The 57,671-nt window shown below is 48.7% G+C and carries 56 protein-coding genes, 1 tRNA gene and 2 pseudogenes; 18 read left to right on the forward strand and 41 right to left on the reverse strand.

Annotated elements, in window-relative coordinates; genetic code table 11:
• Window positions 1-218: pseudogene (locus tag EA58_RS21665) on the forward strand (alpha-amylase family glycosyl hydrolase); the annotation flags it as partial.
• A gap of 211 nt (window positions 219-429) precedes the next feature.
• Here EA58_RS21665 and EA58_RS06540 read toward each other — a convergent pair.
• The 19 genes from EA58_RS06540 to flgB all read right to left on the reverse strand — a co-directional run bounded on the left by EA58_RS06540 (window position 430) and on the right by flgB (window position 16,673).
• Window positions 430-1,371, reverse strand: coding sequence for a hypothetical protein (locus EA58_RS06540; RefSeq protein ID WP_036750563.1), 942 nt, complete (start codon window positions 1,369-1,371; stop codon window positions 430-432).
• A gap of 573 nt (window positions 1,372-1,944) precedes the next feature.
• Window positions 1,945-2,634 (reverse strand): hypothetical protein, encoded by a 690-nt coding sequence (locus tag EA58_RS06545; protein WP_036750566.1) that lies wholly within the window; start codon window positions 2,632-2,634, stop codon window positions 1,945-1,947.
• Between the two features lie 463 nt (window positions 2,635-3,097).
• Window positions 3,098-3,670, reverse strand: a complete 573-nt coding sequence (locus EA58_RS06550; protein ID WP_036750569.1) for a hypothetical protein — start codon at window positions 3,668-3,670, stop codon at window positions 3,098-3,100.
• Window positions 3,671-4,451: 781 nt separating this feature from the next.
• Entirely contained in the window at window positions 4,452-4,721 is a 270-nt protein-coding gene (locus EA58_RS06555) for a hypothetical protein (protein ID WP_036750571.1), read from the reverse strand.
• Between the two features lie 70 nt (window positions 4,722-4,791).
• Complete coding sequence (locus EA58_RS06560) at window positions 4,792-5,349, reverse strand: hypothetical protein (RefSeq protein ID WP_036750573.1); 558 nt, start codon at window positions 5,347-5,349, stop codon at window positions 4,792-4,794.
• A gap of 99 nt (window positions 5,350-5,448) precedes the next feature.
• Window positions 5,449-6,003: a TFIIB-type zinc ribbon-containing protein gene (locus tag EA58_RS06565; RefSeq protein ID WP_036750575.1), complete on the reverse strand. Its 555-nt coding sequence runs from the start codon at window positions 6,001-6,003 to the stop codon at window positions 5,449-5,451.
• A gap of 81 nt (window positions 6,004-6,084) precedes the next feature.
• Window positions 6,085-6,438: a DUF805 domain-containing protein gene (locus tag EA58_RS06570; protein ID WP_036750578.1), complete on the reverse strand. Its 354-nt coding sequence runs from the start codon at window positions 6,436-6,438 to the stop codon at window positions 6,085-6,087.
• Window positions 6,439-6,756: 318 nt separating this feature from the next.
• Window positions 6,757-7,791, reverse strand: coding sequence for a hypothetical protein (locus EA58_RS06575; protein ID WP_036750580.1), 1,035 nt, complete (start codon window positions 7,789-7,791; stop codon window positions 6,757-6,759).
• A gap of 15 nt (window positions 7,792-7,806) precedes the next feature.
• Window positions 7,807-8,706 (reverse strand): flagellar hook-associated protein FlgL, encoded by a 900-nt coding sequence (flgL, locus tag EA58_RS06580; RefSeq protein ID WP_036750584.1) that lies wholly within the window; start codon window positions 8,704-8,706, stop codon window positions 7,807-7,809.
• Window positions 8,707-8,716: 10 nt separating this feature from the next.
• The gene (gene flgK, locus EA58_RS06585) at window positions 8,717-10,090 is read right to left on the reverse strand and encodes a flagellar hook-associated protein FlgK (RefSeq protein WP_036750586.1); all 1,374 of its coding nucleotides are present in this window, start codon (window positions 10,088-10,090) and stop codon (window positions 8,717-8,719) included.
• Window positions 10,090-10,611 (reverse strand): rod-binding protein, encoded by a 522-nt coding sequence (locus EA58_RS06590; protein WP_036750589.1) that lies wholly within the window; start codon window positions 10,609-10,611, stop codon window positions 10,090-10,092. Before EA58_RS06590 ends, flgK begins: the two co-directional genes overlap by 1 nt.
• A 22-nt stretch (window positions 10,612-10,633) precedes the next feature.
• Window positions 10,634-11,755 carry a flagellar basal body P-ring protein FlgI gene (locus EA58_RS06595; protein WP_036750783.1) on the reverse strand — a complete coding sequence of 374 codons (1,122 nt, stop codon included), beginning with the start codon at window positions 11,753-11,755 and terminating at the stop codon, window positions 10,634-10,636.
• A complete protein-coding gene (gene flgH / locus EA58_RS06600) occupies window positions 11,755-12,417 on the reverse strand; it encodes a flagellar basal body L-ring protein FlgH (RefSeq protein WP_036750592.1) in 663 nt (220 codons plus the stop codon). The genes EA58_RS06595 and flgH overlap by 1 nt, the downstream gene beginning before the upstream one ends.
• A 23-nt stretch (window positions 12,418-12,440) precedes the next feature.
• Window positions 12,441-13,226, reverse strand: a complete 786-nt coding sequence (flgG, locus tag EA58_RS06605) for a flagellar basal-body rod protein FlgG (protein ID WP_036750594.1) — start codon at window positions 13,224-13,226, stop codon at window positions 12,441-12,443.
• A gap of 17 nt (window positions 13,227-13,243) precedes the next feature.
• A complete protein-coding gene (locus EA58_RS06610) occupies window positions 13,244-13,975 on the reverse strand; it encodes a flagellar basal body rod protein FlgF (protein WP_036750597.1) in 732 nt (243 codons plus the stop codon).
• Window positions 13,976-13,985: 10 nt separating this feature from the next.
• Window positions 13,986-15,173: a flagellar hook protein FlgE gene (flgE, locus tag EA58_RS06615; RefSeq protein WP_036750600.1), complete on the reverse strand. Its 1,188-nt coding sequence runs from the start codon at window positions 15,171-15,173 to the stop codon at window positions 13,986-13,988.
• 26 nt (window positions 15,174-15,199) lie between these two features.
• Entirely contained in the window at window positions 15,200-15,874 is a 675-nt protein-coding gene (gene flgD / locus EA58_RS06620) for a flagellar hook assembly protein FlgD (RefSeq protein WP_036750602.1), read from the reverse strand.
• Window positions 15,871-16,308, reverse strand: a complete 438-nt coding sequence (gene flgC / locus EA58_RS06625; protein ID WP_036750605.1) for a flagellar basal body rod protein FlgC — start codon at window positions 16,306-16,308, stop codon at window positions 15,871-15,873. The genes flgD and flgC overlap by 4 nt, the downstream gene beginning before the upstream one ends.
• A gap of 5 nt (window positions 16,309-16,313) precedes the next feature.
• Window positions 16,314-16,673: a flagellar basal body rod protein FlgB gene (gene flgB, locus EA58_RS06630; protein ID WP_036750607.1), complete on the reverse strand. Its 360-nt coding sequence runs from the start codon at window positions 16,671-16,673 to the stop codon at window positions 16,314-16,316.
• A gap of 76 nt (window positions 16,674-16,749) precedes the next feature.
• Between flgB and flgA the strand changes: the two genes are divergently transcribed.
• From flgA to EA58_RS06665, 7 genes are all read left to right on the forward strand, one after another.
• Window positions 16,750-17,562, forward strand: coding sequence for a flagellar basal body P-ring formation chaperone FlgA (gene flgA / locus EA58_RS06635; RefSeq protein ID WP_051641930.1), 813 nt, complete (start codon window positions 16,750-16,752; stop codon window positions 17,560-17,562).
• Between the two features lie 91 nt (window positions 17,563-17,653).
• The gene (gene flgM, locus EA58_RS06640; RefSeq protein WP_036750610.1) at window positions 17,654-17,935 is read left to right on the forward strand and encodes a flagellar biosynthesis anti-sigma factor FlgM; all 282 of its coding nucleotides are present in this window, start codon (window positions 17,654-17,656) and stop codon (window positions 17,933-17,935) included.
• Window positions 17,936-17,942: 7 nt separating this feature from the next.
• Window positions 17,943-18,374 carry a flagellar protein FlgN gene (gene flgN, locus EA58_RS06645; RefSeq protein ID WP_036750613.1) on the forward strand — a complete coding sequence of 144 codons (432 nt, stop codon included), beginning with the start codon at window positions 17,943-17,945 and terminating at the stop codon, window positions 18,372-18,374.
• A 1-nt stretch (window position 18,375) separates the two neighbouring features.
• On the forward strand, window positions 18,376-19,149 hold the full coding sequence (locus EA58_RS06650; RefSeq protein WP_051641931.1) for a lytic transglycosylase domain-containing protein: 774 nt from the start codon (window positions 18,376-18,378) through the stop codon (window positions 19,147-19,149).
• A 172-nt stretch (window positions 19,150-19,321) separates the two neighbouring features.
• Window positions 19,322-20,518 (forward strand): amino acid ABC transporter substrate-binding protein, encoded by a 1,197-nt coding sequence (locus EA58_RS06655; protein WP_235199568.1) that lies wholly within the window; start codon window positions 19,322-19,324, stop codon window positions 20,516-20,518.
• Between the two features lie 222 nt (window positions 20,519-20,740).
• Window positions 20,741-21,403, forward strand: a complete 663-nt coding sequence (locus tag EA58_RS06660; protein ID WP_036750615.1) for a Bax inhibitor-1/YccA family protein — start codon at window positions 20,741-20,743, stop codon at window positions 21,401-21,403.
• Between the two features lie 131 nt (window positions 21,404-21,534).
• The gene (locus tag EA58_RS06665) at window positions 21,535-21,864 is read left to right on the forward strand and encodes a TusE/DsrC/DsvC family sulfur relay protein (RefSeq protein WP_036750616.1); all 330 of its coding nucleotides are present in this window, start codon (window positions 21,535-21,537) and stop codon (window positions 21,862-21,864) included.
• A gap of 39 nt (window positions 21,865-21,903) precedes the next feature.
• Here EA58_RS06665 and yccX read toward each other — a convergent pair whose 3' ends face one another.
• Entirely contained in the window at window positions 21,904-22,176 is a 273-nt protein-coding gene (gene yccX, locus EA58_RS06670; protein WP_036750618.1) for an acylphosphatase, read from the reverse strand.
• Window positions 22,177-22,263: 87 nt separating this feature from the next.
• On the opposite strand from yccX, the gene EA58_RS06675 reads away from it, so the two are divergent.
• Both EA58_RS06675 and EA58_RS06680 read left to right on the forward strand, forming a co-directional pair.
• Window positions 22,264-23,664, forward strand: a complete 1,401-nt coding sequence (locus tag EA58_RS06675; RefSeq protein ID WP_036750621.1) for a methyl-accepting chemotaxis protein — start codon at window positions 22,264-22,266, stop codon at window positions 23,662-23,664.
• 130 nt (window positions 23,665-23,794) lie between these two features.
• On the forward strand, window positions 23,795-24,985 hold the full coding sequence (locus EA58_RS06680; RefSeq protein ID WP_036750623.1) for a class I SAM-dependent methyltransferase: 1,191 nt from the start codon (window positions 23,795-23,797) through the stop codon (window positions 24,983-24,985).
• A 279-nt stretch (window positions 24,986-25,264) separates the two neighbouring features.
• Here the strand turns inward: EA58_RS06680 and cyoE are convergent, their stop codons facing one another.
• The 6 genes from cyoE to EA58_RS06710 all read right to left on the reverse strand — a co-directional run bounded on the left by cyoE (window position 25,265) and on the right by EA58_RS06710 (window position 31,275).
• Window positions 25,265-26,131: a heme o synthase gene (gene cyoE / locus EA58_RS06685; RefSeq protein WP_036750626.1), complete on the reverse strand. Its 867-nt coding sequence runs from the start codon at window positions 26,129-26,131 to the stop codon at window positions 25,265-25,267.
• A gap of 13 nt (window positions 26,132-26,144) precedes the next feature.
• On the reverse strand, window positions 26,145-26,456 hold the full coding sequence (gene cyoD, locus EA58_RS06690) for a cytochrome o ubiquinol oxidase subunit IV (protein WP_036750629.1): 312 nt from the start codon (window positions 26,454-26,456) through the stop codon (window positions 26,145-26,147).
• The gene (cyoC, locus tag EA58_RS06695) at window positions 26,456-27,061 is read right to left on the reverse strand and encodes a cytochrome o ubiquinol oxidase subunit III (RefSeq protein ID WP_036750632.1); all 606 of its coding nucleotides are present in this window, start codon (window positions 27,059-27,061) and stop codon (window positions 26,456-26,458) included. The genes cyoD and cyoC overlap by 1 nt, the downstream gene beginning before the upstream one ends.
• On the reverse strand, window positions 27,051-29,078 hold the full coding sequence (gene cyoB, locus EA58_RS06700) for a cytochrome o ubiquinol oxidase subunit I (RefSeq protein ID WP_036750635.1): 2,028 nt from the start codon (window positions 29,076-29,078) through the stop codon (window positions 27,051-27,053). Before cyoB ends, cyoC begins: the two co-directional genes overlap by 11 nt.
• Before the next feature lie 8 nt (window positions 29,079-29,086).
• Window positions 29,087-29,986, reverse strand: a complete 900-nt coding sequence (gene cyoA, locus EA58_RS06705; protein ID WP_036750788.1) for a ubiquinol oxidase subunit II — start codon at window positions 29,984-29,986, stop codon at window positions 29,087-29,089.
• A 530-nt stretch (window positions 29,987-30,516) separates the two neighbouring features.
• On the reverse strand, window positions 30,517-31,275 hold the full coding sequence (locus EA58_RS06710; protein ID WP_036750638.1) for a sulfite exporter TauE/SafE family protein: 759 nt from the start codon (window positions 31,273-31,275) through the stop codon (window positions 30,517-30,519).
• 410 nt (window positions 31,276-31,685) lie between these two features.
• Between EA58_RS06710 and EA58_RS06715 the strand changes: the two are divergent.
• Both EA58_RS06715 and EA58_RS06720 read left to right on the forward strand, forming a co-directional pair.
• A pseudogene (locus tag EA58_RS06715) lies at window positions 31,686-33,992 on the forward strand (chitinase C-terminal domain-containing protein); the annotation flags it as partial.
• A gap of 459 nt (window positions 33,993-34,451) precedes the next feature.
• Window positions 34,452-35,108 carry a murein L,D-transpeptidase catalytic domain family protein gene (locus EA58_RS06720; RefSeq protein WP_081819578.1) on the forward strand — a complete coding sequence of 219 codons (657 nt, stop codon included), beginning with the start codon at window positions 34,452-34,454 and terminating at the stop codon, window positions 35,106-35,108.
• A 618-nt stretch (window positions 35,109-35,726) separates the two neighbouring features.
• Here the strand turns inward: EA58_RS06720 and ald are convergent.
• The 4 genes from ald to EA58_RS06740 all read right to left on the reverse strand — a co-directional run bounded on the left by ald (window position 35,727) and on the right by EA58_RS06740 (window position 39,519).
• Entirely contained in the window at window positions 35,727-36,842 is a 1,116-nt protein-coding gene (gene ald, locus EA58_RS06725) for an alanine dehydrogenase (protein WP_036750641.1), read from the reverse strand.
• A 446-nt stretch (window positions 36,843-37,288) separates the two neighbouring features.
• Window positions 37,289-37,555 (reverse strand): hypothetical protein, encoded by a 267-nt coding sequence (locus EA58_RS06730; RefSeq protein ID WP_036750643.1) that lies wholly within the window; start codon window positions 37,553-37,555, stop codon window positions 37,289-37,291.
• 143 nt (window positions 37,556-37,698) lie between these two features.
• Window positions 37,699-38,310, reverse strand: a complete 612-nt coding sequence (locus EA58_RS06735; RefSeq protein ID WP_036750644.1) for a 2OG-Fe(II) oxygenase — start codon at window positions 38,308-38,310, stop codon at window positions 37,699-37,701.
• A gap of 147 nt (window positions 38,311-38,457) precedes the next feature.
• Window positions 38,458-39,519, reverse strand: coding sequence for an esterase/lipase family protein (locus EA58_RS06740; RefSeq protein WP_036750647.1), 1,062 nt, complete (start codon window positions 39,517-39,519; stop codon window positions 38,458-38,460).
• Between the two features lie 169 nt (window positions 39,520-39,688).
• Here EA58_RS06740 and EA58_RS06745 point away from each other — a divergent pair, with 169 nt between their 5' ends.
• Window positions 39,689-40,327 carry a transglutaminase-like domain-containing protein gene (locus EA58_RS06745; protein ID WP_051641933.1) on the forward strand — a complete coding sequence of 213 codons (639 nt, stop codon included), beginning with the start codon at window positions 39,689-39,691 and terminating at the stop codon, window positions 40,325-40,327.
• 191 nt (window positions 40,328-40,518) lie between these two features.
• Window positions 40,519-41,247, forward strand: a complete 729-nt coding sequence (locus EA58_RS06750) for a GntR family transcriptional regulator (RefSeq protein ID WP_036750798.1) — start codon at window positions 40,519-40,521, stop codon at window positions 41,245-41,247.
• 426 nt (window positions 41,248-41,673) lie between these two features.
• Here EA58_RS06750 and EA58_RS21535 read toward each other — a convergent pair whose 3' ends face one another.
• The 5 genes from EA58_RS21535 to gcl all read right to left on the reverse strand — a co-directional run bounded on the left by EA58_RS21535 (window position 41,674) and on the right by gcl (window position 46,983).
• A complete protein-coding gene (locus EA58_RS21535) occupies window positions 41,674-41,877 on the reverse strand; it encodes a hypothetical protein (RefSeq protein ID WP_152547954.1) in 204 nt (67 codons plus the stop codon).
• An 81-nt stretch (window positions 41,878-41,958) separates the two neighbouring features.
• The gene (locus EA58_RS06755; RefSeq protein ID WP_036750800.1) at window positions 41,959-43,233 is read right to left on the reverse strand and encodes a glycerate kinase type-2 family protein; all 1,275 of its coding nucleotides are present in this window, start codon (window positions 43,231-43,233) and stop codon (window positions 41,959-41,961) included.
• Window positions 43,234-43,497: 264 nt separating this feature from the next.
• Window positions 43,498-44,385, reverse strand: coding sequence for a 2-hydroxy-3-oxopropionate reductase (locus tag EA58_RS06760; protein ID WP_036750654.1), 888 nt, complete (start codon window positions 44,383-44,385; stop codon window positions 43,498-43,500).
• Window positions 44,386-44,395: 10 nt separating this feature from the next.
• Window positions 44,396-45,178 carry a hydroxypyruvate isomerase gene (hyi, locus tag EA58_RS06765; protein WP_036750657.1) on the reverse strand — a complete coding sequence of 261 codons (783 nt, stop codon included), beginning with the start codon at window positions 45,176-45,178 and terminating at the stop codon, window positions 44,396-44,398.
• A gap of 29 nt (window positions 45,179-45,207) precedes the next feature.
• Window positions 45,208-46,983, reverse strand: a complete 1,776-nt coding sequence (gene gcl, locus EA58_RS06770) for a glyoxylate carboligase (protein WP_036750660.1) — start codon at window positions 46,981-46,983, stop codon at window positions 45,208-45,210.
• A 390-nt stretch (window positions 46,984-47,373) separates the two neighbouring features.
• Here gcl and aceB point away from each other — a divergent pair, with 390 nt between their 5' ends.
• Both aceB and EA58_RS06780 read left to right on the forward strand, forming a co-directional pair.
• Window positions 47,374-48,894 (forward strand): malate synthase A, encoded by a 1,521-nt coding sequence (gene aceB, locus EA58_RS06775; RefSeq protein ID WP_235199573.1) that lies wholly within the window; start codon window positions 47,374-47,376, stop codon window positions 48,892-48,894.
• Between the two features lie 196 nt (window positions 48,895-49,090).
• Window positions 49,091-49,531, forward strand: a complete 441-nt coding sequence (locus EA58_RS06780; protein ID WP_036750676.1) for a GlcG/HbpS family heme-binding protein — start codon at window positions 49,091-49,093, stop codon at window positions 49,529-49,531.
• A gap of 54 nt (window positions 49,532-49,585) precedes the next feature.
• On the opposite strand, the gene EA58_RS06785 is transcribed toward EA58_RS06780, so the two are convergent.
• From EA58_RS06785 to EA58_RS06795, 3 genes are all read right to left on the reverse strand, one after another.
• On the reverse strand, window positions 49,586-49,882 hold the full coding sequence (locus EA58_RS06785; protein ID WP_152547955.1) for a hypothetical protein: 297 nt from the start codon (window positions 49,880-49,882) through the stop codon (window positions 49,586-49,588).
• Window positions 49,883-50,339: 457 nt separating this feature from the next.
• Entirely contained in the window at window positions 50,340-52,031 is a 1,692-nt protein-coding gene (locus EA58_RS06790; protein WP_036750680.1) for a bifunctional diguanylate cyclase/phosphodiesterase, read from the reverse strand.
• A 281-nt stretch (window positions 52,032-52,312) separates the two neighbouring features.
• Window positions 52,313-53,203 (reverse strand): LysR family transcriptional regulator, encoded by an 891-nt coding sequence (locus EA58_RS06795; RefSeq protein ID WP_036750681.1) that lies wholly within the window; start codon window positions 53,201-53,203, stop codon window positions 52,313-52,315.
• 124 nt (window positions 53,204-53,327) lie between these two features.
• Here EA58_RS06795 and EA58_RS06800 point away from each other — a divergent pair, with 124 nt between their 5' ends.
• Together EA58_RS06800 and EA58_RS06805 are read left to right on the forward strand one after the other, a co-directional pair.
• On the forward strand, window positions 53,328-54,194 hold the full coding sequence (locus EA58_RS06800) for an MBL fold metallo-hydrolase (RefSeq protein ID WP_036750682.1): 867 nt from the start codon (window positions 53,328-53,330) through the stop codon (window positions 54,192-54,194).
• Window positions 54,188-54,817 carry a DsbA family protein gene (locus EA58_RS06805; protein WP_036750683.1) on the forward strand — a complete coding sequence of 210 codons (630 nt, stop codon included), beginning with the start codon at window positions 54,188-54,190 and terminating at the stop codon, window positions 54,815-54,817. Before EA58_RS06800 ends, EA58_RS06805 begins: the two co-directional genes overlap by 7 nt.
• A gap of 84 nt (window positions 54,818-54,901) precedes the next feature.
• On the opposite strand, the gene EA58_RS06810 is transcribed toward EA58_RS06805, so the two are convergent.
• The 3 genes from EA58_RS06810 to EA58_RS06820 all read right to left on the reverse strand — a co-directional run bounded on the left by EA58_RS06810 (window position 54,902) and on the right by EA58_RS06820 (window position 57,634).
• A tRNA-Cys gene (locus EA58_RS06810) sits at window positions 54,902-54,975 on the reverse strand.
• A gap of 200 nt (window positions 54,976-55,175) precedes the next feature.
• The gene (gene nspC, locus EA58_RS06815; protein ID WP_036750684.1) at window positions 55,176-56,309 is read right to left on the reverse strand and encodes a carboxynorspermidine decarboxylase; all 1,134 of its coding nucleotides are present in this window, start codon (window positions 56,307-56,309) and stop codon (window positions 55,176-55,178) included.
• Between the two features lie 80 nt (window positions 56,310-56,389).
• Window positions 56,390-57,634 (reverse strand): carboxynorspermidine synthase, encoded by a 1,245-nt coding sequence (locus EA58_RS06820; RefSeq protein WP_036750802.1) that lies wholly within the window; start codon window positions 57,632-57,634, stop codon window positions 56,390-56,392.
• Window positions 57,635-57,671: the final 37 nt, after the last annotated feature.

A 57,671-nucleotide genomic window follows, 5' to 3' on the forward strand; every position in this document is an offset into this window, starting at 1 on the left:
TGGTTGACTGGACCGGACGACAAATCAAAACCGATAAACGCGGTCATATTGAATCATCGCAACTGCCAATCCTTGAACGACTCGGCTTAGATACCCATACATGGCTGAAAGTCTGTACACAGATAGAAAAAGGCACACTCATTGGCTCAGCCGCTGCGATTGAATCCGTTTTACCACAATTGAATCGACAACGGCGAGCAGGCTTGCAAATTCCGTAGCCCTCTCACCTCAGCCAGAATCCTCCAACACGTCATGCTTCATGCCGATGTTGTCGTTCGCCTGAAAGTCAGGTTCAAGGCATAAACTTTGATTTTTCAGTCAGCAAAGCATGTAAATCGGTATTCAAAATACTTTTCAAACAATGATTCATTGAGATCTGACTGATTCTAAAATCAGCTTTTCTTTGGGGTGACTGTCCCTGAAATCTCCTTAGCCTTCTTCGCAAAGGTGTATCCATAGTTTTAATTTTAGGGACTCTGTCATTGACCAAACGTTATTAACCAACCAAGAAAACAATATTGAATGGTCTAAACACCTAACACCAACTTTTGGCTCACCAGGATAGGCATTCGGATTTGTAGAAAACAACACAACTTTTGTTGTATCAGTTACAAACTTTTCATATTGTTTCGGTGGTAATGGATCTGGGTATTTCCCCGATTTTACTTGGACACTACAAACTTCAGAACGTTTGTTTACCATAGAAAACTCAAATGTAGGCTTACTTCTAAAACATGTTGATTTAACTAAACACCAACCTTGTGTTTGTAAATACATTGAAACCGTATCTTCTACTTCATCTGGTGTCATGATCGAAAAAAGTACATACATATCGATTTCATTAAGTTTGTTAGACAGAACTTTTGTGTCTATTTCTGGACACCAATCAGGGTCTACAGATAGCCGCTCAAAAATAATGTCATTGCAATTTCTTTCTCTAGAATTGACTTTTATACGTTGAATCATTCTCTGTGCAATTGTTCCTCGCTGAACAGCGCCAGAAACAAAGATCTCAGGAACTTTAACCCATAGTGCTTTCCTCGCATGACCAAGATCAAAGCGAGAAAACTGTTCATCAATTTCAGAGCCTATTACAATTTCTTCTTTAGCTCGGCACAGATAGTAATCTCCTTGCTGATGCAACCATACATGATCTCCGCACTTTACTTCTTCGAGTAATTTACGCACAGCATATGGCCACTTGCTAAATCTTTTAATAACCAGAGACTTTGCTTCCTCCAAAGTACTCGGTTGAAACTCTAAATAGGCAGCAGACCAACCAACTCCTAGTAAAGATTTTTCTTTGCACAAATTGAATGCATTAAAACCGGATTCACTATCGGGCTTTATAGATAATTTCCATGTACTCATAGAGATACTCCTAGATGGCTAACATTTTATTCAACGACATTATGTCATGTAACTCTGTCGTTAAACTCTTTATTCAAATTTACACTTAACCATCTGATATACAACAAGTAAAACCATGTAATTGTAGTTTTACATCAGTAAGATATACGACATGGTGTCGTGTATCCCGTTTAAAGGCACATTTCCATATAATTGTTTTATCTGAAATTTTATTCATTTTGGTGGTCGCTCCGAAAATCAGCGACAAGTGATTCATATCAGGAAAAACGGCGTTATACAGTCTTGCTTCCCCCCTTAAGCCAAGACAATGCAATCATGACTGACAGACCGCCGCCAATTGCGCAACACTCAATTTCTTTAAGGTGTCTGTCCCATTAAGGTGGGACAGACACCTTACGATGAAGCAAAATACATCAATACTGTGGTCGAGAAAAAGTCACCGATAATTGCTCACTTAGCAGCAAAACAATAAGGTTCAGAGATTGATATTAACTATTGACCGTCCACCTCAGGGCGTGTTGTTACTCTAGACATTTCAGAGCTGACTCTTTTACTACCAGTCGTTGTTCAGAATTAATCATACTCTACAGCTAGCATTACTTTTCTTAGCTCAGGTTGATAAAAAACCATCAAGCACCCGGCAAGATCTAAGTATGGGATGTCTCTGAAACTTCCCAGGAAGATATATTCATTTTCTTTTTCCTCGTCAAAATAAACTATCTCTCGCGTACTCATATATTCAAATTCTGGGTGATTGATATTAGTCGTAACCTCGTAATAATGATCTAGCTCCGGATTATCTCCCAGCTCATCATATAAAGCCGCCCCCCAGTTCTGACCAAATCGAGGCTGACCACCTATTACAAACAACGGTACTTTATTGCCTGACTCGATTATGAAATCATTTTCATCGAAAAACTCTAAAGCTTTTTTATAATTATCTAAATGAACATCCTGTTCTTCTAATTTAGCATCACTAAGAAATCCTTTATCTAATCGCCACTCATTGCATTTACTATTAAATGAATATGTAATTGCACCATAATCACCATCAGGGATCCCCTGAAGATTAGGTACAGCAATTAATACTTCGTCAGTGATAGTACTATCAAAAACACTGTAGGATAAAACGCCAATCGGAATTAACTCATTTCTATCAAAACTAACCAACTCATCACTTGGAAATGGGGTATATACTTTTTCCCTTTGAAAGATCTCTCTTTCATCCACTCTTACCTTTGATTCTTTAATTATAAAAGCCATATTTAGTTAAACTCTTCTTATTATCAATAAATTAACATTACGAATCATTGTTTAGGGTTTCTTTAGGGTAACTGTACCGGTATTTATCCCTCGTTCTTCTGAATATCAGGTCAGAGGTACAAAATCTGATTCTTCAGTCAAAAGTCATGTAAATCAATATACTAAACGAGCTTCGGATATTGATTTATTGAGATCTGTCGGGTCTTGCAATCAGCTTTTCTTTAAAGTGTCTGTCCCTGTAGTGGTCAAGTAAAATTGGCCACAGTTTTAGCAATTTCTTTAAGGTGTCTGTCCCATTAAGGTGGACCGAATGTAGAGCGGCAGTCCCAAACCTTGTATTATCTGACACTGTTGTTGACAACCGGGGGAGTCCATGTAGTTCTTTAGGGTGGCTGTCCCGGTATTCCTGAGCCGTTTGTTATGCCTGTCCTTCACTCGTTAAGGTGCCCCTCAGGGCGTGTTGTTAGCTCTTCAAAGCTATAAGTTGTAGAAAAAAACTCAAAAACAGTATTAAAAGCCCCAAAAACCGAGGCGACTGGTCTTGACCAATAACCGAATTCTCAAGACTAACTATTGGCCATAGAATGAGCCTTAATACAGCCCCCAAGATACCAAATACAATAAAAAAAATATAAAAGAATGGCAACATCAACAACGTTGAGCTAGTAATTAGAATTCTGGCTAATATTTGGCTAAAACTTAGGGCACCATAACCGGTTAAAGCCAATAAAAAAGGAATACCAATAACCCATGCGTAACTATTTAAAATAGATTCTAATTCTGGCAATGTGACCCACATAACCCCGAAGGCTACGAATAGGCTAAAAAAACCGATAACTCTAATACGGTTAAGGTTTTCTCTATCCTCATCTGTTGGTTCATAGTTACGCCGAAATAAAAAACTTGGGAAGATATTCTGATTTGTAAAGTTTCGGAAGCTATTGCTCAAGTTAATCAAAATACTTGGACTTGCCACATCAAGTGCTAACATTCCCGTACCTAACATACCAAGAAGTAGCGCTACTTCATTAATCATCGTAATCCTCTTATTTAGTTCAAAGTTACCGAGAGACCTAACATTTTATTCAACGACATTATGTCATGTAACTCTATCGTTAAATTCTTTATTCAAATTTATACTTAACCATCTGATATACAACAAGTAAAACCATGTAATTGTAGTTTTACATCAGTAAGATATACGACATGATGTCGTATAACCCGTTTGAAGGTACACTTCTATGTCACTGTTTTATTTTGAATTTCATCCATCTTAGTTGTCATATCAAAAATCAGCGACAAGTGATTCGAATCGGAGAAAAACGACGTGTTACAGTTCAGCTAGACAATACAATCATGGACAAAGCAATCATGACTGACAGACCGCCGCCTGGATATGTTCGGTGCCAACACTATCAACAGCGATCAGTGTCTGATATGCCCACACAAACACGCTACCGCCCCTGACAATGAAGTCACGTCCCTGAAAATGCATCTTTTTTTGGCCGACATCATAAGCAGATACACGATGCATTTCACGAAATGATGCGTTTCGTGTTGCATATCTGTGGGTAAGCGCAACGTTGCATGAAAGCATGGACAAAAAGTGTGCTCGGGAGGCCCATTCGTAATGGCTGCCGCATCTGAAATGAACTACATTGAATGCCTTTGAAATCAAAGATAAAGGACACCGGATGAGATCTGCTTTCTCGCGCTCACCACGGTGTCCTTTGTATGCTTTTATTTTCTCAGCGCTTCTGGTTTTCTCTGGGCGACTGATACTCAGCGCTGTCACTGCTAAACCTCAGAAGTCAGTCTTATTCTTCCTCAACAAACTCAACGTTGCCTTGAATGACACCTTTCAGGATTAAAATGCCCCGAATGACAGCAAACGCCGTGATCAAAGACATTCCCCCGCTACATATGGCCAGGGCAAACATGAGTATGCGATCATTTAAAAAGTCACTCGCAATACCTTCTAAAATATGCTTATAGGAAATACCACCTAAAATAATGCTGAATAAAAATGGATTCCGCAGGCTGTGTTTAAACTTTTCTCGGGTGACTTTTTTGACTTCATCTGACATTGTACTTTCCTAATCAATGACTCATTGGGGATCAATATTACTTTAATTTAAAGTAAGTTTACGCTATTTCCTATTTGGTATCGCCTGATTCAGAAAGACTGATAATTTCAGACTTTGATTGGGTTTCTTTATTTTTTGAAAGTCGTCTCATTATGTGTAAGCCGATGCTTGAAAAAATAACAAAAAATAGAGTTGATAACCCAAGAAGCCGAACATAAGCAAGCACTGATTGAAATTTGAAATATCCAATAATTCCTATATGTGGAAGATAATAATAATTCCTAGCAAAGTTAAAAACCAAATAGATTAAAAATGAAATCACAATTGAGAAAAACACAATTACATACTGAGAATATGAGATATTCTGACGCTGAAGAACAAAACACATGATTGGTACAACGGTTAATGCGTATATCACTCCGTCGAATATATCACAGATACTCATGAGAAAGAATGAAGCTTCAGCCTCTGGCAGATTCGCATAAATCCAATCGTATATTGATAAGTTTACAACAAGGAAAACGGTAATTTTCACCGCATATTTCAACTGATGTCCATATTCACACAACATAAAAAACAACAAGGAAAACACGACGCCGATAAAAAAGGCTTTCGCTGACTGATTCATTGATTCTCTCTTAAACTCATGAAAATGTATTTAAAATAATCTCCGTGAAAACGAAAAAGTGGGTAAAATCACCCCACTTTTATCTCAACACTGAGAAAATCATTTCTCTGCAGAATACGGATCTTCGGCCAGGAGATAGGCTCTCAAATCGGCTTTCTGTGGATGCTGTTGCAGCCATTCCCGAATCGCTTTCACTTTGGCGTAGTTTTCTTCTCCGAATTTATCCCGGTAGATATCGCTAAAGTTTTGCTTGGTGCTTTGTTCGCGAATCTGATGCTGCCATTGTTTTGTCACAACCGCGTTCAAAGTACCCGCCAATCCTTCACTTTTCAGCAACTCCCATTCGCCACGATCGAACCAGAGACCGCCAACCGCAGCACTGTAATCGACGCGGTGGTCGTTTTGAGCAGAGATCCGAAATTTATTCATAATGGTGCCGGTCACCGGACACAATAATGCCTTTTTGGTTTCAGCAGCGTCTTGCTCGAAACGAATATCATCGGAGAACTGATAGTCAGGATTTCTGTCTTTCCAGGCCACGAAATCTTCAATCAATATCCAGTTCCCTTCGCAAGCAGAACAGGTATGGGCTCTGAACTGCCCTTCAATAAAACTTGGATTCAAAGTGCCTTGGTTACAACTCGTACAATTCATTCCATTTCCTTCATGATGTGATCAAAATAAAACTGCTGACAGCGAATAACGTCGCAGCAGTTTCATTTCATGACGGCCTAATCAGGCAGTGATGCCTTTGGGATTCGGGCCGTATTCATTTTTACCCGGTGTACTGTCGACGACCATAAAGTAAAGACCAGCAATGGCACCAATAACAGGGATTAATGCGATCAAGATCCACCAGCCACTGCGACTACTGTCATGTAAACGACGAACAGTCACAGCTAAAGATGGCAGGAAAACAAGTAGGGAATAAATGAGGAAGAATGCCTGGCCTGTGCCGACTGCACCATCAATCGTCATCAGAACAATTTGAATCACCAGATTTGTCAGCCAGAAGAGCCAATATTCTTCACGTCGCGCTCTGCCTGAAAAATTTGCATAATTTTTAATTACATTCATATAGCTTTTCATGCCAACTCGCCTTTTCTTTTTCTGTGTTATTACAATTGTGAGTAATGAACGGATTTCTAAATCACACGGCTCTGTGCAATCAAACACCGTACACCTTGTGTTATAGGCGACGGAGCACAAGCTTTATTAACAATTTCTTACGCAAAAGACGCATTCATCAGCCTTTCCAAAAAATAAAATCTGATAACGTCATATTCAGTCGAACGCGCATGACATGCGTTCAAAAGCGTATCTACAACGGATAAAAAAACGGCCTGCGATGCAGACCGTTTTCAACCGGAAGATTTATTTCCGTATGCTCTAATTTCAGTAGCGCGTCTATTTCAGTAGCGCGACGACGGTATGACGATGGACATTCGCCTGAGCGGTCACGACCTGATAAGTCGCTGCAAACGAACGGTTGTTCCGGATCGTTTGCAGTTTCTCATCAATGTGATCCGTAGATTGCGTCGCCATGGCTTTGCCAACTTTGCTATCGACGTCTGCCTGGAAATTTCTGAGCTGATCCAGCCCTTTCTGTACCTGTTGCAACCCCTGATTAACCTGACGCATGGTGTGACGGATTTGCTCCCCGTCAGCCAGCTTCAGTGTCATCGTTTCAATGCCCTGCGGCTCTGGTTGCAGTTTAATTCGGTTGGCTTGCCCGGCCGGATAACGATGTCCCTGCCCGCTGATCGTCACATGATTGCCCATCGCCTGAAAATCTGAATGACGGGCAGAGAAAATCACCTCACCTTTCTCGGTTGCAGCGGCACGTAAACCCAGCGGGATCACAGCTTTGTCGATCATCTGCGACAACTGTCGATCCGTTTTCATGGCATCCATGGTCAGCAACGCCGTTCCCCGATCAGGAACACTGAGTTGCAGCTGTTCACTTTGCTGACGCTGACGAACCAGGTTCAGTCCGTTCACCGTAAAGCTTTGTGTCGGCTCACCTTTCGGCTGAAATTCCAATTGAGTATTCAGGACACGTTCGCCATCAAAGCGACTGTGATTGAGCGTCTGATTCACATTATTGTGATGACGCTGGAGCTGATCGATACGTCCCTGCGTCACCGCCGTTGAACTGCCCAGCATCTGCGTCAGGATTTTTTTCATCCCTTGCAGGTCACGACCGACTGTCACCAGACTCTGATAGGCAATTTGCCCGCGCGTAAGCTGTTGCTGGCCCTGAGAGAAAAGTTCGCTGGCTATCGCGTAACCATTTTGGACCACAGCCGGACGCGCCGCAGGCTGCTGTTCCTGAATCGCGGAAACAGTGCCACCGGCCGGAGCCGGTGGTGCAATCGTTGCTTTGTCATTTTTCAGCAAAGATACCGACTGTTGCCGGATCTCTGCAGTAGAGTTCACCATCGTGTTCTCTCTTCCTTATAAGCGATCGAATAATGACAGATCGTTAATTTTGGTAAAACTGGCCTGAGTTGCCTGCAACGCGGACATATAGTTGCTCAGACGCACCGAGGCTTCTGCGTAATCCAGGTTTTTCAGATCACCTTCTACCTTGTCGACAAACAATTTGTTATCTGCATGACCTTCAGACATCAGGTCCAGGTTGTTATGACGCCCACCCATATCGGTCAGCGCACCCAGCACATTGCCATAGGTGTCATCTATCGCAGCCACTGTCGCATCCACCTCCGTGCGGAAGTTTGCAGTCGGCGCTTTGAACTCAGCAATCAGATCGTCAATCTTCTGGAAAACCGTCGCGCCGCCACCTAAATCCAGCAGTTCCTGTGCAGTGACGTTCGATTCCATGGTCACACCTTTGGCAACGGTGACCAGACGCTTGTCTGCGTTACCGTTTAACGTATAACCCGCACCCGTATCCGTTAGGGACTGCGTGTTGGTCAGGGTGCCTGAAAACAGGTAAATGCCTTCTTCATCCTGCGCGTTAAACGTGGAGAGCATGCCATCTTTCAGGCTTTCCATCTCAGAGATAATGCCCTGACGGTCTGCGGTTGTCATGGTGCCGTTTGCACCCCATAGCACAAGATCACGTAAACTCCTCAAACTTTCGCTGGCGGTGTTTAAATACGCTTCCTGGCTTGACAGCGTGGTCTTCACATTGGCGATGTTGTCCTGATACTGAACCAGCGCACTGCCTTCACGGTTCAGGTTCAGCATTTTGATGGAATCGATCGGGTCGTCCGACAGTTTGGTCAGGCGATCACCGGTCGACATTTGTTGCATCACTTGGCCCAGCCCGACATTATTTTTGCTCAGGCTGGCGAGCATCATCTGGCTGAATTGAGTATCACTGATACGCATGGGTCATTCCTTAAAACATTGCAAGCACGGTATCGAACAGGTTATTTGCAGTGCTGATCACCTTCATGTTCGCCTGATAGGCATTGGCGAAGACCATCAGATTCGCAGCCTCTTCGTCACTGTTCACTGAACTCAGGTTTTCTTTCACAGCAATGGCCTGTGAATTCAGGTTATCCGCGGCTTTAGCGTCTGAAGACACCTGACGGGCTTTAATCGCGGTATCACCCACCATGGAGGTAAAAGCGTCGCTGATTGAAATATTGCCGTAACCTGTCACCGCAAAAGTCTGATTGCTCAGGCCGATCAGCGAGGTCAGTACATCACTGTTACCCGGTGTGCCATCGGAAGACAGTGCCAGCTCCTCAGGTTGCAGGTTGGTAATTTTCAGACTTGAAGACGGGCTGGTCGGATCGTAGGCAAACAACGGCTGACCTGCGTTACCATTCAGATCCTGGCCGGTGGCCAGCGTGTTGTTGAAAGCATCAGCAAACGCAACCGCCATATCATCCAGCGATTTGCGGAACGGCAGCAGTGTATCCACCTGATAATCGGTAATCGCACCCAGTTCGCCGCCAATGTCCCCATTGATAGGGAAGCGCTGACCAACGAAATCAATTTCCATATCTGCCAGATACGGATCGGCTGGATCAGGCACGGCTTTCAATTGTGACGCCTGATCACCAATGACCAGCGGCTGACCAGATGCCAGTGTCACCTGCATGCTGCCATCCGGCTGCATATTGGTTTTAATCGACATCAATTCAGACAACTGGCCAATCAGTGCATCCCGCTCATCCAGCAGGTGAGACGGGTTCCCACTGGTTGCGCTCATCTCAACAATCCGCTTATTCACATCTGCAACATTCACCAGCAGGCTGTTACTCAACTCTACAGCCGCAGTCCGCTGATCGCTCAAATCTTTATGTTGCGAATAATAAGACTCAGACAGCGTGTTAAAACGACGCGTCAGCGCATCGGCTTCACTGATAATCTGTTGACGCAACGGTGCCGACTCCGGCTTGACCGACGCATCATTGAGCGCTGCATACAGGTTATCCAGGCCCATTGAGATATTGAAGCTGTCAGCACCCATCACGCTTTCCAGCTGTGACATGTTGCTGAGATAACGGGAAGAATAAGATGCCTGACTCTGAGTCGCCCAGGTCTGTTTCACGACAAATGCGTCAGAAACACGGCGAATACTGGTGACTTCCACACCACCGCCCGCTGAATTTGCCAATGGCGAACCCGGGCCGATCGCGGCATACATCGCCTGCTGACGGCTGTATCCCGGTGTGTTCACATTGGCAACGTTCTGCGCGGTAACGTCAAGACCAGCACGGTTTGCATTCAAACCGGTTAACGCAATATTGATAATACTCATTAAGATCCGCGCTCCATTTTCTTCGCATCAATCTTAGAAATTAGCGGCTGTTGAAATGCCATGCTGCTGATCGCAGAAGCGGATTTGTCAGCCTTTACCTGCTCTTGATTTAGGGCGACCTGGCTCTGGTTGGCGTTAAACTGTCCCGCTGGCATCAACGAAGCATTGTTCGCCGCAATTTGATCCCGGTTCAGTTTTGGTGCCATTGCCTCGTTCGGTCCCAGCTGTTTCACCAGCATGTCCGCAATGCCGGCACTCTGCCGCTTTGCCATTTCCATCGCCATCTGGCCGTCATAGAAGTCACGGAATACACCCTGCTCCTTACTGGAGAAAGGACTGTCTTCCGCTGCCAGCACATCACTGCTGCTCCGCATCTGGCGTAACACCATCTGCAGGAACATCGCCTCAAACTGCCCTGCAACTTCCTGCAGCGCCTGCTTCTTATCCGCCTGATATTTCAGGTTATTCACAGCACTGTTGTCGTGATAAAGCATGGCATTTGCCTGACCATCAATTTTCATCGTCTCTCCTACCCCCGTCAGGTTAAATGACCACCAGCTCAGCATTCAGCGCGCCGGCTTCATGCAATGCCTGCAGAATAGACATCAGATCATCCGGTGTTGCCCCCAGGCTGTTCACTGCATCGACAATCGTGCTCAGCTCAGTGCCTTCCGGCCAGATATACATGGGTGCTTCGTCCTGATTGATATCCACCAGAGAGTTATTCACCACTTTGGTTTCACCGTCGGCGAACGCATTCGGCTGACTGACCGCCTGCATTTCACGAATGGTCACCGTCAGACTGCCGTGGCTCACAGCCGCAGCACTGACCGTGACATTTTTGCCGACCACCACAGTACCGGTTCGGGAATTGAAAACGACACGTGCCGGACGGCGACCTTCCTGAACAACCAACTCTTCCAGCATCGACATAAAGGTCACACGCTGCTGGGTATCCATTGGCGCCTGTACTTCGATTTTGGCTTGATTAATGGCGGTTGCGACACCCGGACCAAACGTGCCATTCACAGCACGAGCAATATTCTTGGCCGTGGTAAAGCTTGGGGTACGAAGATTCAGGGTAATCGTCGGTTTCTGGTTGAAATCGGTCGGAATCTCACGCTCCAGCGTCGCACCATTCGGAATCCGGCCTGTCGTTGGGGTATTAATGGTGACTTTTGAACCACTCAGGCCCTCAGCACTCGCACCACCAACGATCACATTGCCCTGCGCCACGGCATAAACTTCACCGTCAACACCACGCAGTGGCGTCAGCAGTAGCGTACCGCCACGCAGACTTTTCGCATCACCCAGCGATGACACCACGATATTCAGTTCCTGCCCTTTACCGGCCATCGGATCAACAAATGCCGTCACACTGACGGAAGCAACGTTTTTCAGTTTCGGGTCTGTCCCTTCACTGATCTGAACACCAAACTGGCGCAGCATGTTCGTCACCGACTGGCTGGTGAACTTCACCTGGTTCCGGTCACCCGTTCCGTCAAGACCCACCACCAGGCCGTAACCGACCAGTTGGTTGCCGCGGATGCCCTGCACATCGACCAGATCCATAATCGGCATGGCCGGCGATGCTTTGGCAGATACAGAGTGTGCACCCCACAGCGCCACTGCCACGAAAAAAATAATGGTTTTAAAGGATTTCATCAGAACGGCATCCATGGACTGTTGAAGAATTGAGTGAGCCAGCCTGACGCGTTGCTGTCAGCCAGTGCGCCGCTACCGGAATAGGTAATGCGTGCATCACCAATCCGCTGTGAGGACACTTGGTTATTCCTGCTAATATCATCCACGCGGACAATCCCGGTCAGACGAATAAACTCGTCACCCTGATTCAGACGCAGCCATTTTTCCCCGCGGATCCGGAGCACACCGTTTGGCAGCACTTCATTCACCGTCACGGTGATCGCCCCCTTGAGCTTATTGCCCTGTGAGCTTTGTGCAGAGCCATCAAAACCCCGGCTTGCATCAACGCTTGCAGCAAGGTTCGTCGCGGTAAAGTTACCGATCACAGGCGCTGTGATGCCCACTTCTGAATCTTTTGAATATTTGGTGTCTGCTTTCTTGCTCGATTGTGTCTCTTCATCCAGCATGATCGTCAGAATGTCACCCACCCGGTAAGCACGACGGTCCTGAAACAACGTCATCATATAGTTGTTCCGGTACAGGCTGCCGTCGGTCGCTTGCGGCAGAGAGTAATCCAGTACCGGTGGCGCGAAAGCTTCATCATCTGGTTTCGGTGTTGTGAATTCAGGGCGCAATGTGCACCCTGTCAGTAACACCATGAGAAATGGAGTCAGCCACTTCATAGGATTTCCTTTCGGTGTAAGCATTAGACGGACTGTGCGACGAACTTCAGCATGTCATCAGCAGCAGAAACGACTTTGGCGTTCATTTCATAAGCACGTTGTGTCGTGATCATGTCGACCATTTCTTCTACAACCTGCACGTTCGAACCTTCCAGAGCGCCCTGCTTAATCGAACCGGCACCATCCAGACCCGGTACCAGCTCATCCGGCTGACCGCTGGCTTCAGTCTGGCGATACAGGTTACCGCCCAGTGCTTCCAGACCTGCCGGGTTCGCAAATTGTGCCAGGGTGATCTGACCCAGTTCCTGAGGCGTTGCATCACCGGCAACCTGTGCTGAAACCGTACCATCCACAGCAATGCTGATTCGGGTTGCCGTGTTCGGGATTTCAATCTGTGGTACCAGAGGCAGACCTTGCGTGTTCACAACCAGACCTTCTGAGTTCACGTGGAACTGACCATTCCGGCTGTACATCACTTCACCGTCAGAGTTTTCAATCTGGAAGAAACCGCCTCCCAGAATCGCCATATCCAGCTCTTGGTTGGTATTCGATGTATTGCCCTGCGTGAACACTTTTTGTGTACCGACAACACGAACACCGCTACCCAGCTGAACACCGGTCGGCAGTTCATTCACCTGATCAACCGGAGCACCCGGCTGACGCTGAATGGTGTAGAACAAATCTTCAAACACCACACGATCGCGTTTAAAGCCGACGGTATTCACGTTTGCCAGGTTGTTCGAAATGGCGGTCATCTTGGTGTCTTGTGCCGCCATACCTGTTTTACTGACCCATAATGCAGAGTGCATGCAAGTTCTCCCTATTCTTAGCCGTTGCGCAGCAGGCGGTTACCAGCCTGAGCGAGTTTTTCTGCGGTTTTCATCATCCGCACCTGCATTTCAAAATTCCGAGTCAGTGACATCACACTGACCAGCTCATCAATGGCGGAAACGTTACTGCCTTCCAGATGTTCCGGTGCCAGACGCACCGTGGCATCTGCGGCGAAGTTGTTGCCATCGCGCGCCTGCAGCAAGCCGTTATTGATTTTTTGTACCGTCGTGATTTCCGGTTTCACCAGCTTAATCTGGCCCACCTGCAGTTCTGCACCGCCACCGGGTGGGATCACAGACACCATGCCCGTTTCACTGACTTCAATACTCTGGTACTCAGGTATGACAATCGGGTTGCCTTCCGCCATCACCGGAAAACCGTTGATGGTCAGGTTACCTTCCTGATCCAGTTTCATGTTACCGGCACGGGTATAGGCCTCGCCGCCATCCGGCATCTGCACCGTCAGGAAGCCATCGCCATTCACAGCGATATCCAGCTTACGGCCGGTTTTCACCATATCGCCTGCATCAAAACGCGTGGAAGCCGAGTTGGTCACGACCATGGTGCTGCCGTCAAAACCACGCCCCTGAATGGCATAGCTTTTTGCTCTTTCCATGTCGGCACGGAAACCCGTCGTGTCAGCGTTCGACAAGTTGTTCGAGCGCACTTGTTGTGCGCTCAGAACCCGGCTGGCTCCACTGGTTGCTGTGTATAACAAACTATCCATGACCTAACCCTTAAATCGCGTTGAACAGCGCCTGAGTCAGCTGCTCAGTGGTCGAGATCGTTTTGGCATTTGCCTGATAGTTACGCTGAGCCGTCATCAGATTCACCAGCTCACTGGTCAGATCCACGTTCGAACCTTCCAGTGCGCCAGGGCTCAGGCTACCCAGAATACCGCTGCCCGGCTGACCCGTGATTGGTGCACCAGAAGCGAAGCTTTGCTGCCAGCCGGTGTTGCTCACTTTCACCAGCGCCTGCGGGTTTGCGAAATCAGCCAGCATCACCTGCCCTTGCAGCAGCGACTGACCATTGGTGTAAGTCGCGTAAACCATGCCGTTGTCTTCAACGCGAACACCGGTCAGCTCACCAGAAGAATAACCATTCGGGTTGTTGGTGCTGGTTCCAAAATCGGCGCCAAACTGCGTCGTGCCCTGCAGGTCAATATCAACACTCATTGGGTCAGCGCCCGCCGGGTTAAAGGCAATGTTGAATGGCGCTGCCGGCGTTGCCAGCGTACCGTCGGTATTGAAGGTTGCTGCCTGTGCCGCACCCGGTGCCGCACCGTCAACAGACACGTGAATATCCCAGGCATTCGCACCGGTCTTCACGAAATACTGTGTCATGGTGTGCGGGTTACCCAGGGAGTCATAGACTTTGGTGGTGTAAGACGAGTTGTAGGTGTCATGGTCTGCCATGTTGAACGGCGCAACTGCAGGAACACTGACGCGGGAATCAAAGTTCGCAACAAAATCGATACGATCTGTTGCCTGTGCCGCCAGGGAAGCCGTCTTGATTTGCAGGTCACCGGTCGCACCGGATTGCAGATTGTTGTTGGCATCCACCGTGTAACCCTGCAGCTTCATACCGGTATTGCTGGTGATGAAGTTGTCTTTGTCGGTATTGAAAACACCGGAACGGGTGTAAACCACCTGACCCGAGGTATCTTTAGTCACAAAGAAACCGTTACCGCCAATGGCCAGATCCAGTGAACGACCAGTGCCAGACACAGTACCGTTCTTATCAAAGTTCTGGGAAATAGAAGCAACTTCTACACCACCGGCCTGCAGACCGTTGTAGACCGAAGCAAACTCGGTACGGGACTGCTTAAAACCCGTGGTCGATACGTTCGCAATGTTGTTACTGATGGTATTCAGTTGTGTGTTGGTGGCACCCAGGCCACTCAGCGCGATATCAAAACTCATGTTATCCTCGTTATCCTGTATGAAAATCAGCTGCCGAACTGGCTAATCTGGTAGAAAGGAATACTGCCGACACCGGCAACGTTCACCAGGGCTGAGCCCCCGTTACTTGGGACGCGAACCTGTTCAACTTTACCGGCCAGCAGCATGTTTGGCTGAGACTGGCCCTTTTGCACTTCCACAGAAACCGTGTACTCGCCTTTCGGCAAGCCCAGCTTTTCTGCATCAATGGTAAAATCCACATCGCCGGCCCCATGCGCACCCAGCGGTACTTTGGTTTTTCGGCCGTAGGCATCTTCCAGCAGCAGGTTGACCTGACTTGACGCATGTTCCAGCTCGATTTTTCCGCTCTGAACACCATCTTCAGACAATGTCATCTCGTTGGTCGCGACATAAACGGTCTGACCAACCAGACCAGCTGTTGCCAGCACTTGCATGTTGTCCATCAGAACCATGCTGTTTTGCATCATCTTGGACATGTTCTCGGTACTCTGTACCTGTGAGAACTGAGCCAGCTGGCCAACGTATTCCGTACCGTCCAGCGGGTTCAGTGGGTCCTGATTCTGGATCTGCGCCACCATCAGTGTCAGGAATTCATTCTGCAGTGCATCCGCACTGTTCGCGTTTGCCTGAACGCCACCCGTTGAACCGGCTGTCGTACTTGGTGAATCACCATTCAGCGCTGTGTATTGAGCAAGACTCATCGGCTACCTTCCCCCAGACGCAGCAGACCCTGCTGCATACTTTTCACATTCGCCAGCACTTCAACATTGGTCTCGTAGCTGCGGGTCGCTGACATCATGTCAGCCATTTCTGCAACCACATCAATGCCCGGATAGAAGACGTAGCCTTCGTCATTTGCCAGCGGGTTATTTGGTTCAAAACGCTTGTCGACTTTGCCTTCATTTTTCACAACATCCACAATGCGGACTTCCGCATTCGGATACACATCTTTGTCGGCAGACAACTGTGTCTGGCCGTAAACCGTGGCAAACACAGGTTTCAGAGCCTTGTAAGCATCATTCGGGTTGCTGGCGACTGCATCGGCGTTCGCCAGGTTACTGGCCACCGTGTTCAGACGGACGGTTTGTGCCGTCATGGCAGAACCAGCGATTGAGTAGATGTCTGTAAAAGCCATAGTGATTAACGACCCTCAATTGCTTTAGCCAGCCCGCTGAACTTCATATTCATGAAAGTCAGGCTGGTTTGAAAATCCATGTTGTTCTGGGCAAACTTGGCTTGCTCAACACCCAGTTCAACGGTGTTACCGGTTTTACTGTTCTGGTATGGCACCCGGTATTTCGCACTCACGTCCATTTCAGGTGGTGGTGTATCCACCCGTGAGCTTGTGTTTTTCATCACGGTTTCAAACGCCAGGTCTCTCGCGAGATACCCAGGGGTATCGACATTTGCTAAGTTGCTTGCCAATACTTTGCTGCGCTGTACCCTGAAGTGAAGCGCATCAGGATGAACACCCAGCGCATTTTCAAAACTGATCGCCATTGTTGTTCCTTAAATTCGGTCACACTTACGCAGTCATTCACGCAGTACCTATAAACAAGAAACATGCCAAAATTTTATGCCTTATTTTTCAGATAGTTACAAAGAGGAAGGGAAGCGGAACTTCCGCTTTTCAGCACGCAAGCGGAAATCGGGAAATGGCATCATCCATCGGAAAATGATGCTCTTGGTCACCAGTCTGTTGCTCACGCCTGTGTCGCAAGCCGCCAGGACAGACAATCAGGATCAATCCGAACTGACCCGCTGGGTGAAGACCACCATTGAGCAAGAAATCGCCGATTATGCCCAACGCCAGCGCTGGCCAGACTATGAAGCCAACATTGAGATCAATGTGCCGTCGGCCGTGACACATCTCCCGGCCTGCCCAACTTCGTTCTATATCAGTGCCGCCGATCAGCAAAGCCTGCCTGTGGGTTATTTACGCCGTCAGGTCGAATGTCAGACCGGCGATCAGCCATGGAAGCTGAACATCACGGTACAGGTCAGCTTGCGCCTGCCGGTCATCGTTGCCACCACTCCGATTCGCCGGGATACCAAACTGACCGCGACGATGGTCAAAACGCAAACACTCACACTCAGCCGTGCAGAAGCGTTTGCGACCCGTCCGGAACAGGTACTCGGCCAGCGAACGCTTCGTCGGGTCAGAAGCGGCCAAATCATCAGCCCACTTCAATTACAGCCCTTATGGATGGTTGAAGAAGGCGAAAGTGTCATGATTATTGCAAGTAAAAATGGCATGGCTGCAAGCATGCAGGGGGAAGCGCTGCAAAATGGTGTTAAAGGTGAGCAGATTTCTGTCCGCAATATCAGTTCTGGCAAGGTCATTCAGGCCATCGTTGTCGAACGCGGAAAAGTTGAAACTATTTTTTAATTTCCGGCGGAAGTGGTCGCCCTTCCCTATTAAGAAACATTTTTAACACTTTTTCTAAATTTAGCGGTAGCAAAACGAGCAGGATCAATTCATGAAAATTGACAAAGTATTTAACTCTCAAGTGGCGTCTTCAACACAGCGTCCATCCAGCCCGGCACAAGTAGAAACCGCAGGTAAAGCGAAAGGTCTTGAGCCGGTCATCAGCACCAGTAATCAGGTGATTGCCCAGGCACAGAAAGAGCTGGCTGAACTGCCAGAGATCGATATGGAAAAAGTTAGTGCGGTGAAAGCAGCACTGGCGAAAGGCGATCTGAAGCTGGACGTTGAAACTTTATCCAGCGCGATTCTTGAGTTCCATACCGGACACGAATGAGGTCGATATGAGTAAACAGCAGGTAGTGAAATCGCTGATTCAGGGCATCCGCCGAGATTTGCATGCATATCAGCAACTCGGACAACTGATGCTCCGACAGCAAGCCAGTTATCTGCAATTTAATGGCGAGGCCCTGACTGAACTGGTCAGCCGGCAAGAGCCATTGCTGTCTCAATTGCAGCTGAGCGCCAAGCAACGCTCGGACATGCTCCTGTCACTTGGGCTGCCGGGCGACAAACGAGGCATGGCGATTTTGCTGAAGCGGCTGCCTTCTCCGCTGAATATGCAGGTTCGCCAAAGCTGGCAACAACTGGAAACGCAAATCCAGTCCTGCCAGAAAACCAATCAGGTCAACGGTAACCTGTCTGCATCCTATGGCGAAGTCCTCAGGCAACTCAAGGGTGAGCCGGATTACGGGACAGCACTCATGCAAAACTAAGATGCACAAGACATCGAGAACCGGCCAAACTTTTCTGGCCGGTTTATGTTTATGGATGACCTTGATTTTCTCTCCGGGCCAGGTGCAAGCCAGCCCGGCGGAAGCCCCTTTCTCACTCAGTGCCGATGCCCTTCAGGCTCAGGTCGATCGAATCCTGCCGCATCGCCAGGTGATTGAACGCCACCTCCTTCGTCACCGTGACACTCTGATTGAAATCGAAGAGGTGCTCAGACAGAAATCACTGCCAAAGAGTCTTGCCCTGCTCCCGATGATTGAATCCACCTTTCGGGCCGATGCAGTCTCCCATGCCAACGCCGCGGGACTGTGGCAACTCATTCCAGCAACAGCACAACGATTTGGCTTACAGGTTGCGTCTGATAATGATGAACGGTTTGACGTCAACAAAAGCACCCAGGCAGCCGCCTCCTATCTGGCTTTTCTCTATCAAAAGTTTGATCAAGACCTGGCTCTGACCCTCGCTGCCTACAATGCCGGGGAAGGCCGGGTCGGACGGGCGATCAAACGGGCCGACAGCCGCATTTTCAGGCAACTCACGCTGCCGAAGGAAACCCGGGATTATGTCCATAAATTCCACGCGCTGCTGTCAGTCGTCGATCTCGATGCACTGACCCGACCGGCCAATGTCAGCACCTCATTTATGCTGCTGGATGCACGGCGTCCGCCAACAGATCTGGAAACACGAATCCTCACCAATCTGTTTGCAAAACGTGATGTCATTAATATGGCGCCGGTTCAACCCCTCATCCCTTTATAACACTTGATCAGCGCAAGTCTCTGCAAATCTCAGAATTCAAAGCATTCTGAGCTTACTTGCGCCAATTCGCACATCTGTGAACGGTTCCTATACTGAAGATTGATATATTTGTTAATGCGCTGTTTGCAAGGTCAGGCGTGCCGTTTCAGACAGCATCATAGAAGGACACGTTATGGCAGATATGATTCAGACTTGTCTGGTAGGAACCCTATGCCTGCTGCTTTTTACGGGATGCGACCGTGAAAGTGCACAGGATAAAGCGTTAATCAAAGCACTCGAAAATAAAGTCGATCTGCTTGAACAGCAGTTGGAAACCCAGCCTACTGGAACAAACCTGAATCTGGATGCCGAACGGGTCACTGAACTTGAAAACGAAGTGAATACGCTCAGGGAAAGGCTCAGTCAACAAATCAGTTTTTCTCCCACGCTGAAGAGCATTCAGGAAAAAGGCTATCTGGAATGCGGGGTCAGCACCGGATTACCGGGCTTCTCCATGCCCAATCAGAAAGGTGAATGGCATGGTCTGGATGTTGAATTCTGTCAGGCCCTTGCAGCAGCCACCTTAGGCGATAAAAACAAAGTGAGATTCATTCCACTGAATGCCCGCGAACGCTTTAAAGCCCTGCAAAACGGCGATATTGACATCCTTTCACGCAATACCACCTGGACACTTCAGCGCGATACCGCACTCGCCCTGAATTTTGCCGGTATCCTTTATTTTGACGGCCAAGGTTTCATGGTGAGAAAGTCTCTCAACGCCAATACCGCGAAAGATCTGTCTGGTGCAAGTATCTGCGTGCAGTCCGGCACAACCACAGAACTCAATCTCGAAGACTATTTTAAACTGAATCACCTGACCTACACGCTGGTTCCGTTCGACACCGCCAAAGAAACCATTGATGGTTTTCAGGAGGGGCGCTGTGATGTCCTGACGGCAGATCAGTCGGGACTGTATGGTTTACGGTTAAACCTGAAGAAATCAGAAGATGCGGTCATCTTACCGGATATCATTTCAAAAGAACCCCTCGGGCCTGTGGTCCGTCAGGGCGATGATCAGTGGTTCAATATTGTGAAGTGGACGCTGCATGCCATGCTCAATGCCGAAGAAATGGGCATTCACTCTCAAAATATTGATGAGATGAAAGCCAGCGAAGTTCCGGCAGTCCGCCGATTCCTGGGACTGGACGGGACACAGGGGAAGAGTCTGGGCCTCAATCCCGACTGGGCGTATCAAATCATTAAACAGGTCGGAAATTATGGGGAAAGCTTCGAGCGTACCGTCGGTGTACACTCTCCCCTCCACATTCAGCGGGCACAAAATAACCTTTGGACGCAGGGCGGCTTGCATTATGCCCCGCCCATTCGCTAGTGTATGAACACAAATGGCCAAAAAAGACTCAGGATAAACTTGTTACACACTGTTACATCTTTGACTTAGGGATTCACACACCCTCCAGTATGATTAAGCCAATGGTCTGAACATATTTTTTAATTTCGGTCAAAATTTCAATCCGTTATTATTGAAATGCAACGAAATTGTCGCCATATAAGGCAGAGTAGATTTCAACACTAACCCCAAGGGGAAGATTATATGAACGATCGTATTGTCCGTAGCAATGGCTACGAAGGCGTACTGTCAACCAACAAGGTTCTGCGCAACACATACTTCTTACTGTCAATGACATTGTTATGGTCAGCTGTGGTTGCGGGCGTATCCATGGCAATGAATCTGCCATACCCAGGCTTTATTATTACGCTGGTTGGCTTCTATGGCCTGCTGTTCCTGACTGAAAAGAACCGTAACAACGGCCTGGGACTGGTATTTACCTTCCTGCTGACTGGCTTTATGGGTTACACCCTGGGCCCAATTCTGAACAGCTATGTCAGTGCCGGTCTGGGTGACACCATTGTGCTTGCACTCGGCGGTACAGCGGTGACTTTCATGGCCTGTTCTGCTTATGCACTCACAACGAAGCGTGACCTGTCTTTCCTGGGCGGCATGCTGCTGGCTGGTTTCATTGCGATTGTTGTCGCGATGGTGGCAAACATCTTCCTGCAAATGCCAATGCTGTCGCTGGCAATCAGTGCCATGTTTGTCCTGTTCTCTTCTGCGGCGATTCTGCTGACGACTCAGTCAATCGTTCGTGGTGGTGAGACCAACTACATCTCAGCGACTGTGACGCTGTATGTATCAATTTACAACCTGTTCGTCAGCCTGCTGCAAATTCTGGGTGTGATGGGCAGCGATGACTAATCCGTCAAGCGGATAACGACACACAGAACAAGCGCCTTTCGGGGCGCTTTTCTTTTATGGGTCACACGGAATGCTTGCACCTGCCGGACCGAATCACTATCCTTGCCGGGTAAACAATCTCGGGAAGTACCATGCTTGAATTCGACGGTAAAGTCATCGATACCGATGCTCAGGGTTATTTAAAAAATGTCAGCGACTGGACACCAGCATTAGTGCCCGTCCTGGCGCAAGAAGAAGGCGTCCCATTGACGGATGCCCATTTAGAAGTCGTTCATTTTGTGCGTGAATTCTATCTTGAATTCAATACCTCACCAGCGATTCGGATGCTGGTGAAAGCGATGGCAAAAAAATATGGTGAAGAAAAAGGGAATTCAAAGTACCTGTTCAAACTCTTCCCCAAAGGCCCGGCGAAACAAGCCACAAAGCTTGCTGGTTTGCCAAAGCCCGCCAAATGCCTCTGAGCAAGACGAATAAATCAGCCGGAGTCCAACAGGCTTCGGCTACATAATTTCAAAGCCATCGACTGCCCGCCATACCACTTCATCCCGACTCAGGCTATCCACACGGGACAACCGTGGGCCAACTTTCAGCCATTCGACCAGCCCCTCGACATGTTCAGCGTTGCCGCACGCCAGCACTTCCACGCTACCGTCCGGTAAGTTTTTCGCGTACCCGCTGACTCCCTTTTTTAAGCCCTCATGCGCTGTATGAAAACGGAATCCCACTCCCTGAACATGGCCTGTAACTCTGACCATGACGCAAATTTGTGACATAACTCACCTCAAGATTAGTCTGTTTTCTTAGATAAAAAGATTAGTATTCACTTACGCCACGACACCTCATTTATTCAGGAAGAAAACATGAAAGAAGTTGCATTTCGTTGGATAGATAAATACCTCATCCACCTTAAAATCCAGGAAAAGTTCTATCTCCTCTTCCTGCTCCCCTTAATTGGAATCATCAGCATCAGTGCAATTTTAGCTGATGCCGGAGAAAAACAGCATGAAGCACTGATTTCACAGAAACTTCATGTGACGGCCAATCTGCTTGCTGAAATGAAGGTTTCTCAAGCGGATGCGCCAGCGTTACTGAGTGGCACCCAAATAACCTTAGGCCGTGGTGAGCAGGCCGTCTCAGTCCCGGGAATGGCTTACAGTCTGATTTCCAAAGATCAATCCAGCCTGTTTGATTACCTGTCCGGACTACAGATGACAATGGGCATTGTCGTGATTTTGCTGACACTCGCCGTGGTCTACTACATCATGACCTTCATTGGCGGCGCGATGTTCACCACACACAAAGCGCTGAATACACTGGCAGAAGGTGACCTCACACAACGGCTGAACTTTTTCAAAGTCCGGGACGAATTCAGCACCATTGCCCTCACCATTGACCGAGTTGCCGAGCGCGAACAGAAGCTGGTTCTGGCGACTCAGGAAGCAACGGCCCTGATGCAACAAATCAGCAGTGAACTCCGTCAGCGCAGCCTTAAAACAGAAGACCTCTCTGTGGAACAGCAAGAGCATCTGGACTCGCTGGCCAGCGCGACCGAGGAAATGGCTTCCTCGATTCGTGAAGTCGCCGCGCACGCGCACAATACTTCTGAACAGACTCACGAAGCACAGCAAGTCACCGAACAAGGCCGCACTCAGGTCAGCAATACCAAGCAGGCGATCAACCAGCTCACCCGTGAAATTCACCAGGCTGCAGAAGCCGTCAATGAGCTGGACGGCAATGCTGCGAAAATTGATGCCGTTGTGACAACCATCAATTCAATTTCCGAGCAGACCAACCTGCTGGCCCTGAACGCTGCAATTGAAGCAGCCCGCGCCGGAGAACAGGGGCGAGGATTTGCCGTGGTTGCCGATGAAGTCCGAACACTGGCAGGCCGGACTCAGACGGCCACAGTCGAAATTCAGCAAATGATCGAGTCCCTGCAGAAAAACAGCCGAACACTGATGACCGTCATGCAAAGTACAGTTGCCAATGCCGGGGAAAGCGAAACCCAGATGGATTCTGTTGATCAGCAGATCACGCAGATTGCTGAGCGAAATCAGCATATTTCCGATCGCAGTACAGAAATTGCAGCGGCAGCTGAACAGCAAGGTACGGTCGCTGATGGTATCGCCAGCAGTGTCGAGCAGGTTCGCGAACAATCCCGTCAGGTGAAAAATGTCATTGCACAGACCGCCAGTGAAATTGAGCGCCTGAACCAGCAAGCTCAACAGCTTGAAATTCTGATGAACGGCGTCAGAGCCTGATCGATTTTCCAGGGCGCTTCCAGCGCCCTGATTTCAGTTTCCCGGTTCATTTCTTCACGCAGTGAAGTTGATTTTCCTCCCGCCGAACAAGATAATACGCCCCCATTCTTTTACAGCTTCTGGTCCAAACATGACAGCTTCTATCTATCTGGTGAAAGGGCGTGATAAATCACTGCGCCGTCGCCATCCCTGGGTCTTTTCTCGTGGTATTCAGCGTGTTGAAGGCACTCCGGGTCTGGGCGATACCGTTGACGTCTATGACCACAAGGGCGAATGGCTTGCCCGTGGCGCCTATTCTCCCCAGTCACAGATCCGTGTCCGTGTCTGGACGTTTGATCAAAACGATACCATTGATACACAGTTCTTCATCAAACGTCTGCAGGCGGCTCAGGGTTTACGCGACATTCTGGCAGCGCGTGACGGACTGACCGGCTATCGCCTGATTGCCGCAGAATCTGACGGCTTACCGGGCATCACCATTGATCGCTATCAGGACTTTCTGGTTTGCCAACTGCTGAGTGCCGGTGCGGAAGCCCAAAAAGACAATCTGGTCGAAGCGCTGAAAACCTGCTACCCGGAATGCAGCATCTATGAGCGTTCAGATGTGTCCGTACGGAAGAAGGAAGGCCTGAAACAGCGTACCGGCGTTCTGCATGGCGAAACACCTCCTGCTGTTGTGACCATTGAAGAGAACGGCATCAAAATCAATGTTGATATCGTCGGTGGCCACAAAACCGGTTTCTATCTGGATCAACGCGACAGCCGCCAGGCAGCCATCAAGTACGTGAAAGGCAAACGTGTCCTGAACTGCTTCTGCTACACCGGTGGGTTCGGTTTGTACGCCCTGAAAGGTGGTGCTAAGCAAGTCATCAATGTCGATGTCTCGCAACCTGCACTGGACACAGCCCGTCAGAACGCAGAAATCAACGGCCTGCCAGTTGAGAACGCTGAATTCGTGAACGCCGATGTGTTCAAACTGCTGCGTGAATACCGTGACCGGGGTGAGCAATTTGACGTGGTCATCATGGATCCGCCAAAGTTTGCTGAGTCGAAAGCACAGCTGGTTGGCGCCTGCCGTGGCTATAAAGACATCAACATGCTGGCGATGCAGATTCTGAAGCCGGGCGGCACCCTGCTGACCTACTCCTGCTCTGGTTTAATGGACAGCAATCTGTTCCAGAAAATCATTGCGGATGCGGCGCTGGATGCAAAACGTGAAGTACAGTTCATTGAACGATTCAGCCAGGCGGCAGATCACCCACTGGATTCTGCCTATCCGGAAGGTTTCTATCTGAAAGGCTTCGCCTGTTACGTGAAGTAACAGTTTTCGTGTTCAATCAATACCCAAACGACTTGGAGTCGCAGGTAGGCGGCAAGTAAATGAATCCCCATGAGCATAGGTAACTATGTGATTGGGGGGAATGCACGCAGCCAACACCGCTGCGGCTTCTAGTAGGACGGGTATTAGGAAAAAAAATGGTTTTTCGCTAACTCGATGGAGATAGTATCGAGTCAGGAAAAACCAAAAACGTAACAAAAGTAGCTAATGAAAGTTGTTAGCCAAGAGAGTGTTGAATCGGTACTTGTGGTGATTCGTTTGCTATGAAACGAACGGAATTAACTCCACACCCAGCACACAACTGATGCCGGTGACCACGAACAGTGATGTCTTAAATACTGATTTTGACCACTGTACAAAGTTGTTCTCATTCAGAGAACGGAATGTGACGACGCACCACCACAGGCAGACACCCGACGTCACCAGTAAATATTCATATCCGCTGTAGCCCAGTCCAAACATAGCCAGAGCAACAACCGTAAAAGCCACGACGTAAGCCATCATATGACGGCGGGCTTTCTGAATGCCTTCCACAACCGGCAGAACCGGAATACCAGCATTTTTGTAATCCTGCATGCGGAACATCGCAATCGCGTACGAATGCGGCATTTGCCACAGGCAGAACATTGAAAACAGCAAAATCGCTTCCAGGCTGATGTAATTCGTGACAGCCAGATAACCCACCAATGGCGGGACCGCACCGGACACACTGCCCACTAAGGTGCCGTATACTGAGTTCCGCTTGTACCACATGGTGTAAAAGAACACATAAAACACGAACCCAAGTAAGACCACCACGGCAGACAACGGATTCGCCTGCTGATACAGCACTGCTGTACCTGACAGAAGCAGTACGATTGCGTAGACAAACGCTGCATCTGCATTGATTTCCCCTTTCGCCAGTAAACGGCTCTGGGTGCGAGACATCTTCTGGTCGATATCCCGGTCAAAAATATTGTTGATCACGCAACCGGAAGCAATCACAAACGCAACGCCCAGCAATGTGTAAATCAGGAGGGGCCCGTCGAGCCCCTCCGTTTTCGCAGCCAGAAAATATCCGGCCAACACAGAGATGAGGTTACCGATGATGATCCCAGGTTTGGTAATGGAAATATATCCTTTGATCATATCGTCATCCGGCTTACAGCAGCATGTTCACGTGCAGATTGACCATGATCCAGATGGAACCGGCAATCAGGATCAGCACGATAATCGCTGTGAAGATAAAGGACATAGAGTTCCACAGTCCCTGTTCAGAGCGATCCATGTGCAGGAAGTACACCAGATGTACCACCAGCTGAACCACGGCACACACCAGCAGAATGGCAACGGTTGCTGTCGTTGGCAGACTTTTGGTTGCTGCGAAGTAAAAAGGAATCATGGTCAGAATCAATGACGCAATAAACCCTTTAATGTAATCACCGTAACCGGTTTGATGCTCTTGCTTCGCCATTACAATACTCCCAGCAGGTACACGATGGTGAATACGCAGATCCAAACGATATCCAGGAAGTGCCAGAACATACTCAGACAATGGAAACGGGTTTCCATCACATCGTTCAGACCTTTGGTGTTCAGTTGAATCAGGCACACAACCATCCAGATCATCCCGGCAGTCACGTGCAGACCGTGGGTTCCGACCAGCGTGAAGAAGGCAGACAGGAACGCACTGCGATCCGGACCATAGCCCTCTGCAATCAGATGATGGAACTCATACACTTCCATCGCCAGGAAACCGAAGCCCAGCAGGAAGGTTACGTACATCCAACGTTTCAGACCATCAATGTCTTTACGCTTCATGGCGATCATACCGAAACCAAACGTGATACTACTGAACAGCAGCATCATAGTTTCAGTAAATACAAACGGCAGTTCAAAGATGTGTTTACCACTTGGACCGCCTGCCGTGTTGCCACACAACACAGCGTAAGTTGCAAAGAGCGTTGCGAACAGAATGCAGTCACTCATCAGGTAAATCCAGAAGCCTAACTGCTTGGTTTCACCGATATCGTGATGGTGTTCGTCGTGCTCGTGATGATCAACCGCATTAGTGTGCATAGTCGACCTCCATCTCGTCTTCGTCGTCTTTCGATGTTGGGGCTGGGGTTGCACCAGCAACACGTGCTTTGTGTGCTTCCTCAATGGCTTTCACTTCTTCAACAGTCACGTAGTAATCCACATCGTCGTTAAAGCTGTGCTTGATCCAGGTACCGATCATACCGACCACACCGACAGCGACCAGCCACCACATGTACCAGATCAGACCAAAGCCAAACAGCAGTGCATAAGCAGAGATGATGACACCCGCGCCTGTGTTTTTCGGCATATGAATTGGCTGATACGTCGCAGGCTGATTCGTTTCGCCACGTTCTTTCTGATACCAGAATGCATCCAGCTCGTTACCTTCAGGCAGTTTGGCAAAGTTGTAGAACGGTGGTGGTGACGAAGTCGCCCACTCCAGCGTACGGCCATCCCACGGGTCACCAGTGACATCACGCAGAGACTCACGGTCACGGAAAGTCACGTACAGCTGCATGATCTGGCACAGAATACCGCACATGATCAGGACTGCACCGAAGGCTGCAACAGCCAGCATCGGGAAGAACTGTGGATCAATATGCTGACTCAGACGACGGGTCATCCCCATGAAGCCCAGCACATACAGTGGCATAAAGGCCACGAAGAAACCGATGATCCAGAACCAGAAGGCACGGACACCCCATTTCTCATCCAGTTTGTAACCGGTCGCTTTCGGGAACCAGTAAGCGAAACCCGCAAAACAGCCGAAGACCACACCACCGATAATCACGTTATGGAAGTGCGCAATCAGGAACAGACTGTTGTGCAGCACGAAGTTCGCCGCAGGAACCGCCAGCAGAACGCCGGTCATGCCACCAATGGTGAAGGTGAACATGAAACCAATCGTCCACAGCATTGGCGTCGTGAACTTAATCCGGCCACGGTACATGGTGAACAGCCAGTTAAAGATCTTCACACCCGTCGGAATCGAAATCACCATGGTGGCAATCCCGAAGAAGGCATTCACGTTCGCGCTGGCACCCATCGTAAAGAAGTGGTGCAGCCACACAATGAAGGCCAGGAAGGTGATCACACCAGTCGCCCACACCAGAGAGGTGTAACCGAACAGTTTTTTCCGTGAGAAGGTCGCAACCACTTCAGAGAATACCCCGAAGACCGGAAGCACCAGAATGTATACTTCCGGGTGACCCCACGCCCAGATCAGGTTGACGTACATCATCATGTCGCCACCCATATCCACGGTGAAGAAGTGCGTGCCCAGGTAACGATCCAGTGTCAGCAGTGCAATGGTGACGGTCAGGATTGGGAACGAAATAATGATCAGAATGTTCGCACACAGAGATGCCCAGGTGAATACAGGCATCTTCATCATTGGCATCGACGGTGTACGCAGACGCATGATGGTGGTGAAGAAGTTCACACCCGACAGCGTGGTACCAATCCCGGATATCTGTAATGCCCAGATCCAGTAATCGACCCCGACCCCAGGGCTGTATTCTTTACCTGACAATGGCGGATACGCCAGCCAGCCTGTTTGCGCAAACTCGCCCACAAACAGCGACAGGTTGATCAGCACAGCACCCACAACAAACAGCCAGAAACTCAGGGAGTTCAGGAATGGGAAAGCAACGTCACGCGCGCCAATTTGTAGTGGAATCACAATGTTCATCAGGCCGATGATAAACGGCATCGCCATGAAGAAAATCATGATCACGCCGTGTGCAGAAAAGACCTGATCATAGTGATGTGGCGGCAGGTAACCCGTTTCACCCGCGGCAGACAGGACTTGCTGGCTCCGCATCATGATGGCATCTGCAAAACCACGCAGCATCATCACAAACGCAACGATGATGTACATGACACCGATTTTTTTGTGATCGACCGTCGTAAACCACTCAGTCCAGAGGTAGCGCCATTTACCCAGATAGGTAATGCCGCCAAACAGGGCAGCACCGCCCAGCATAACGACCGCCAGCGTCACCATGAGAATCGGCTCATGGAAAGGTATGGCGTCCAGTGTTAATCGTCCAAACATAATATGTCCTAGAATGTTTGCTCAGCAGAAAATTCTGGCGTGATGGTACACGTCAGCGAACCTTCAAACTGATTCAGGATGGTAAGCAGCATGTCAGAAGGCACATGTGAGTAATAACTCACTGGCACGTTCTCACTTGGCTTCGCAATAGTTTTGAAGTCGCTCAGGGTCTTCATCTGATTCTCAGATGCCTGAACTTTCTGCACCCACGCGTCGAAGCTTGCCTGATCAGGCAAGGCCAGCGCTTTGAACTTCATGCCAGAGAAACCGTGACCGCTGTAACCCGCTGAAATACCATCGAAAGTGCCAGCTTCATCGGCAATCAGATGCAATTTATTCAGCATCCCGGTCATGGCATAAATCTGGCTGCCAAGTTGTGGAATGAAGAACGAGTTCATCACGCTGTTCGAGGTGACATGGAATTCAACTGGGACCCCTTTCGGGAATGCCACTTCGTTGATGGTCGCAATCTGTTGATCCGGGTAGATAAACAGCCATTTCCAGTCCAGAGAAACCACTTCGATTTTCATCGGTTCAACTGAACTTTCAATCGGTTGTCTTGGATCAAGTGCGTGCGTAGAACGCCAGGTAATCGTGCCTAAAATGGCGATAATAATAATTGGCACTGTCCACACAACCAGTTCAATTTTGGTTGAGTGAGACCATTCTGGCGTATATTTTTCGTCGGTGTTTGACTCACGGTACTTAAATGCAAAGTAGAACGTCATCAAAATAACCGGGATGACAACAATCAGCATCAACAACAGAGATGTGATTATCAAATCTTTTTCTGCAGCGCCGATCCGACCTTTTGGATCAAGCAGCGCAAATTGACATCCTGACAGGAAGAGGCTCATAAAAAATACAAAGCCACCCGACAAGATATTCTTATATCTTGAGGTTTTCATGTTCTCTCTCAGCTTTTGGGCAAAAGTCGTCATTCAACGTCATCAATACGAAGAAATGACTACATGAGTTATTATTTTGATCTGAATCAATACGCAGTTGCCGCGTCCGGAGTCTAATAAGGCCATCACCTGACTAATCGGTGGTACGCTTTGTCGTAAACGTTCACTGGTTAACCAAACGATTGGACTCATTGATACGCCGCACTCAGCGCCGGACACACCCCCTCACAAAATGTTACATTTGAAATATTTTGCCACTTTCACTTCTGAGTTAACACTCACTAAAAATGAAACATTAGATCTAGTATTTGAAATGTTGGTGGAAGTGTGAGCATTCTGACAAAAAAAACCGTAATTAACCCTTGTTTAAATAAGGCTAATTACGGTTTTCAGATTAAAAACAAAGAAAAGTGTGTAACAAATTGAATAATATTCAAATTAGTGCATTTCTACGAAAAGAATAAATCAAAAAAACATTATTGTTAAATTTATTAACAAATAATGATTCATTATTTAACTTGCCGTGTTGTTTAATTCAGCATCGCTGCAATACATCCGCACAGTGTCATTAAAAATAAAAACCACTTCAGGGTTTTTGCGCTCGCATGAATTGCGAACTTCACCGCAAGATGTGTTCCGAGAATGGTTCCCACCGCAAGCACAAGTCCGGGTAGCCACAAAACCAATCCTTCATAAATAAACAGAGCCAGGGCGACAATCGTGAACATCAATGTACATAACATCTTCAGCGCATTCGCTCTGACCAGATCGTAACGCAATGTCCCTGCCAGGGCAGCGAGCAGCACAAACCCAACGCCCGCCTGTACAAAACCACCATAAAAACCCGCCAGCCCTAATCCCCACCAGGAACTTGGGGTTTCTGCTACTTTTCGGGCGACCGTTCCGGGTTCTGGTGCTACGACCCCAGGTTTCACCAGAATAATCAATGCCATCAAAAGCATGGTGCCCAGCAACAAGGGTTTTATCCACGCCGAGGGCGCGTAAGCGGCTGCAGCTGCGCCAACGAGGCCGCCCAAGACTGTTGGAAGCAGAATTGGCCCCGCATCATTGAATTCCAGTTTCCCATGTTTACGAAATCCGAAAACGGCCGTGATCGCTTGCAAAACTACCCCTAATCGGTTCGTTGCATTCGCAACTTCTGCAGGCATTCCCATCACCATCAGCGCAGGTAATGTCAGGTTCGATCCCCCGCCCGCCAGCGTATTGATGATACCGGCAAGAAACCCCGTAAAAAGCAAGAGTGAGGCGTGGAGCAAGGTGATATCCATATTCATTCCTAATCGAACAGAAAAAAGAAAACAGCTGTTATAACCGAAACCATAACATTTTGTATACATGAAGCAGCGCTAATTTACTGATCAGACGGCTTATTTTTGATTATAAAACAAACAGAATATTTGTTTAACTGCGCAAACTAATGACAAATAAGTTACAGATTAACACTATTTTTGTGTGATCATTGACTAATATTCAAACAAATCAGCTCGGAATAACAAGAAAAAACCTATAGTTATTTCATGGCTAAACATAAGTCTGTCACTTATTTATTTTTTAATTTTTTGTTAAGGAACCATAGATGATAACGATGAACCAAAAGCGCAAGCACGCGAAGCAAGGCTTTGCGCTGGCTGCCCTCAGTGCAGCCTGTATGCTGAGCTTCCAGGCTCAGGCCGCAACGAACTGTCGTCCGGATGGTTTATATCAGACGCCGGGCGTCACTGTCCCCTACTGTACTGTGTATGATCAGGATGGCCGAGAAAAAATGGGCGCCGATCATGCGCGTCGCGTCATCGGTTATTTCACCAGCTGGCGAAGCAGCGGTGATCCGCAAAACAGCTATCTGGTTAGCGACATTCCTTGGGAAAATCTGACCCATATCAACTACGCCTTTGTCAGCATCGGTTCTGACGGCAAAGTGAACATCGGCAATGTGAACGATCCCAATAACCCAGCCGTCGGTAAAGAATGGCCGGGCGTAGAAATTGACCCAACATTAGGTTTCAAAGGCCACTTCGGTGCGCTGGCAACCGCCAAAGTGAAGCATGATGTAAAAACCCTGATCTCCATCGGGGGTTGGGCTGAAACCGGCGGCCACTTCGATGAAAACGGCAACCGTGTTGCAGATGGTGGCTTCTATACCATGACCACGAACGCCGACGGCAGCATCAATCATCAAGGCATCCAGACGTTCGCTGACTCCGCTGTTGCCATGATGCGTCAATACAAGTTTGATGGTCTGGATATTGATTACGAATACCCAACCAGCATGCAAGGTGCAGGGAACCCGGATGATTTCATTTATGCTGATGCCATGCGCCCTCACCTGATGAAGTCCTATCATGAACTGATGAAAGTGCTCCGTGAGAAGATTGATCAGGCAAGTGCTCAGGATGGTCATCACTACATGCTGACGATTGCAGCGCCTTCATCCGGCTATCTGCTTCGGGGTATGGAAACCATGGCTGTTACCAAATACCTCGACTACGTTAACATCATGACCTACGACCTGCACGGTGCGTGGAACGAATTTGTCGGCCATAATGCTTCACTGTTTGACAGTGGTCTGGATGCAGAGCTGGAAGCCGGCAACGTCTACGGCACGGCGCAATATAAGAAGACCGGCTATCTGAATACCGACTGGGCTTACCATTACTTCCGTGGCTCTATGCCGGCTGGTCGAATTAACATTGGTGTGCCTTACTATACGCGTGGCTGGCAAGGTGTCACCGGTGGCACCAATGGTCTTTGGGGTCGAGCCGTACTGCCAAACCAGAGTGACTGTCCTGCAGGTACCGGTGCCGGTACCAGTAAGTGTGGTTATGGCGCAACCGGTATTGACAACATGTGGCATGACAAAGACGCCAACGGTAAGGAAATGGGTGCAGGTTCCAACCCAATGTGGCATGCCATGAACCTGGCAAACGGTGTTTATGGCAGCTATACCGCTGCATATGGCCTGGACCCAGCCAATGACCCGGATGACGTTCTGCGTGGTACATACAGCCGTCATTACGATAACGTTTCTGTTGCCCCTTGGCTGTGGAACGCAGAGAAAAAAGTCTTCCTGTCGACCGAAGACAAAGAGTCAATCAACACCAAAGCAAACTACGTTGTTGATCAGGGCATTGGCGGCATCATGTTCTGGGAACTGGCAGGCGACTACAGCTGCTACAACCTGGATGCCAACGGTCACCGCACCACAGTTGACGAAACCGAAAACGCTTGTAAGACCGGCAATGGTGAATACCACATGGGTCACACCATGACCAAAGCCATATACGACAAGTTTGCCAGTGCGACACCTTATGGAAATACCGTCGCTGAAGGTGCCATTCCGACATCAGCCGTGAACGTAGAAGTTGCAGTTTCTGGTTTCAAGGTCGGCGATCAAAACTACCCGCTGAACCCGGTCATGACACTGACAAACAAAACCGGTGTCGCATTACCGGGTGGCACGGAGTTCCAGTTCGATATCCCAACCTCAACGCCGGATAATATGTCAGATCAGTCTGGTGCAAAACTCAAAGTGATCGCATCCGGTCATACCCGTGGCGACAACGTGGGTGGCCTGGATGGTAACTTCCACCGTGTTTCTTTCAGCCTGCCAAGCTGGAAGCAACTGGGGAATAATGAAAGCTTCGAGCTGAAGCTGAACTACTTCCTGCCAATCTCTGGCCCGGCGAACTATTCAGTCCGTGTCAATAACACAGATTATGCGCTGGCGTTTGAACATCCAGACCTGCCACTGGCTGACCTGAACAATGGCGGTGGCGATAACGGCGGTGGTGACGGTAACCCGGGCGATTGTGTGACTACGGGCATCAACACTTACCCGAACTGGCCACAAACAGACTGGCAAGGTAACCCGAGCCATGCCGCTGCAGGGGATAAGATTATCCACAACGGTGTGGTCTACAAAGCAAATTGGTGGACGAATTCAGTCCCGGGCAGTGATGGCAGCTGGGCGACAGTCTGCAACATCTAGTAACACATGCTTCAACGTAAATAAAAGCAGGCATTTATGCCTGCTTTTTTGCACCCCAGCATTGTTCACTTTTTGAACCAAAAAACTTCATCTCAGCAAGAAAATGCGATATTAAGCTCAAAAATCGAACAAACGATCCATGACATTAATTTTTCAGTTTTTTCGTAAAATTCGCCATTTTTCTCGTTCCAAAACAGACGATTAATGCCGGTAAATGTTGTTATTTGCCAAAAATGAAATATTACAACGCCCGATGGAATTTATTTCTGATTAAACAATGTTCATATTTTAATTGACTGTTTTGTATTAACAAATATATCAATTTTGAGAAATTTACCTCAAACTAAGTTGAAAACTTTTGACGTAAATCTAGTGATAAGAGGGCTAAAAAAATCCAAATCCTATGGTAGAGTCGCTTTGTCTTTGGCATAAACGAATTAGAAGAGTGTAATCAAGGAAATGAAACAAGCCATCTACCTAATCATTTTAATTTTTTGTTCTTTACCGCACTATGCATCAGCTAGCACAATTCAGGGACCGAACAAACAGCACATTCAGCAGCAAAAAAATCCTGACGTATTAATTCAAAATGTGTACGAACAGGCCGGACTGAAAGGAAAGCTGGATTACGATGTCTTTAAAAATGGATATAACGAATATTACAATACAAAAGGTCGTAAAAAGCAGCTCCTGACTATTATTGATTACAGCAAACCTTCTACAGAAAAACGTTTTTTTGTCATTGATTTAAAAAACAACCTGCTGTTATTTCACACCTACGTGACCCATGGTGTGAATAGTGGTGGCGTGGTTGCCAAACACTTCTCTAACATTGTCAATTCGCGTCAGACGTCACTGGGCACCTTCCTGACAGACACCACTTACTTTGGCGGTAACGGTTACTCACTGCGCTTGAATGGCCTGACCAAAGGCAAGAACGATAATGCCCGCCGCCGTTATATTGTGGTTCACGGTGCACCTTACGCAACCGAAGACTTTATTCGTCGTCATGGCTATTTAGGTCGCAGTTGGGGATGCCCTGCCCTGCCGAAACATCTCTCGAAAGAAATCATTGATACGATTAAACATGGCAGCGTCATCTACGCCCGCGCATAATCCATACAACCTGACCAACTTTTATCTTGGCCTTTATATTCTCATAAAGGCCATTTTCATTGTCAGAGAAATATCAATTCCTGCTTTTATCCTGATTCCTGATAGGCTGATCCCATTTTTATTCTCGAACAACTTCAAGTTGAACAGAGAGTCTGACAAATCCGTCTGGTTATTTTGACAAAAGCCAGCTTTCATCTCTGATTTTATTTTTCTGATATCACATCACCCGAAACATTGAATCAATGGAAACTCAGCATTGTTCTGTCAAAGTTATTGCAATGAAATTGCTCAAACAATCATGAATACGTCGTGCATGAATGTCGTGGATGAATAGATTTCAACCTTTGCAGAAATAACGGATTACAGTGAAAATGACGGGGTAAAACAGGAATGGTGAAGTTCAGTGGGCGTACTGGGTGAAACGATTATTTCGTAGATGGCAAGTATATTCAAAAGGTAACACTGAGGAGAAAATAAGCACGAAATATCGAAAGCATTCAGCGGGATACTCAGAATCGCTTCTATCCGCTTGATGGCCGAAGCATCTCGCCTTAAAGCGAAGCACAAAAAAATCCCCGCCGAAGCAGGGATTCGATATCCACAGTCTGGCAAGCGAACTTATGCCAGTACATCCGCTGCATCTACATAAGGCAGATCCAAAGCGGTGGAGACTTCGTGACAAGTAATTTGACCACGGTAAACGTTCAGACCGTTCAGCAGGTGCTTGTCTTCTTTCAGCGCTGCTTTATAGCCTTTGTTTGCCAGTTTCAGGATGTATGGCAGCGTCACGTTGTTCAGTGCAAAAGTCGAAGTACGCGCAACCGCACCTGGCATGTTCGCAACACAGTAGTGAACCACATCGTCAACGATGAAGGTTGGTTCGCTGTGTGTTGTCGCGTGAGACGTTTCAACACAACCACCCTGGTCAATCGCAACATCGACAATGGCCGAGCCAGGCTTCATTTTCTTGATCATTTCTGCAGTCACCAGTTTCGGTGCTGCTGCACCAGCAACCAGCACACCACCAATCACCAGATCCGCTTCCAGCACATGTTTCTCAATGGCGTCTTTTGTCGAGTAAACGCACTGTACTTTGCCTTCGAACTGAGCGTCCAGTTTACGCAGAACATCAATGCTGCGATCCAGTACCACAACGTTTGCACGCAGGCCCACAGCCATTTGTGCTGCGTTTGCACCCACAACACCACCGCCAATAATCACAACTTTCGCAGGCTCTACACCGGGTACACCGGCCAGCAGCATACCGCAGCCACCACGGGATTTCTCCAGTGCGAAAGCACCTGCCTGAATCGACATACGGCCTGCAACTTCAGACATTGGTGCCAGCAGAGGCAGACGGCCTGCATCATCAGTCACAGTTTCGTAAGCAATACATACCGCTTTGCTGTTGACCAGATCATGTGTCTGCTCTGGATCTGGTGCCAGGTGCAGGTAAGTAAACAAAATCTGACCTTCACGCAGCATGGCACGCTCAACAGCCTGAGGTTCTTTCACCTTCACAATCATTTCTGCTTCCGCAAAAACGTCGGCTGCTGTTGGCAGAATTTTCGCACCAGCATCAATGTAGTCCTGGTCGCTGAAGCCAATCCCGACACCCGCCTGAGTTTCAACGTATACCGTGTGACCGTGTGCAACCGCTTCACTCACGGAAGCTGGCACCATACCGACGCGGTATTCATGAACTTTAATTTCCTTAGGTACACCAATAATCATGTTCGTTTCCTTGCTGCTTGTCAGAGGTTGTGAAGACAATAATGGAATCCAATTGAAATGTGTCACCGTTTTTTAACCAAAAACCAACAAATGAAACCAATCAAATCTATCAATACAGCATATCATCCTGTTTATGACGCGCGTCACACAACAAAAGCGCATGAATTACACTGAACGCAGCCCCTATCACTGGATTCAAGACCAAAAAACGGCCTTAAACCCTAAATAACAGCATGAAATTAGAATTTTCAACTTTACTGACAATATTCATATCTTAAATAAATGCACTCATGCTGCCGATTTGAGTAAGGCCGTATAAAATTCCAAGATTTACGGGTCACCCCGGGCAAAAACTGGAATATTTCACTAAGGAAGACAGAAAGGCGGGATAAAAATAAGAACGCCACCGAGAAGGTGGCGTACGAAATGGACATCTTCGCAGCAGATTAAACGTCTGCTTCCCAAGGCATCTCAGGCAAAGCATCCAGATTTTCTGAGTATCGTTTGAGGTTAAATTCACCCTCATTTTTTGCAACATCGAATACTTCGACAGACAGCGCGCAAGCGATCATCTCGATTGCTTCTTCTCGTGGGGTGCCCGTCATCACCAGACGCATCAGGGTTTCTTTCACCTTGATTGGGTTGCCGTCGGCCAACTGGTTTTCGACAGCTTCCACCAGCATTTCGCCTGTCATGATGTCGTCGTCTTGCATGGATATATCCTTCGTTGATTCTCAAACCAAGTCGCATACTACAGGAGGCCGACGCCGATCTCTATGCTGCGGTTCCTGCATTCAGGCAGAATCGATGCTCGCAGCCTGAAAACACAACCCGGCATCGTCTGGTCTGGGGGGATTTACAGGGCAATATCCAGCGTGCCATGACTGACACCATTCAACCTGAACCAACCGGCAATACTGAAACGCTGTCGGTTTGCAGGCAACACTTCGTGGGGAAAATCTTCCGACAGGAAAACCACCAAGCGCCCCCCTTTCGGTGTCAGGCGTGTCAGAAAGCTATCGTCATCCTGATAGATCACCAGCTCACCACCGTCAGATGCCTGCCAATCGCAGTCATTGAGATAAAAAACTGTGGTCAGTTTACGATTCGCCCGGCCGCGAAAACTATCGCGGTGCTTCAGGTAAAAATCACCCGGTTCATATTTCGCAAAATGCGATTCGTATTCAAACAGTCCCAGATAAAGATAGCGATTCGCAGCCTGACGAATCATTTCCATCTTTTCCAGATAGTCCTGAACCGGTTGTCCCATGTTTTCGGATAACCAATGGATTTTATCACTACGCACAGTATGGACCAGCGCATGATCATCCTGCCGGCCAATCCCGGCCTGTGACCACTCTGATGGCAGACACTGGTGCAATGCCGTCACTTCAGCAGTTGAAAGAAAGTCATCCCATACACACCAACCCTGTGTGTGCAGCGTGTCAATCATGGCTTCAAGATCCATGGTGTGTCCGTCTGTGAACCTAAGATGAAGGCTTTATAGACAGTCGCACAGCAGCACTCAAATCATTCCATGATTCATCACGGTCATTTTTTTTTATGGATAAATATGATCAATCGACACAATAAAAAGATTCAATCGATATGCACTTTATCGACTATTTGCCAGAACCCAACCTTGCACCCGACGCGCCACACTGGCCTGCGTCAGTAACCCCATATGATTCATTCCACCGCATACCCATTGATTTGACTCTGGAAACTCTAATGCCAGATGATGTTCTGTGGCTTCACCCAGCGCACTGGCAACCGGTACAAGCCCATCACCAAGTCGGCGACTCCGGTCATCCTGTACATTTTTACCCAGGCACCCGGCAATCGCAAAACAGGCAACATCATCAGGCAAGGGTGGCCGAAGCTGGCAGACTCCCGGGACATGACGTTCCCAGGCCGCATGATGAATCGCACCGTGGCTGAGATCTTTACTCCCGGCACTGCGCATTCTGGCCAGTGTTGCAAACGGCTGAAGATAAGGAATCGTGGCGGTACGCTCTTCGACCCAATGGACCATCTGCGCCAGGGGAGCACCATTATGCGGTGTTCCCAGCGTAATCAATGTGGCCAGCTTTTGAATCCATTTCACCTGATGCCGACTGGCATAAAAGCAGGCACTCCGACTGACCAGCCCGCCCATACTGTGTGCAATGATCACAATTTCCTGCACGTCGCAGGGCCAGATATCGATCAGTTGCTCCAGCAGGAGTGCGAATTCTTCCCCGTTCGTGGAAATATGTCGACCCGTGTTGTAACGGAGATAGACAGGCGTGTAACCAAACTTGACCAGCGCCCGTCCGTGGTCATGCGGTTTCCGTTGCCACTGGCTATCATTCATGCACCAGCCATGAACACAAATCACGATACGCGGCTGAGGTGAAGTCAACTGCCCGGCAAGCGTCAAAGGGTCCAGGCTCAAACGCTGCATCTGGCTGCTGAATGCCATGGTCTGAGCCAGACGACTTCGCCGCTCTGCCAAGACATCTCCCATCACGCCATTGAGCGTCGCGATCACCAAATCACTGGGGGCCGGCGGCAAACCAGATTCAAGAAAATCCCCAAATCCGGCTTGCCATTGCCCAGTATTGATTGAGACCCGATCTGATAAATCATTGAGCCATAATTGGAGCGTCCGGTTGATCCGATGTTTCAATGCCATCATGCTTTCCTCGCGATTGCTTTAATCATCAGGCCTGCTCACGCGAAGATCAAGCTGCGTCACGTGTGAATCAGTTCAAGCATTGAGATAAAAAATCGTCTCAGGGTTCGCCAGACTAGAGTAAAGGCCCTAATCTGGAAGTCTATTCATTGAAAGGACATTACGATACATGAGCATGGCAGCACACTTAGCAGCAACCGAATACTTCGATTTCACCCATCCTGACATTCAGGCTTTCAGTCGCAAGGTCTCGGGTTCAACACCCGTCGAACAGGCAATCAGCATTTATTACCTGGTCCGGGATGAGATTGTCTACAATCCTTACACGCTCAAAGACGGCTTACCCAGTCTGAAAGCCAGCTATTGCTTACAAAACAATCAAGCCTATTGCATCCCAAAAGCAGCACTGATGGTCGCAATGTGTCGTCTGCACGGTATTCCAGCCCGGCTGGGACTGGCAGATGTGATCAATCACTTGTCAACGCCGGCACTCATCGAATGGCTCGGCACCGATTATTTCGCCTTGCATGGCTACGCCGAGGTCTGGCTGAACGGGCAATGGGTCAAAGCAACACCGGTGTTTAACAAAGAGTTATGTGCCAGGTTCAACGTCGAACCGTTGTCGTTTGACGGTCAGCATGAAGCCATTTTGCAATCCGCCACAAAGGATGGCAGCAAACACATGGAATATGTAAAATACCACGGTTATTTTGATGAGATGCCCGTTGAATTTATTCAGGAAACTGCCGCAAAAGTTTATCCTCATTTTGCTGACATATTTGCAACTGACAATCGGATGGCCCGATAACCCGCGACAGCAATGATCCGTGCCGTGTTATCCCTCTGGTTGATGGCTCTCCCTGATTGACATTCCACTGGTACTCATTCTTACTTTTCAGATTTATTTTACTCTGAAAAGTTATTTCGCTTTTTACCTCCAATTGCATACAATAACCAAGCAGCTGGAGAAGCTTTAGGAGAGAAGTAGTGACCACGCCAGTGAAAAAGAAGTCGACGTTGAAAAAGTCTCTTCCTGAGAATACGGCACAGACTCAGGACGATATTGTTTATGGCCACATTTTTGACGCTATTTTGGAACAGCGTCTGCCACCGAACACCAAACTCAATGAAGAAGCACTGGGTGAGATCTTTGGTGTCAGCCGAACCATTATTCGTCGCGCCTTGCTACGCCTTTCTGTTGAGCAGATTGTCAAAATTCGTCCAAACCGTGGTGCTGTGGTTGCCGCGCCGAATGTGGAAGAAGCCAAGCAAGTTCTGAAAGCTCGTGAAGTCTTAGAACTGGCGATCACAGAACTGGCCGTTGAGCATGCCACCAGTGAACAAGTCGCGACACTGCGCAAACTGGTTGAAGAAGAACATGCTGCTTTTGATCAGGGTGATGTCGGTCGTGGTATCCGCCTGTCCGGTGAATTTCATATCCAGCTTGCCACCATGGCCAATAACCCGCCTCTGCTCTCTTTCCAGCGCAGTATTGTCTCGCAGACCTCATTAATCATTGCGCTTTATGAAGTCGGCAATCGGGGTCAGTGTTCTTTTGATGAGCACAATCAGTTACTGGATGCCATTGAAGCTGGCGAAAAGGAAAAAGCGGTCGCGTTAATGCGTAACCACCTGGGTCACATCAACGCCAAGCTGGCGCTGGATGATGAAGCAATCAGCAATGACCTGCATGCCGTTTTTTCTGATGTGGTTTTGAAGCGTCGTTAAATTGAAAACAATTTAAAACAAAACCACCCAGAACATTGTATACAATAATTGCATGCCTTATACTATCTTCAGTGGGGCATGCAGCCTTCTCGTTCAGTTCGGTATTGTATAAAGTCGCTGCTGCACGCTCCCACCTACCCGCTTTTGCCTGTTCTGGCGCATCTTTCCCTGTCATCTGGTAAACTATGCACGCTGTGCATGTTGCATATCAAAGAGATTAATTTTGTATACATAAACCACGAAGAATTGTCATCCATGCGTAGACTATCATTTCTGTGCATAATGGATTCCCGCCTTCGCGGGAATGACATTAAGTGTATGAATTATAAGATAATATCTGCCACCTCCGTGCAGGTGGGAACCCAGTGACTTAAAATGACAACCTGCACGAAACTCCGTGGCTCACATCAATTCAGGACATCACTTTCATTCCGGTGCATGATGGTTTTCGCCTTCACGGGAATGACGGGTAGCGATATAAATCATAAATAAAAGAATATCTGCCGCCCCCGCGCAGGCGGGGACCCAGTGACTTTCAATAGCTATCGCAAAGAAAGATGGGAAATGATGATTGGCTGTGGCTGAAATAAAAAAAGGAATAGTGCCGCTGACACTATTCCCAAAGGGCACACAGTCTCCAAGGACAAAGAAAACTGTGCCTACCGTTGCCTCTTACACTTACAACAGGACTCAAAGCGTCAATGTCTTGCTTTATTCTTCCTTCGGAAGAATCAAAATGGCGCGGAAGTCATTCACATTCGTCAATGTTGGCCCGGTCGTTAACAATGAATCCAATTGTTGAAAAAAAGTGTATCCATCATTGTTATCCAGATAATCCTGGCTGTTGAGTTCCAATGCTTGCCCCTGAAGATAACTCTGAGGGTTCAACACCGCCCCGGCATTATCTTCCACACCATCAATCCCATCGGTATCAGCCGCCAGCGCATAAATTTGCGGATGACCTTGCAGCTCATGATACAGGCTGAGCAGGAACTCACTGTTTCGTCCACCACGGCCTTCTCCGCGCACGGTGACCGTGGTTTCGCCACCCGACAGCAACACACAAGGAGGCGTGAACGGTTGTCCGCGTTCTGCAATTTGTTTAGCCAGTGCCGCGTGCACTTTCGCCACATCACGGGATTCTCCCTCCATGCAATCACTCAGGATGTGCGCCGGAATTCCCCATTGACTGGCTTCATCGGCTGCCGCTTCCAGTGACAATTGCGGGCTGGCAATCAGTGCAAAAGAAGTACGTGCCAGACAATCATCTCCCGGTTTGACGGTTTCAGATTCCAGGCTATGCAGCCAGTCGGTCACACTGTCAGGCACGCTGACCTGATAGCGGCTCAGAATTTCCAGGGCATCTTTGCTTGTCGTCGGATCGGCCACTGTCGGACCTGAAGCAATCACAGTCGCTTCATCACCCGGTACATCGGAGATTGCCAGCGTCATCAGCTGAGCAGGCGCGACCGCTTTTGCCAGACGCCCACCCTTGATGGCCGACAGGTGTTTACGAACGCAGTTCATCTCATCAATGGCGGCCCCTGATTTCAGCAGCGCTTTATTAATCTGCTGCTTCTGCGAGAACGTAATGCCGGGAGCAGGCAGGCTTAATAAGGCAGAACCACCACCAGACAGCAGACAAATCACCCGATCGTTCTCATTCAGCCCCGCAACGAGACTGAAGATACGCTCTGCGACGCCACGTCCGGCATCATCCGGCACCGGATGCGCCGCTTCGATCACTTCAATGTGCTGACATTCAGTTGTATGCCCGTACCGTGTGACAACCAAACCTTCCAGCTCACCTTCCCAGACACTTTCCAGCGCTCGGGCCATTGAAGCCGCGGCCTTCCCGGCACCAATCACCACGGCTTTTCCTGTTTTATCTTCCGGCAGATATTCCTTCAGGGTCTCACCGGGGAGGGCCTGTTTGACTGCACGATTAAACAGTGCAGTCAGAAATGCATGCGTTTCCATGTGCATGTTTTTCTCCACGTCATCGTTGCTCCCGGTGTGCTCACCAGGGAAAAAACCCGAAACCGTCACTGTCACCCACCTCTTTTTCGAACTGGCCGGAGCCGGCCGCGCCACCTCTGACAAGCAACCGGCTCCTTTTTCCAACCCGCGGTTTCGGGACCACATAACCAAAGGAGACTAAAAAACTGTTATGTGACAAAAAATCAGAACACAGCGACAGCCGTTGCTGCGTCCTGCAACGGTCACCTGAGGGTGCCGTCTTTCAGCTGATTACTGACGGATGCTGTGATTCGCCAGTTCTTCAATGGCACGGATCATAGCCGAGTGATCCCAGCCTTCACCGCCCAATTGTACACAGGCGTCAAACAGGTTCTGTGCAGAACGGGTATTCGGCAGCGACACACCCAGCGCTTCTGCACCGGTCAGCGCCAGATTCAGGTCTTTCTGATGCAGCTGAATACGGAAGCCCGGCTCAAAGGTGCCTTTCACCATGCGCTCACCGTGAACTTCCAGCACTTTCGAGTTGGCAAAACCACCCAGCAGCGCTTCACGAACACGGGCCGGATCAGCACCCGCTTTCGAAGCAAAGACCAGTGCTTCAGCAACCGCTTCAATGTTCAGCGCAACAATGATCTGGTTCGCCACTTTACACACCTGACCAGCACCGTTATCACCAACCAGATTAATGTTCTGGCCCATCACATCGAACAGCGGTTTTGCCTGTGCAAAGGCGGTTTCGCTTCCGCCCACCATGATGGTCAGCGTGGCGTTGATTGCGCCCACTTCACCGCCAGAGACGGGTGCATCCAGATATTCCGCACCGGTTTCTTTCACTTTGGCCGCGAAGGTTTTCGTTTCAATCGGTGAGATTGAACTCATATCAATCACCGTTTTGCTGGCATCCAGCGCTTGCGCAACACCATTCTCTGCAAACAGCACTTCTTCGACCTGGGGTGTATTCGGCACCATCAGAATGATGTAATCCGCTAATTCTGTGGCGGCTTTTGGCGAGTGAACCACCTGAGCGCCATTGGCAACCAGATCTGCCGGGGCTTCGTTGTAATGGTCGGTGAACACCAGCTGATGTCCTGCTTTTTGCAGATTTTCGGCCATCGGTTTACCCATGATACCCGTGCCGATAAATGCGATAGTTGTCATGATCCTCTCCTTAGATTTGATTGAATGCTTTCAGCCAGCCCAGACCTTCTTCTGTGGTGGTCTGTGGTTTGTACTCACAGCCGACCCAGCCTTCGTAGCCAATTTCGTCCAGATGCCTAAACATGAAGTCATAGTTGATTTCACCCGTGCCCGGTTCATGGCGGCCCGGGTTATCGGCCAACTGGACGTGGCGGATTTGTCCCAGCTCACGGCTCAGGGTTGTCGCCAGATCCCCTTCCATGATTTGCATGTGGTAAATGTCGTACTGCAAATCCAGGTTATCGCTGCCAACTTTCTCAATGATGTCCAGTCCCTGACGGGTGGTATTCAGGAAAAAGCCCGGAATATCGCGGGTGTTAATCGCTTCAATCACCAGATTGATCCCCGCTTTCTTCAGTTCCGCTGCGGCAAAACGCAGGTTATCGACGAAAGTGGCTTCAGCCTGCCCTGCCGTGACGCCAGCCGGGACAATCCCAGCCAGACAGTTCACCTGAGCACAGTTCAATGCTTTGGCATAACGGATGGCTTCCGGCACACCGGCACGGAACTCTTCCACGCGTTTGGGATCGACCGCGATACCACGGTCGCCAGCGTCCCAGTCGCCCGCAGGCAGATTGAATAACACCTGAGTCAGGCCAAACGCATCCAGTTTGGCTTTGATAGCATCAGCTTCGAAGGCGTAGGGAAACAGATATTCCACCCCACGAAAGCCCGCCTGTGCGGCGGCTTCAAAACGGTCCATGAAAGGTACTTCCGTAAAAAGCATGGACAGGTTTGCGGCTAATTTCGGCATGTCACATTCCTTTTGCTGTACGTGGCAGATTATTGATTGAAGGTGATGGCCGTTGGCGCATCGTCCTGACTTTCAGCCAGTGCTTCGAATTCATTGACGCCGTCAATTTCGACACCCATGGCGATGTTGGTCACGCGTTCCAGAATCACTTCAACCACCACCGGAACCTGATGCTTGTTCATCAGCACCTGCGCTTCACGCAGGGCATCTGCAATGTTCTCCGGATCCGTCACACGAATCGCTTTACAGCCCAGACCTTCAACCACAGCAACGTGATCAACACCGTAGCCGTTCAGCTCAGGGGCATTCTGGTTTTCAAACGCCAGCTGTACGCAGTAGTCAATGTCAAACTGGCGCTGTGCCTGACGGATCAGCCCCAGATAAGAGTTGTTCACCAGCACATGAATATAAGGCAGGTTAAACTGTGCACCGGCCGCCAGTTCTTCGATCATAAACTGGAAGTCATAGTCACCCGACAGAGCAACCACCGGACGATTCGGATCGGCCACACGAACACCCAGTGCAGCCGGAATGGTCCAGCCCAGCGGACCAGCCTGACCACAGTTAATCCAGTGATTCGGCTTATAGACATGCAGGAACTGCGCTGCCGCAATCTGAGACAAACCGATAGTGCTCACGTAGCAGGTGTCTTCTCCGAAGACTTTGTTCATTTCTTCGTAAACACGCATGGGTTTCACCGGTGTTTCGGTGTAGTGGGTTTTACGCAGCATGGTTGCTTTACGTTCCTGACACTCAGCAACCCAGGCACTGCGGTCAACCAGCTTACCCTGCGCTTTCATCTCACGGGCAACATCGACCAGAAGTTCCAGTGCCGATTTTGCATCCGAAACAATGCCCAGATCCGGACAGAACACACGGCCAATCTGAGTCGGTTCGATATCGATGTGAACAAACTTACGGCCCTGTGTGTACACATCCACCGAACCGGTATGGCGGTTCGCCCAGCGGTTACCAATCCCAAAGACAAAATCAGAAGCCAGCATGCTCGCATTACCGTAGCGATGTGCAGTCTGCAGACCAACCATACCCGCCATCAGTTCATGGTTATCCGGAATGGAACCCCAGCCCATCAGGGTCGGGATGACAGGTACACCGGTAATTTCTGCGAACTGTTGCAGCAGATCCGAAGCACCCGCGTTAATCACACCACCACCGGAAACAATCAGCGGTTTCTCAGCTTCGTTCAGCATCGACAGGGCTTTTTCAACCTGAGCACGGCTTGCCGTTGGCTTGTAAGCTTCCAGCGGTTCATAACTGTCGATGTCGAATTCTATTTCAGCCAGTTGAACATCTAATGGTAAATCGATCAGAACCGGCCCCGGACGACCTGAGCGCATCAGGTGGAAAGCATGCTGGAAGGCACGTGGCACCTGAGCGGGTTCAAGAACTGTCGTCGCCCACTTGGTCACTGGCTTCGCAATACTTTCGATATCAACGGCCTGGAAATCTTCCTTGTGCAGGCGGGCACGCGGCGCCTGACCCGTAATACATAAGATTGGAATGGAATCTGCCGAAGCCGAATACAATCCTGTGATCATATCGGTTCCCGCAGGACCGGAAGTCCCAATACAAACACCAATATTTCCTGTATGAGTTCGGGTATAGCCTTCTGCCATATGAGACGCACCTTCGACATGGCGAGCCAGCACATGATCAATACCACCCAGCTTTTTCAGTGCAGCATACATTGGGTTAATTGCTGCACCCGGCACACCAAATGCCTGAATAACCCCTTCTTTTTTCAATACTTCAACGGCGGCTTCAATTGCCTTCATCTTCGCCATAGTGCCTCCTGCATAATTGTATACAATGTTGTGTATGATTGTATTCTAGACACACAAAAATGATCTTCGCAAGGGGACTTTGACGATTTAAAACAAAGAGAACAGACAAGAATCTCAGTTATCCCTTTTAATACATTGAGTTAACCCCAAAAATACAGATACATAAAAACAACATTGAATTTACATGATGATAAAAATCACTTTACGTCGTGAGGAGTCATGGGGTATAGATAATAGGAAAACTATAAGATGTATACAAAACGATAGACCGTTTGTTCTAAGGAGACGCAATTGGATACCCAACCACATCAAGAGGCAAAAGCCGATTCCCTACAGCTCGCCGTTGGTTCACTGTCACCCGACTATCAGGCGATCCTGAGCGATGATGCGATGGCTTTCCTGACCGCACTGGTCAGCCAGTTCTCTGGTCGTCTGGATGATTTGCTGGCGCGTCGTGAAGCCCGGCAGCATGCATTCGACCAAGGTCAGCTTCCGGGTTTTCGTGCAGATACAGCTGAAATCCGAAAGGATAAAAACTGGAAAATTGCCGGTATTCCTGAGCCGCTTCAGGATCGCCGGGTTGAAATTACCGGCCCGGTAGACCGTAAAATGGTCATCAACGCGCTAAATTCCGGGGCGAAAGTCTTTATGTGTTGTTTCGAGGATGCCACTGCGCCGAGCTGGGACAACATGGTCCAGGGACAGATCAATTTGCGGGATGCCAACCTCGGCGAAATGCGTTATTTCGACGACAGTCGCCAGAAAGAATATGTGCTGAACGAGAATCCTGCCCTGCTGATCGCCCGCCCTCGCGGACTGCATCTGCCGGAGCAACATATTCAATATCAGGGGAAAGCCATTCCGGGCTGTCTGATGGACTTCGGCCTGTACTTCTTCCATAACTACCAGTCCCGCGCAGCAAAAGGGATGGGCGTTTACTATTACCTGCCAAAACTGGAATCCATGGAAGAAGGTGCCTGGTGGGCCGATGTATTCCGTTTCACCGAAAACTATTTCGGTGCAGAAGCCGGCACGATTAAAGCGACGGTACTGATTGAAACCCTGCCGGCCGTTTTCGAAATGGATGAAATCCTTTATGCCATGCGTGACTACATTGTCGCCATGAACTGTGGCCGCTGGGATTACATCTTCAGTTACATCAAAACGCTGAAGCAACACAAAGACCGCATCCTGCCGGACCGTCACGATGTCACCATGGCCCAGCCATTTCTGACAGCTTACAGCCAACTGCTGATCGCCACCTGTCACCAGCGCGGTGCACTGGCCATGGGCGGCATGTCTGCCTTTATTCCGAGCAAAGATCCGGAAGAAATGAAGCTGGTTCTGGAGAAAGTCATTGAAGATAAAGAACGTGAGTCCTCCAACGGCCACGACGGTACCTGGGTCGCCCACCCCGGTCTGGTCGATACCGCCATGACGGTTTTCAACCAGCGCCTTGGCGGAAAACCAAATCAGCTGGACTATCTGCCGCCTGCCGCCAATGACATCACCGCCGACGATCTGCTGGCCCCTTGTGAAGGTCACCGGAATGAAGCCGGTGTACGGAAAAATATCCGGATTGCACTGCTGTATATCGAAGCCTGGATCCGAGGACTGGGGTGTGTGCCGATTCATGGCCTGATGGAAGATGCAGCCACAGCGGAAATCTCTCGCGCCAATATCTGGCAGTGGATTCACCACGGCATCACGCTGGACGACGGTCAGTTGTTTACCGCCGCATTATTCCGCCAATGGCTGCAACAGGAAGTGGACAGTCTGAAGCTTGAACAGGACAACAGCGGCCAGAACCGACGGTTTGATGATGCAGCACGGCTCTTTGATGTGTTGTCGACATCAGATGAATTTGCCCCATTCCTGACATTGCCAAGCTACCCGCTACTGGTCGGCTGAATATCTGCTCAGGGATGCATCCCGGGGCGGTCACCTTGTAGCACCGGTGGTTCTAACCAGACCACACCAGCAGTCAGACCGCTCACCGAGCATGGATTGGTGGCACAGAGAACAGAACACCCGGCAGTCCCGAGGGGCTGCCGTCTGAATCAGAAAGCATTGTTTTGTCAGTTAATTCTTGATCGGAGGGATCACTATGAGCTTAACATTGGAAGATGCACTGGTAATTACCAAGGGCGCGTTCAGCACTGCCCTGACCAAAGGTGCTGCACCCCTGACCGTGGCTGTACTCGACAGCGGCGGTAAACTGATCTCCCTGCAACGTCAGGACGGTTCCAGCATGCTGCGTCCTGAAATTGCGATTGCCAAAGCCTGGGGCGCTCTGGCGCTGGGTTGTTCTTCACGCAAACTGGCACTGGATGCACAGCAGCGTCCGGCATTCATGTCGGCGGTGAATGTGCTTGCAGAAGGAAACCTGCTGCCGGTCCCCGGTGGTGTCCTCATCCGTGGCAGCGACAAATGTCTGCTCGGCGCGGTTGGGATCAGCGGCGATTTATCTGAACTCGATGAATTCTGTGCCATCGCCGGGATTAAAGCCGCGAATCTGATTCCGGATGAAGTCGAAATTGTCGAATGAAGTTGAATCACGTTGTCGAATGATGTCGACATCACACTCAATCACACTGGGCCATCACTGTTGGCCCTTTTTCCATCGCTCTGACTGCCGGGCGCTCAGCAGCACATAACACGCAGCCCAGACCGTGATGAAATAAACCATTAAATCAGGAAACAACTGTGACATCGCAGCCAGACATAAGCTTCCCCATAAAATCAGATGCAGATAGGTTCGCGCACCATCAAAACGGAAAAACTTTTGAAACCACGGATAAAAACTGACAAGCAACATCACCACACCGATCACCAAAAGCGTCAATGCCAGTTGTCCCCAAATCAGCATCATGGACGGGAAAAGTAATAACATGTCCATGAACATCACTTCTTTTGCTTGTATTTGCGCCACAATTCACGATCTCAATCCCCTCAATAAAAATGAAAAACCCACCTCTGCCCTGTCACATCGAATATATCTTTAAAAATTTGAGAATAGACCATCACACTATTTATCAAACCAACAAATAGCCAGTGGTAAATTTTATTTTTTAACTACTTTTCAGGATATCATACACGCACTCAACTGACATCCAAAGTCCTGTTTACAAAGGATGATCGATTCACATGAGGCGCGCTCGCAAAGAATCACTAAACAAATAATGACAATAAACATAATTAAAACAGAACATTATTATTTCGCCGCGAAATCTTAAATGCCTATTTGTTCAAATCACTTAAGCAAGTTCGGGATATGGATGCGCGATTACAACGAAGAACGCACACACGAGAGCTGAGGAAATATTCCTCCGGCTAAGTACCGATTAATTTCTCAATCAATTTCTCGCTATATCCATCAGTTTCTCACCCACCATAGGCCGGTAGAAGTGATAGCCTTGCATTAAATCAACGCCAGCTTCTCTGACGAGTTCAGCCTGCGCATGATCTTCAATGCCTTCTGCGACGACAGAAATCTGTTTCTCGCGGCACATGGCAACCAGGAATTTGACATAAGAATATACAGACGAATCTTCCGCCATTTTATTCACTATGCATCGATCCAGCTTAAGTTGCGTGAAAGGAATCGAAAAGAAGGTATTCAAAGAAGAGTAGCCTGAGCCAAAATCATCCAGCGAAATTGAAAAACCCAGTTTATTCAGCGTCAGCAGTTGCTCGACGGCAAACATGTTGGTTTCCAGAACTGCAGATTCCGTCACTTCAAGACTCAGATCGCCCGGAGACAACTGGTACTGTTCCACAATCGATAAAAACTGCTGAACAAAATCGGTCTGCATTAATTGAATCACGGAAATATTCACCGAGACCTTGAGGTCATGCTGGTGTTCATTACGGTACTGAACAATATACGCACAGGCTAAGTGCAACACATGATAGCCCAGCGGAATGATTTCCTGATTCGCTTCAGCAATACCAATAAATTCTCCCGGATTGATTTCACCATGGCAGGCACTGTGCCAGCGTAATAAGCACTCAACACTCATCATCTTGCCGGTCGTCGCACAGACGATGGGCTGAAACATTAAATAGAATTCATCGTCCTGAATCGACTTCTCAATACCGGTTTCCAGAAAAAGGTGTCGCTCAATGGCCCGCTGCTCCTCGTCCGCATAAAAAGCAACACGTGATTCATGTTCCTGACCATATCGCATAATCAACATCGATTTATATAAAACCGATTCTTCATCTTCAGCCACAAAGGGATCACTCGGCAGCTGGTAAACCCCAGCATTTAACCTTTGAATCGCCATGTGGTGCACATTACGGAACCGCTGATCAAACCGTGTAATGACTTTGTTAATGATATTACAAAGGGAAATTTTATCAGATGCGTCTTTGAGCATGACCACAAATTCATCTGAATAGGTTCGGTAGATCAGATTCGTCTCTGTAAAGACTTCAGCTATCGTCTCGGCGCACAGCTGTATCAATCGATTGGCCGCCTGAAAGCCATAAACTTCGACAAACTGACAGAATTTTGTAAGTCCGAATGTAATGATGGTGCATGAGACTTCATCATTCTGCATGACTTTCAACTGCTCAACCAATTGACGCCGATTTCCTAAACCGGTCAACGAATCATGGTATGCCAGTTGATAGAGTTTTTCGTCGTGCAGTTTTTTCTCAGTAATATCTTTATGTGAACCAACCAAAGATAGCAACTCACCCTGTTCATTCACCTTCAGCACACCAATCGCTTCGATCCACCGATACTCATTCTGCCGATTGCGAATGCGGTATTGGCTGGTTACATGACTGATTTTCTCCGTCACCTGTCGATTGACTGTCTTTTTGAATTGTTCAACATCGTCAGGGTGTACTATGGCCAGCCACTCATGCAGCGGGGAGCCATTTAAAGTCACGTCAAACTTTTCGTAGAAACGCGTGTTATAGAACTTCACCACGTTCCCTGGTGTCATCTCCCACAGGCCCTCACTGCCCGTATCAAAAATTTCTAACAGCAGATCCTGATTTACAGCTAAATTGATGTCGACAATACCTGTTTTCACGCCGTACCCAGCTCACTGACCCGATGAAAAAGTGAGCGCGCAATATACCACATGGCGATATCCAATAGACATATCAATACAGCGAATCTGTGCTTTATCAAGCAAAATAGTGAAAAAACTCTACCAAAAATTCGTTTATACGTATAAGTAAAAATATGAAGCTATTTTCTCATGACTATATGGAATATATGACTTTTCGTGTCTGCCCAACACTCGCTGTTGCTCCGCTAACGTCCTGTCATTGTTCAAAATAATTTACAGTTCAGCCCGAAGGCAGGAAATCATGACCAGTTTATTCCTTCAAAATACTGCGCCAGATGATCGATCAATCCCCGCACTGATGGCAGCAGATATTCCCGGGAAGGGTACAGTGCGTAAATCGACATGGATTTTGGAGACCAATCCGTCAGCACCGCTTTTAATCGGCCATCCGATATCTCATCTGCAACCAGATAGGCAGGTTGCAGACTAATCCCGGCCCCAGCAAGGGCGGCAGATTTCAGGACGGTCGCTTCGTTTGAAACAAACCGGCACTTCACCGCAACCGACTCGGTCATTCCCTCTTTCGTCAAATGCCAGACATGCTGCTCAAAGCTGCGATTGCCAAGGCATTGCTGCTGTGACAAATCTGCAGGTAAAGTAATACCCGGTGCACTCGCCAGATACTCCGGAGAAGCCACGAGTACAGAGTCACACCGGGCAATGGGTTTACCGATTAAAGACGGATCCGGCGCCATGGCAATCCGGATTGCCAGATCAAACCGCTCTGCAATGAGATCGGTCGTCTGATCCCGCACATCGACTTCAACAGACACCTCCGGATGCTTCACCAAAAATGCCTGCAACGCCTCGGCCATCTGTGCGTGACCAAAGGACATACTGGTTGTCAGCCGGATATGACCCGACAGACTGTCCGTAGGTTGCAGCGTCACTGCGATCTGTTCGGCCTGCTCTACCCAGGATTTCATCTCTTTGAGACAAAGCTGCCCGGCTGTGGTCAGCGCCACTTTGCGCGTGGTGCGCTGTAACAGCCGCGTTTTCATCCACGCCTCCATGGTGGCGATGTATCGGGTCACCATAGAACGGGACATCTCCAGTCGATCTGCCGTCGCCGTGAAACTTTCAGTGGTCGCGACGTCGATGAAGACTTTCGCTGCGGTCAGTCTGTCCATTGATTTAGCCTACTCGTTTATTTGTTCGATTTAAGAAACAATGTTGTTGAAGATTGATTCTATATCCAATCGAATGAGATCGCTATGATGCTTGCCATTCCCAAGACATTCTCTGGAGCAAACAATGAAAAAGACATTTTTAATGGCAGCATCTTTCGTGGCCCTTTCAACTGCAACCATGGCTGAAGCAGCCCCCCTATCCACTCAGGTTTACAACGCTGATGGTCACAGCTTCCATGTCAATGCCACGCTGGTTTACGGTGAGCATGACGCCATGCTGGTCGATACAGGCTTCACCCGCGCCGATGCCATGCGAATTGCTGCGATGGTACTGGACAGCGGTAAAACACTGAAAACGATTTTCATCAGCCAGGCCGATCCGGATTACTACTTCGGTGCACAAGTTCTGAAAGAACAATTTCCTGATGCACGCCTGATCACTACGCCAGCAGTCCGTGCAGTCATCGCAGAGAAAATGGCAGGCAAACTGGCATTCTGGACGCCAAAAATGGGCGATAACGCGCCTGTGAAAACCCTGCTGCCTGAAGCCTATGACAAGACGACGCTGACAGTCGACGGTGAAACCGTAGAGATTCGTGATACCACAGGCACACTGGCACATCGCCCTTATCTGTGGATCCCGTCCAGCAAAACTGTGCTCGGAAATGTCGCGGTGTATGGCAATGTTCACCTGTGGATGGCAGACGCACAGTCACAAGCTGAACAAGCCGCCTGGACACAACAGCTGGAATCAATGCAGTCTCTGAAACCGCAGACCGTGATTCCTGGCCATATGAAAGCCGGTACGCCAATGACCGCTGAAAACATCACGTTTGCGCTGAACTACCTCAAGGCATTCCAGCAAACCGTGAAGCACAGTGACAACAGCCAGCAGGTGATCGACAAAATGGAAAAACGTTATCCGGATGCCGGCCTGCCGATGGCGCTGAGCATTGGTGCCAAAGTTCACATGGGAGAAATGAAATGGTAAGCACGGTACTCAATGTTCATTACTTTTTCGATCCACTTTGCGGTTGGTGCTTCGGCGCCAGCCCGCTGATTGACCACCTGATCCAGCGTGATGACATTCAACTGAATCTGCATCCGGGGGGCCTGTTCAACAGCCGGACCCTGAGTCCGGAAACCCGTCAGCACTTTCTGGAAAGTGATCAGAAAATTCATTCGATGAGTGGGGTTGAATTTGGCGCAGCCTATCAGGCGAAGATGCGTGATGCTGACAGTGTTGTGCTTGATTCGATGCTGCCGATTCGTGCTGTGCTTGCGGCTGAACAATGCGGGTACGCTGCCACCGAAATGCTCAAACGCATTCAGCTAGCGCATTATCAGCAGGGGAAAACCGTGCATGAGATTGAAGTACTTACGTCGCTTGCAGCAGACATCGGGATTCCCGCTGATATCTGGAATGACGTGTTTGCACAGACAGACGAACAAAGCGATATCGCCAGCACCACAAACCTGATGCTGAAACAACATCTGCGTGGTTATCCATCAATGACCGTTGAAATCGACGGCCAATGGATCAGTGTTCCGGTACAGTCTTACTTTGGTAATCTGAAAGCCTGGGAGACGTTTTGGAATCAGCTTTCACGGTAAGCCAGGATCAAAAAAGCCAGCGTTCAAAGCTGGCTTTTCGTCTGACTTGCAGAACCAAAGCGAAGACATCGCTCTGGTGAAATATGGAGGCGCGTCCCGGAGTCGAACCGAGGTCCACGGATTTGCAATCCGCTGCATAGCCACTCTGCCAACGCGCCATTTTGTGAGACCGCTTCATGTTGCCGCGGTACGGGTGCTAATTTACTGATTTTGAAATTTGAGTCAAACAAAAATTGTCATTTTTATTTCAGTTGCTTAAATTTTCACTCAACCAGTCAAAATGTACACCAAACTTGATTTGAAGCAGATAAAATAAGGGCTGGTCATAGACCAGCCCCAAATTTACATGGGTCTAAAATTACGCGACTGACCACTGAGACAGCGAACGTTTGAAATCTTCATAGCCGAATTCATTCAGCTTCTGCACTTCACCATTCGCACGCTGGCAATAAATAGACGGCATTTTCAGGCCATTGAACCAATTCAGCTTCACCATGGTATATCCGGCGCTGTCCATGATGTGCAGACGCTGGCCGATTTCCAGCGGCTGATCAAACTGAGTGACACAGAACTGATCGCCCGCCAGGCATGAACAACTGCCGATCACGTAACGGTGATCACCCTGCTCGCTCGCGCCGCGGACAGATGCCGGCTCATTGTAGATCAGGGTATCCAAACGGTGTGCTTCCGTTGCACTGTCCACAATCGCAGTTTTCAGCTCATTCTCAACGATATCGACCACAGTCACGACCAGATCGGTGGTTTGTGTGATGATGGCTTCGCCCGGCTCCAGATACAGCTGAACGTCATGCTTCTCAGAAAACGCTTTCAGGGCAGATGCCAGTTTCTCAACATCGTAACCCGGCCAGGTAAAGAACACACCACCGCCCAGACTCACCCACTTGAGTTGATTCAGGTAAGGACCAAACTGCTCCGAAATTGCATCCAGCAGGCGCGTAAAAGCATCAACATCTTTGTTCTCACAGTTCATGTGGAACATCACGCCATCAATGCTGCTGAATACATCTGGATTAATGTGATCAAACTGAACACCAAGACGCGAGAACTGACGTGCCGGATCCGCCAGATCCTGCCCCGCATAGCTCACACCCGGATTCAGGCGCAGGCCCAATTCAGCTTTGCCTTCCACCAGATGACGATAGGCAGCCAGTTGATTTTGCGAGTTAAAGATCATTTTGTCGCAGATATCCGCCACTTCTTTCACGTCATCTTCGCTGTAACCCACGCTATAAGCATGTGTTTCACCGCCGAAGGTGTCGTAACCCAGCTTCACTTCAAACGGGCCACTGCTGGTGGTGCCGTCCAGGTACGGCTGAATGATGTCAAACACACCCCAGGTAGAGAAACATTTCAGGGCGAGAACCAGCTTGGCGCCTGACAATTCTTTCAGTTTTTTGGCGATTTCAAGATTGTGGATCAGTTTGGACTCATCAATCATGAAATACGGTGTTTTCAATTCTGGATGCTGCATAATCTTCACTTCTATTTAAAGAAGCCGATGTCGTTTCCGACATCGGCTTAATACTCATCAAATGAAATTCACAACCGTGATTATTTCAGAATGTTGATGTGTGGCTGACGAGGATCAAGCTCCTGAACATGCCAGTCCAGACCAATTTCCGGCATGGTTTCCAGGAATGGGTCCGGGTTCAGCTGCTCCATATTGAAGACGCCGGCATCCGCCCACTGTCCGCGGAAATACTGGAGTGCCGCCGTGATTGCAGGCACACCAGTGGTGTAAGCAATCGCCTGATGCTCAACATCTTTATAAGCTACTTCGTGATCCGCGTTGTTATAAATAAACACACTGCGAGGCTCACCGGATTTCGTGCCCTGAACCCAAGTACCGATACAGGTTTTGCCTGTGTAACCCGGTGCGAGTGTTGTTGGATCTGGCAACATTGCTTTGAGCACTTTCAGTGGCTCAACCACAGTACCATCACCCAGCGTCACCGGATCCGGACTCAGCAGGCCGATGTCACGCATACAGTTAAAGTAGTTCAGATAACGGTCACCAAAGCCCATCCAGAATTCAATGCGTTTTGCCGGGATGAACTCTTTCATCGAACGCACTTCGTCGTGCGCCATGGAGTAAACTTTGTGGCTGCCGACCAGCGGGAAGTCAAATTCCATCATTCGAGTGTGACAAGGAACTTGCTTCCACTCACCTTCTTCCCAGTAGAAAGAGTCGCCCTGAATTTCCAGCATGTTGGTTTCAGGATCGAAGTTGGTCGCAAATTTCTTACCGTGGTCGCCCGCGTTCACATCCATCACATCAATCGAATCAATCTCATCGAACAGATGCTTCACTGCATACGCAGCAAATACGCTGACCACGCCCGGATCGAAACCGGCACCCAGAATTCCTGTAATGCCCGCTTCTTTAAATTTCTCGCGGAAAGCCCACTGAGGGTCATAGGCTTCTGGCACCTGCTGGCCTTCGCTGCACAGGTCTACCGCTACTGAGGTATCCAAGTAGGACACTTTTGCCTGATAACAGGCTTCCATAATTGCAACGTTCACCCAAGGAGGACCAGCGTTAATGACGAGATCAGGCTGAACCTCTTTGATCAGTGCCACCAGGGCATCGACATCATCTGCATCCACAGCACGCGCTTCAAGCTTCTTGCTTGGATCTTTCAGGTTGTTGCGACCCTTGATGGATTCAATGATCTGTTCGCACTTGTTCACAGTACGCGAAGCGATAGTGATATCACCTAACACATCATTGTTTTGAGCAGCTTTATGGGCAATTACCCAGCCCACACCCCCAGCACCGATTTGTAAAATTGCCATATTAATAATTCCGTCTTCTTCAGATATATCATTGACT

It is taken from the genome of Photobacterium galatheae, assembly GCF_000695255.1.
Classification (GTDB): Bacteria; Pseudomonadota; Gammaproteobacteria; order Enterobacterales; family Vibrionaceae; genus Photobacterium; species Photobacterium galatheae.

What these genes read in the sequence shown, in the direction of transcription:
- EA58_RS06540 (WP_036750563.1), bottom strand. Translation starts at nt 1,371, where the DNA reads ATGAGTACATGGAAATTATCTATAAAGCCCGATAGTGAATCCGGTTTT.
- EA58_RS06545 (WP_036750566.1), bottom strand. Translation starts at nt 2,634, where the DNA reads ATGGCTTTTATAATTAAAGAATCAAAGGTAAGAGTGGATGAAAGAGAG.
- EA58_RS06550 (WP_036750569.1), bottom strand. Translation starts at nt 3,670, where the DNA reads ATGATTAATGAAGTAGCGCTACTTCTTGGTATGTTAGGTACGGGAATG.
- EA58_RS06555 (WP_036750571.1), bottom strand. Translation starts at nt 4,721, where the DNA reads ATGTCAGATGAAGTCAAAAAAGTCACCCGAGAAAAGTTTAAACACAGC.
- EA58_RS06560 (WP_036750573.1), bottom strand. Translation starts at nt 5,349, where the DNA reads ATGAATCAGTCAGCGAAAGCCTTTTTTATCGGCGTCGTGTTTTCCTTG.
- EA58_RS06565 (WP_036750575.1), bottom strand. Translation starts at nt 6,003, where the DNA reads ATGAATTGTACGAGTTGTAACCAAGGCACTTTGAATCCAAGTTTTATT.
- EA58_RS06570 (WP_036750578.1), bottom strand. Translation starts at nt 6,438, where the DNA reads ATGAAAAGCTATATGAATGTAATTAAAAATTATGCAAATTTTTCAGGC.
- EA58_RS06575 (WP_036750580.1), bottom strand. Translation starts at nt 7,791, where the DNA reads ATGGTGAACTCTACTGCAGAGATCCGGCAACAGTCGGTATCTTTGCTG.
- flgL (WP_036750584.1), bottom strand. Translation starts at nt 8,706, where the DNA reads ATGCGTATCAGTGATACTCAATTCAGCCAGATGATGCTCGCCAGCCTG.
- flgK (WP_036750586.1), bottom strand. Translation starts at nt 10,090, where the DNA reads ATGAGTATTATCAATATTGCGTTAACCGGTTTGAATGCAAACCGTGCT.
- EA58_RS06590 (WP_036750589.1), bottom strand. Translation starts at nt 10,611, where the DNA reads ATGAAAATTGATGGTCAGGCAAATGCCATGCTTTATCACGACAACAGT.
- EA58_RS06595 (WP_036750783.1), bottom strand. Translation starts at nt 11,755, where the DNA reads ATGAAATCCTTTAAAACCATTATTTTTTTCGTGGCAGTGGCGCTGTGG.
- flgH (WP_036750592.1), bottom strand. Translation starts at nt 12,417, where the DNA reads ATGAAGTGGCTGACTCCATTTCTCATGGTGTTACTGACAGGGTGCACA.
- flgG (WP_036750594.1), bottom strand. Translation starts at nt 13,226, where the DNA reads ATGCACTCTGCATTATGGGTCAGTAAAACAGGTATGGCGGCACAAGAC.
- EA58_RS06610 (WP_036750597.1), bottom strand. Translation starts at nt 13,975, where the DNA reads ATGGATAGTTTGTTATACACAGCAACCAGTGGAGCCAGCCGGGTTCTG.
- flgE (WP_036750600.1), bottom strand. Translation starts at nt 15,173, where the DNA reads ATGAGTTTTGATATCGCGCTGAGTGGCCTGGGTGCCACCAACACACAA.
- flgD (WP_036750602.1), bottom strand. Translation starts at nt 15,874, where the DNA reads ATGAGTCTTGCTCAATACACAGCGCTGAATGGTGATTCACCAAGTACG.
- flgC (WP_036750605.1), bottom strand. Translation starts at nt 16,308, where the DNA reads ATGGCTTTTACAGACATCTACTCAATCGCTGGTTCTGCCATGACGGCA.
- flgB (WP_036750607.1), bottom strand. Translation starts at nt 16,673, where the DNA reads ATGGCGATCAGTTTTGAAAATGCGCTGGGTGTTCATCCTGATGCGCTT.
- flgA (WP_051641930.1), top strand. Translation starts at nt 16,750, where the DNA reads ATGCCTTATTTTTCAGATAGTTACAAAGAGGAAGGGAAGCGGAACTTC.
- flgM (WP_036750610.1), top strand. Translation starts at nt 17,654, where the DNA reads ATGAAAATTGACAAAGTATTTAACTCTCAAGTGGCGTCTTCAACACAG.
- flgN (WP_036750613.1), top strand. Translation starts at nt 17,943, where the DNA reads ATGAGTAAACAGCAGGTAGTGAAATCGCTGATTCAGGGCATCCGCCGA.
- EA58_RS06650 (WP_051641931.1), top strand. Translation starts at nt 18,376, where the DNA reads ATGCACAAGACATCGAGAACCGGCCAAACTTTTCTGGCCGGTTTATGT.
- EA58_RS06655 (WP_235199568.1), top strand. Translation starts at nt 19,322, where the DNA reads ATGGCAGATATGATTCAGACTTGTCTGGTAGGAACCCTATGCCTGCTG.
- EA58_RS06660 (WP_036750615.1), top strand. Translation starts at nt 20,741, where the DNA reads ATGAACGATCGTATTGTCCGTAGCAATGGCTACGAAGGCGTACTGTCA.
- EA58_RS06665 (WP_036750616.1), top strand. Translation starts at nt 21,535, where the DNA reads ATGCTTGAATTCGACGGTAAAGTCATCGATACCGATGCTCAGGGTTAT.
- yccX (WP_036750618.1), bottom strand. Translation starts at nt 22,176, where the DNA reads ATGTCACAAATTTGCGTCATGGTCAGAGTTACAGGCCATGTTCAGGGA.
- EA58_RS06675 (WP_036750621.1), top strand. Translation starts at nt 22,264, where the DNA reads ATGAAAGAAGTTGCATTTCGTTGGATAGATAAATACCTCATCCACCTT.
- EA58_RS06680 (WP_036750623.1), top strand. Translation starts at nt 23,795, where the DNA reads ATGACAGCTTCTATCTATCTGGTGAAAGGGCGTGATAAATCACTGCGC.
- cyoE (WP_036750626.1), bottom strand. Translation starts at nt 26,131, where the DNA reads ATGATCAAAGGATATATTTCCATTACCAAACCTGGGATCATCATCGGT.
- cyoD (WP_036750629.1), bottom strand. Translation starts at nt 26,456, where the DNA reads ATGGCGAAGCAAGAGCATCAAACCGGTTACGGTGATTACATTAAAGGG.
- cyoC (WP_036750632.1), bottom strand. Translation starts at nt 27,061, where the DNA reads ATGCACACTAATGCGGTTGATCATCACGAGCACGACGAACACCATCAC.
- cyoB (WP_036750635.1), bottom strand. Translation starts at nt 29,078, where the DNA reads ATGTTTGGACGATTAACACTGGACGCCATACCTTTCCATGAGCCGATT.
- cyoA (WP_036750788.1), bottom strand. Translation starts at nt 29,986, where the DNA reads ATGAAAACCTCAAGATATAAGAATATCTTGTCGGGTGGCTTTGTATTT.
- EA58_RS06710 (WP_036750638.1), bottom strand. Translation starts at nt 31,275, where the DNA reads ATGGATATCACCTTGCTCCACGCCTCACTCTTGCTTTTTACGGGGTTT.
- EA58_RS06720 (WP_081819578.1), top strand. Translation starts at nt 34,452, where the DNA reads ATGAAACAAGCCATCTACCTAATCATTTTAATTTTTTGTTCTTTACCG.
- ald (WP_036750641.1), bottom strand. Translation starts at nt 36,842, where the DNA reads ATGATTATTGGTGTACCTAAGGAAATTAAAGTTCATGAATACCGCGTC.
- EA58_RS06730 (WP_036750643.1), bottom strand. Translation starts at nt 37,555, where the DNA reads ATGCAAGACGACGACATCATGACAGGCGAAATGCTGGTGGAAGCTGTC.
- EA58_RS06735 (WP_036750644.1), bottom strand. Translation starts at nt 38,310, where the DNA reads ATGGATCTTGAAGCCATGATTGACACGCTGCACACACAGGGTTGGTGT.
- EA58_RS06740 (WP_036750647.1), bottom strand. Translation starts at nt 39,519, where the DNA reads ATGGCATTGAAACATCGGATCAACCGGACGCTCCAATTATGGCTCAAT.
- EA58_RS06745 (WP_051641933.1), top strand. Translation starts at nt 39,689, where the DNA reads ATGAGCATGGCAGCACACTTAGCAGCAACCGAATACTTCGATTTCACC.
- EA58_RS06755 (WP_036750800.1), bottom strand. Translation starts at nt 43,233, where the DNA reads ATGCACATGGAAACGCATGCATTTCTGACTGCACTGTTTAATCGTGCA.
- EA58_RS06760 (WP_036750654.1), bottom strand. Translation starts at nt 44,385, where the DNA reads ATGACAACTATCGCATTTATCGGCACGGGTATCATGGGTAAACCGATG.
- hyi (WP_036750657.1), bottom strand. Translation starts at nt 45,178, where the DNA reads ATGCCGAAATTAGCCGCAAACCTGTCCATGCTTTTTACGGAAGTACCT.
- gcl (WP_036750660.1), bottom strand. Translation starts at nt 46,983, where the DNA reads ATGGCGAAGATGAAGGCAATTGAAGCCGCCGTTGAAGTATTGAAAAAA.
- aceB (WP_235199573.1), top strand. Translation starts at nt 47,374, where the DNA reads ATGGCTTTCCTGACCGCACTGGTCAGCCAGTTCTCTGGTCGTCTGGAT.
- EA58_RS06780 (WP_036750676.1), top strand. Translation starts at nt 49,091, where the DNA reads ATGAGCTTAACATTGGAAGATGCACTGGTAATTACCAAGGGCGCGTTC.
- EA58_RS06785 (WP_152547955.1), bottom strand. Translation starts at nt 49,882, where the DNA reads ATGGACATGTTATTACTTTTCCCGTCCATGATGCTGATTTGGGGACAA.
- EA58_RS06795 (WP_036750681.1), bottom strand. Translation starts at nt 53,203, where the DNA reads ATGGACAGACTGACCGCAGCGAAAGTCTTCATCGACGTCGCGACCACT.
- EA58_RS06800 (WP_036750682.1), top strand. Translation starts at nt 53,328, where the DNA reads ATGAAAAAGACATTTTTAATGGCAGCATCTTTCGTGGCCCTTTCAACT.
- EA58_RS06805 (WP_036750683.1), top strand. Translation starts at nt 54,188, where the DNA reads ATGGTAAGCACGGTACTCAATGTTCATTACTTTTTCGATCCACTTTGC.
- nspC (WP_036750684.1), bottom strand. Translation starts at nt 56,309, where the DNA reads ATGCAGCATCCAGAATTGAAAACACCGTATTTCATGATTGATGAGTCC.
- EA58_RS06820 (WP_036750802.1), bottom strand. Translation starts at nt 57,634, where the DNA reads ATGGCAATTTTACAAATCGGTGCTGGGGGTGTGGGCTGGGTAATTGCC.